Genomic DNA, 46725 nt, shown 5'->3' with positions numbered 1-46725 from the left:
TGAGCTGAGCCGGAGCGGAGGGTACGGGTCGCCCGAGGCACGAGGGCGGCACGTGCCCGCAGCGGTGGCGAAGCACAGCGCGACCCACCACACCCCGCGGCTGAGCTGAGCCGGAGCGGAGGGTACGGGTCGCCCGAGGCACGAGGGCGGCACGTGCCCGCAGCGGTGGCGAAGCACAGCGCGACCCACCACACCCAGCGGCTGAGCTGAGCCGGAGCGGAGGGTACGGGTCCGGATGTCCGGCTCTCCCGTCACCGAGCGCGTCAACCGCGCCGCGTCCCAGCCGTAACCGAATCTCCCCCAGGATGTGACCTACGTCCCGGGGGAGTTCGTTTTCGCAGGTCAGAGCGGTTTCGGGACTAAACGCCTGGCAGAAATACCTGTCCAATTCGTGACGTAATGCACTGACAGCAGGCACCGCCCCAGGACAAGCTGATGTAGGAAGTCGGGGGATCGACTCGGAATCGGGAGTACGTCAGTGAGCGCCATGCCTCTTGCCCTGCTGCTGACCACGGCCGCTGCCACGGCCGTGGGCGCTGCTGCCCTGCACGCCGTCCGCGGTCTCCGCAAGGAGGTCGTCGCCCTGCGCGGCGAGCTGGCCGCCGGTCACGGCGCCACGGTTCCCGCGGCCCGTGCCACGCCCGCCGCCGAGATACGGGCCGCGGTCGCCGATGCGCTGGCCGAGGAGCGGGAGCGCGAGCTCGCCGAGGCGCGTGCCTTCTGGGCCGCGCAGGAGGCCCGCGACGCCGCCGACGCCCCGTCCTTGCTGGGCGGCCTCGGCGGCCCGACCGAGGACGGCACCCTCTTCGTGCCGCGCCAGGCCGACTTCGCGGGCCTGGAGGCGATGGCCCTGGAGGCCATGGAGGTCGAGGCGGCCTCGCTCGACAACACCGAGGCGCTCGAAGCGTTCGACTCCTTCGACGAGTACCCGGAGGACTCGGCCGAACTGGCCGCGGCCCGTCGCCGTCACCCCTCGCACCCGGACTTCGTGCCGGTGCAGACCCCCGTCGTCACCGACCACGAGCGGACGGTGGCGCGCCTGGAGGAGCTCGCGGACACCCGCACGGCCCTCACCGACGTGCGTCCGGGCCCGCTCGGCACCCTCGACGTGTACGTCTTCGCGGACGGCACCACGCTGTGCATGACCCCGGGGCACCGCGAGACGGCGGAGCGCCTGGCGGAGGCCCTGCGCGCCGGTCGCGCCCCGGTGCTGCTCGGCGGCTCGGGCGTCTCGGGCGCCTTCGCCCTGACCTTCTCGTACGGCGACACCGACGAGGAGAACGTCTACATCCTCGCGGACCGGGTGATCGCCTCCCTGTAGGACCCTTCGGAGGGGCTCACAGCCCCGCGCGCTCCGCGGCCTCCCGCACCAGCGCCACGGCCTCGTCCAGCTCCCCTTCACCGGAGCCGGCCGGGGCCGTTCTGAGGATTTCGGCCAGATCGTTCCCGGCGACGGCGAGCTGGTCGGCCACCATGAAGACGCCCGCGTCAGGCATCGTCCTCGGCTCCCGGTCCGGGTCCTCGGCCCGCTGGGCGCGCACCGCCAGCTCTCGGGCGAGCGCCAACCCCTCGGCCGCCGCACCCCGCTGGAGGCGGCTCTGCGGGGCCGCCCGCAGCCGGTCGGCGAACCGCTCCACGGCGGCGATCAGTTCACTCGTATCACGCACCCCGCGACCCTACGCGCCCGCAGCGCCCCCTTGCCAACGGGTCGCCCCTCCGGCACGGTGACGGGAAGGAGCACGAGAAGCAACGGTACGAAGCGTCCGGAGGCGCCGATGTCCCACACTTTCTCCGAGCAGACCCACCGCAACCTGCTGGCCCGCATCCCGCGCCGCACCGGCCGTGAGATCGCCGACTGGATGCGCACCGTCGAGGAGGGTCCCTCCCTCGTCCGCCTCGAAGAGCGGATCAGTTGGCTCCGCGGGGCGCACGAGCTGACGTACGGCCATGCGAAGGCCATCATCCACGAGTACGACCTGCGGCGGGCGGCGCGCAGACTGCTCTGAGCCCGCGGGCCCGCGGCCACCGTGCGCACCCGCCGCACGGGCCCCTGGCCGCGGGCGGCGCGGCGCAACGGCCCGGAACGGCGGAAGGGCCCGCCCGGCTGGTGCCGGACGGGCCCTTCCCCCGTGTCAACGGACGGGTCAGTCGTCGCCCTGGAGGATCGACAGGAGGCGCAGCGCCTCCAGGTAGATCCAGACGAGGGTCATCGTCAGGCCGAAGGCGGCCAGCCAGGCCTCTTCGCGCGGCGCGCCGTAGGTCACGCCGTCCTCGACCTGCTTGAAGTCGAGGGCGAGGAAACAGGCGCCGAGGACGATGCCGATGACGCCGAACAGGATGCCGAGGCCGCCGCTGCGGAAGCCGAGGCCGTCACCGCCGGCGAACACGGCGAACAGCATGTTGACCACCATGAGCAGCATGAAGCCCATGGCCGCGGCCATCACGAAGCCGTAGAAGCGGCGGGTGACGCGGATCCAGCGCATCTTGTAGGCGATCAGGACGCCCGCGAAGACGGCCATCGTGCCGAGCACCGCCTGGATGACCACGCCGTCGGCGATGTAGGTCGAGACGACGGCGGAGATCACGCCGAGGAAGACGCCCTCGAACGCCGCGTAGCCCAGGATCAGCGCGGGGGACGGCTTGCGCTTGAAGGACTGCACGAGCGACAGCACGAGCGCGACCAGGGCGGCACCGACGCCGATGACGTACGACTTGGTGAGGTTGGCCGGGTCGACGGGCAGCAGCAGCCAGGACAGGACGGCGGTGAACACGACCGTGCCGAGCGTCATGGCCGTACGGCTCACGACGTCGTCGATGGTCATCGCGTTGCCGCGGGCCTGCTGCGGGGCGCCGAGCTGGGTGTCCTGCGGGGCGTACGGGTTGGTCGCGTACGGGTTGCTCGCGTACGGGTCGGCTCCGACGGCGGGGCCCCCGGCCTGCGGCTGCTGCGCGTTGAAGCCCGCGTAGCCGTTGTCGCGGCTGAACCCCCGTCGCGAGAAGACCGGGTTACTGCTCCTCATCTCACTCCTCCATGGCGGGCCGCACGTGCACGGCCTCGCGTCAAGAGTAATGGCTAGGCAAAAGAAACTCTCTAGTGCTCGGGGAGGATCTTTTCTCGTAAGTTTTCGATCTCCGTGCGCAGCGGGGCGCCCCGTCCGCACAGGCTCGTCCCTGACGGAACCGCACCCTCCATGGGAGAGACCGATGTCCATCGAGCCGAACGACACCTGGCAGCTGCGCAACGGGACCGCGTGGGTCTTCACCGCGGGCGCCCACCTCCTCAGGCCCGTGGTCCTGGTCGGTGACGCCGGCACCGGGCTCGCCGAGCTCGCCCGGCGCGCGGACGACGACGCCTACTCGCTCCTCTCGGAGTTGCGGGCGCGCGACTTCGACCTGGTCCTGGTCGGCCTCTTTGCGGACGGCACCATGACCGGACACGGCGCCACCGTCCAGAACGCGGTCACGGAGGCGAACGCGCGACGACGGGGGCACGCCCTGCTGACCGTCGGCGGGACCGGGTGGGGCGCCCTCGCCGCCCGCTACGCCCTCGCGGGGATGGAGTACATGAGGGTGGAGCACCGGACGGAGACCTTCTTCTCCCACAACGCGGCGGCCCCCGGTGTGGAGGACCAGGTCGAGTTGCGCCGGACGGGCGGACGACCGTACGTGCCCCGCTTCCTGCGCCTGGTCGACGGCGGAGTGGACGACGGCCTGCACGACGAGATCGCCGACGAGACCGTGATCGGCGAGGCGGGCCCGGTCGGCCCGCTCCTCTCCAAGGAGAACGGCTCCTGGTTGCTGGAGCACCTGCCGTACTAGCGAAACCATGGTGCCCGGAACCGGACTCGAACCGGTACGGCCCGAAGGCCAGCGAGGTTTAAGCTCGCCGTGTCTGCATTCCACCATCCGGGCGTCGCCGCGAAGCTCCGCGTTGGCACATGAGCCTATCGGGACGCTTTCCCCCGATCAGCGGAACATGGGGCCGATGTTGTCTTATTTTATTGAGGTCTGAGGGCGCGTCAGCGCAGGTGAGGGCCCTTCCGCCAAACCGTGACAGGGGTCGCAGGCGCAAAGCCGCACCTTCTGGAATGACGAAAAGTCGCCGCACTTCTGTCACCTTCGCGGCGGGCGCCCCGGGCGCCTTCCGCGAAGGCCTTCTCAGGGCCGCCGTCATACCTCAGAACGAGGGCACCGGCTTCCGGTCAGACTCGAGACGGCCCCGGGAACGGGCACAGGGGCGGACGTCCTGCGGCAGAACGACCGACACGATGGAGGGGTTCCCGAATCGTTCGTGCAATGACAGGAGTCCTTCCGTGACCACCACCTCCACCGTGTCCCGCGCCACCGCGGTGGCCGCCCGCGCCACGGATCTGACCAAGGTCTACGGCCACGGCGAGACCCAGGTGGTCGCCCTCGACCACGTCAGCGTGGACTTCCGTCAGGGCGAGTTCACCGCGATCATGGGCCCCTCCGGCTCCGGCAAGTCGACGCTCATGCACTGCGTCGCCGGCCTGGACTCCTTCTCCTCCGGCTCCGTGCGGATCGGCGAGACCGAGTTGTCCTCCCTCAAGGACAAGCACCTCACCCAGCTGCGCAGGGACAAGATCGGCTTCATCTTCCAGGCCTTCAACCTGCTGCCGACCCTGACGGCCCTGGAGAACATCACGCTGCCGATGGACATCGCGGGCCGCAAGGCCGACAAGCAGTGGGTCCAGCAGGTGATCGACATGTTGGGCCTGTCCGGCCGGCTCGGCCACCGTCCCTCCGAACTCTCCGGCGGCCAGCAGCAGCGCGTCGCCGTGGCCCGCGCCCTCGCTTCCCGCCCCGAGATCATCTTCGGCGACGAGCCCACCGGAAACCTGGACTCCCGCTCGGGCGCCGAGGTCCTGGGCTTCCTCCGCAACTCGGTGCGGGAGCTGGGACAGACCGTCGTCATGGTCACCCACGACGCGACGGCCGCCTCCTACGCGGACCGGGTGATCTTCCTCGCGGACGGCCGGATCGTCGACGAGATGCTGCACCCGACGGCGGACGGCGTGCTCGACCGCATGAAGGCCTTCGACGCCAAGGGCCGTACGAGCTGACGCACCGGCGCCAGCCGTACCCGCACCCGCCCCTCCCAGGACCTCCAGGACCCACCCATGTTCCGTACCGCCCTGCGCAACGTGCTCGCGCACAAGGCGAGACTGCTGATGACCGTGCTCGCCGTGATGCTCGGCGTGGCCTTCGTCTCCGGCACCCTCGTCTTCACCGACACCCTCTCCCAGGCCCTCCGCAAGGAGTCCGCGAAGAGCTACGACGACGTGGCCGTCGCCGTCGCCCTGCGCCCGAACCCCGAAGAGGCCCGTACCACTCCGGGCCTCTCCCAGCAGGTCGTCGACGAGGTCGCGAAGCTGCACGGGGTCGCCGCCGTCCGCCCGCGCGTCGACGGCTTCGCCGGCGTGCCCGACAAGGACGGCCGGCTGATCGGCGTCGGCTGGTCGAACGCCGGCGCCAACTTCACCCCCGGCAAGGACGGCAAGGACGGCGCCTACGCCTTCGCCGCGGGCGACGGGCCGACGCAGCCCGGCCAGATCGCGCTCGACCGGGCCACCGCCGAAGCGGGCGGTTACCGGGTGGGCGACACCGTCCGGGTGGCCACCAACGGCCCGGTGAAGGAGTACGTCCTCTCCGGCGTCTTCACCACCGAGGACGGCGCCGTCAACGCGGGCGGCAGCCTGGTCCTGTTCGACACCTCCGTCGCCCAGAAGCTCTATCTGAAGCCGGGCTACTTCTCCGACCTGAACGTCGTCGCCACCCCCGGCACGGACGCCGACGGGCTCCTCGACGAGATCCTGAAGGTCGTTCCGAAGGCGGCCACCGCCCAGACCGGCCAGGCCCTCGCCGACGAGCAGGCCCGTCAGATCGAAGAGGGCCTGGGGGCCTTCAACCAGGTGCTGTTGGCCTTCGCCGGCATCGCGCTCTTCGTCGGCGTCTTCCTGATCTCCAACACCTTCACCATGCTGGTCGCCCAGCGCACCAAGGAGCTCGCCCTGATGCGGGCGGTCGGCGCCTCGCGCCGGCAGATCACCCGTTCCGTCCTGGTGGAGGCCGGTCTCGTCGGCCTGGTCGCCTCCCTCAGCGGCTATCTGCTCGGCATCGGTCTGGCCGTCGGCCTGCGCTCCGTGATGAACGCCTTCGAACTGAAGGTCCCGGACGGTCCGCTGGTCCTCGAAGCCACCCCGGCCGTCGCCGCCTTCGGCATCGGCGTCCTGATCACCATGCTGGCGGCCTGGCTGCCCGGCCGGCGCGCCGCGAAGATCCCGCCGGTCGCGGCGATGAGCAGCGTCCACGCCACCGCGAGCGCCAAGTCGCTGGTCGTCCGCAACTCCATCGGTGCGGCGATCACCGCGATCGGCGCCGTCCTCATCGTGCTCGGCGCGGGCCAGGGCGGCGACACGGGCCGCATGGCGATCGCCGGCGGGACCTTCGCCGCCCTCATCGGCGTGATCGTGCTGATCCCGATGCTCTCCCGGCCCGTGATCGCCCTGCTCCGTCCGCTCTCCGAGGGGGCCTTCGGCGTGGCCGGCAAGCTCGCCGGGCTGAACGCGGTCCGCAACCCGCGCCGCACCGGCGCCACCGCGTCCGCACTCGCCATCGGGCTGACCCTGGTCACCGGGCTCACGGTGATCGGCACGAGCGCCGGCGCGGCCCTGGACAAGATCACGGTCGACCGGATCAAGGGCGACTACATGATCAGCATGGCGGGCGGCACGGGCCTCGGCGAGGAGGCGCTCACCGCCCTGGAGAAGGCCCCGGGCGTCACCGCGGTCTCGCCGCAGCAGGCCGGCTCCTTCCGGCTCGACGGAGAGTACGCCTCCGCTTCCGGCGTCACTCCGGGGGGCATCGAGAAGGTCCTCCGACTCGACGTCACGGACGGGTCGATGGCCTCGCTCGGCCGGGGCGGGATCGCCGTCGCCGCCGACACCGCCGAGTCCCGTGGCCTGAAGGTCGGCTCGACCGTTCCCGTCGAGTACGCGGACAAGCAGAAGGCGGAGCTGACCGTCGGCGCGATCTACGAGGGCAACCCCTTCGTCTCCCCCGTGCTCATCGACAAGGAGGTCCTCGGCGCGCACGAGCAGCAGCCGTACGTCCCGCAGATCTTCGTCGCGATGGACGGCGGTGCCTCGGAGGCCCACGCGAAGGCCCTGGCCAAGGCGATGGGTGACAACCCGGCCATCACCGTGATGGACAAGAAGGACATCCGCGATGCCTTCGGCGGCCCGATCAACGTGCTCCTGAACATCATGTACGGCCTGCTCGGCATGGCCCTGATCATCGCGGTCCTCGGCGTCGTCAACACCCTCGCGATGTCCGTCTTCGAGCGGCGGCAGGAGATCGGGATGCTCCGCGCCATTGGCCTCGACCAGCGTCGGGTGAAGCGGATGGTCCGTCTGGAAGCCGTCGTCATCTCGGTGTTCGGCGCGGTCGTCGGCATCGGCCTGGGCTCGTTCCTCGGCTGGGCGATCGGCGAGACCCTCAAGGACGGCATGCCGGGCTACGCCCTGGTGATGCCCTGGAGCCGGATCGCGCTCTTCGTGGCCCTGGCCGCCCTGGTCGGCGTCCTCGCCTCGCTGTGGCCGGCCCGGAGCGCGGCGAAGCTGAACATGCTCTCCGCCATCAAGGCCGAGTAGGGCGCGTCCGAGGGCGACGGAGGGTCGGGTTCCCGCGGGAGCCCGACCCTCCGCGTGCGGCTCAGGCCTTCTCGGTCCAGAGGCGCGGTCGCAGCGCCGTGCCGCTCGGGCCCGCTGCCGGGGTCTTCACCGCGAGGAACTGGTTCACGCCGATCCGGTTGCGTTCGAAGGAGACCGCCGAAGCCGCCATGTAGAGCCGCCAGATCCTGGCCCGCCCGGGCGAGGTCAACCGGACCGCCCGGTCCCAGTCGCGCTCCAGGTTCGCCACCCAGCGGCGCAGCGTCAGCGCGTAGTGCTCGCGGAGCGCCTCCACGTCCCTGACCTCGAAGCCGGCGTCCTCCAGGGTCGTCAGGGTGCGCCCCATGGGGGCGAGTTCACCGTCCGGAAAGACGTACGCATCGATGAAGGCGTCGATCTCGTAGGCGTCTTCGTCGGGCTCGGGGCGCCGGGAGATCTGGTGGTTGAGGAGGCGTCCGCCGGGCTTGAGCAGCCCGTACAGGGTGTCGGCGTACTCCCGGTACCGGACGGCGCCGACGTGCTCGGCCATGCCGATCGAGGAGACGGCGTCGTAGGGGCCGTCGGCGACGTCCCGGTAGTCCTGGACCCTGATCTCGACCAGGTCGGCGAGGCCCTCGTCGGCGACCCTCCCCCGGGCGTAGGCGGCCTGTTCCCGGGAGAGGGTGACGCCGACGACCCGGGCGCCGTAGGTGCGGGCGGCGTGGACGGCCATGGAGCCCCAGCCGCAGCCGACGTCGAGGAGCCGGTCGCCCTCCTTCAGGTTCAGCTTGCGGGCGATGAGGTCCAACTTGTCGTGCTGGGCTCCCTCCAGGGTGGCACCGGCGTCCGCATCGGGCCAGTACGCGCACGAATAGACCATCGAGGGACCGAGGACCAGTGCGTAGAAGTCGTTTCCCACGTCGTAGTGGTGACTGATCGCCTGCTCGTCGCGCCGTTTGCTGTGCCGCCTGCCGCTGCGGCCCTGCACCTCCTCGACCGGTGGCTTCGGCGGCGGCAGCGGGCCGGCGAGCCGCAGCAGGGCGCGGGCGGCGGCGCGGAGCGCGGGGTCCCGCAGGGAGTCGAGCAGGCTCCTGGTCTCCTGGCCGCGGTCCCACAGGAGGCCCGAGAGCCGGTCGAGGAGCTCGTAGAGGTCGCCCTCGACGTCGATCTCGCCGGCCACCCAGGCCCGGGCCAGGCCGAGTTCACCGGGTTTCCAGATCATTCTCCGCAGGGCCCTGCGGTCGCGGACGATCAGGACGGGGCCATCGGCATCGGCCGGTGCGGTGCGCGGCGCTTCCCCGGAAGGGCGGTGGCGAGCGACGGGCGGGCCGGCCTCACTGCCGTCCCAGGCTCGCAGACGGACCGGGAGCGGTCCTCCGAGGAGTTCCTCGGCGAGTGTCATCAGCCGCGACGCGGCGTCGGCCATGGTGCGCACCTCCGTGATCTCGTGCCCCAGGAATGCTCGTCACCCAGGGAACACCGTCCGGGGGCGCCGGCAGTCCCGCCGCAGCGCAACGAGTCGGCAAAACACGCGGAGGAACGCGCGAAGGGCCGTCCGCACCACGGATGGCGGACGGCCCTTTCGGACGTGCTGAGGGGGCGTTAGGAGGCCTTGGCCTTCTCCTGCACCGGGGCGGCCGGCGCCGGGGCGGGCTTGGCCGCCTCGTAGAACTCCTCGCGCGGCGTCTCCATGGCGCCGAGCGACACGACCTCGCGCTTGAGGAACATGCCGAGGGTCCAGTCGGCGAAGATGCGGATCTTGCGGTTCCAGGTCGGCATCGCCATGCCGTGGTAGCCACGGTGCATGTACCAGGCGAGACGGCCCTTGAGCTTGATCTTCATCTTGCCCATGACGATCATCGCGACGCCCTTGTGCAGGCCGAGGCCAGCCACCGCGCCCTTGTTGGCGTGGCTGTACTCCTTCTGCGGGAAGCCGCGCAGGCCGGCCACCACGTTGTCGCCGAGGACCTTGGCCTGGCGCAGGGCGTGCTGGGCGTTCGGCGGGCACCAGGCGTTCGGGTTGCCGGCCCTACGGCCGACCATGTCCGGGACCTGGGCGTTGTCGCCCGCGGCCCAGACGTGGTCCATGCCGTTGACCTGCAGCTTCTCGTTGCAGTCGACGTGGCCTCGGGGGCCGAGCGGCAGACCGAAGCGGGAGAGCGCCGGGTTCGGCTTCACGCCGGCGGTCCAGACGATCGTGTTGGAGTCGACCTCGAGGCCGTTCTTCAGCATGACGTGGCCGTCGACGCAGGAGTCCATCGAGGTCTCGAGGTAGATTTCGATCCCGCGGCCCTCCAGGTGCTCCTTGCCGTACTGGCCGAGCTTGGGGCCCACCTCGGGGAGGATCTTGTCGGCCGCGTCGACCAGGATGAAGCGCATGTCCTCGCGGGACACGTTCTGGTAGTACTTCGCGGCGTCGCGGGCCATGTCCTCGACCTCGCCGATGGTCTCGGCGCCGGCGAAGCCACCGCCGACGAAGACGAAGGTCAGGGCCTTGCGGCGGACCTCCTCGTCGGTGGTCGAGTCGGCCTTGTCGAGCTGCTCGAGGACGTGGTTGCGCAGGCCGATGGCCTCCTCGATGCCCTTCATGCCGATGCCCTGCTCGGCGAGGCCGGGGATCGGGAAGGTGCGGGAGACCGCGCCCATCGCGATGACCAGGTAGTCGAAGGGCAGCTCGTACGCCTCGCCGACGAGCGGCGAGATCGTGGCGACCTTGCGGTCCTGGTCGATGGTGGTGACCCGGCCGGTGAGCACCTCGGCTCCGCGGACGACGCGTCGCAGCGGGACGACGACGTGACGCGGCGAGATGCTGCCGGCGGCGGCTTCGGGGAGGAAGGGCTGGTAGGTCATGTACGACCGCGGGTCGACGACCGTGACGGTCGCTTCCGCGTAGCGCATCTTCTTGAGGATGCGCCGAGCTGCGTACAGGCCTACGTACCCGCCGCCTACTACGAGGATCCTGGGACGCTCCGTGGTGCTCATGGGATCGAGTATCCACCCCTCCTCAGGGGGGTGCTCGTGCGCCCCTTCACAAGGACCGGGGGCACCTCTGCTACACTCCGCCGCCCACGTGATCCACATCATGGTGCTGCAAAGGAACCGGGGTGCACTGGCGAACGTTGTTCACCCCCCGTGAACTGGCCCGGAGAGCCCCCGTTAACCCTGAACCACGGGGTCCGTTCACACGATGGAAACATCGAGCCAATCGGCCTCCACGCCTGCGAAAGGGCCCCGGGACACCGCTCGGAGGGCCCAAAGACCCTCCTGGGGCGCCGTCAGGGCCCTTTTCCTTGTGAAGAACTTCACGAACCTTTTCGGGCGGAGGGTCCCGACGGGTCCCCGAGGCCCTCGGAAACCCCCCTCCACAGGGCCTGATAGCCGCGCGCTATGCGACGGATAGCGCGATCCCATCGAGGATGTCGTGCTCGCTGACCACGACCTCCGCGGCTCCGACCCGCTCCACGACCTCCCGCAGGACGAGCGCCCCGGCGACGATCACGTCGACCCGGCCGGGATGGATGACGGGGATCGCGGCCCGCTCCTCGTGGGTGGAGGTGAGGAGCCGCTCGGTGACCTCGGCGACCTGCGCGGCGGAGATCCGGGCGTGGTGGATCTTCTCGGAGTCGTACTCCCGGAGCCCCAGGGCGATGGCGGCGACCGTGGTGACCGAGCCCGCCAGGCCGACCAGGGTCCGTGCGGTGTCGATGGGCACGGTCTCGGCCGCCAGGTCGAGGGCGGCGCGGACGTCGGCCCGGATCGCGGCGACCTCCTCGGCCGTCGGCGGGTCGTGCCGGACGTGCCGCTCGGTGAGCCGGACACAGCCGATGTCGACCGAGCGGGCGGCCTCGACGTGGGCGTTGCCGACCACGAACTCGGTGGAGCCGCCGCCGATGTCCACGACCAGGCGCCGGTCGTCGCCGTGCAGTTCGCCGGTGGCACCGGTGAAGGAGAACGCGGCCTCCTGGTCGCCGGTGATGACCTCGGGCTCCACGCCCAGGATCTCGACGACCCCGTTCACGAACTCCTCGCGGTTCTCGGCGTCGCGGGAGGCGGAGGTGGCGACGAAGCGGATCCGCTCGGCGCCCAGCTCCTTGATGACCCCGGCGTACGCACGGCAGGCGGCGAAGGTCCGGTCCAGTGCCTCGGGAGCGAGTCGGCCGGTCCTGTCGACGCCCTGGCCGAGCCGGACGATCGTCATCCGCCGGTCCAGCTCGATCAGGTCACCGGTGTCCGGATGGACGTCGGCGACGAGCAGGCGGATCGAGTTGGTGCCGCAGTCGATTCCGGCGACCCGGGTCATTCCGAGGACTTCCCTTCGTCGGTGCACGGGTTCACGCAGGGGCCCTTCGCCCACCACTCGGGCAGCATCGCGAGCGCCTCGTCGCCGAACGGGTTCACGCCCGGGCCGGCGACGAGCGCGTGGCCGACGAGGACGTGCAGGCACTTGACCCGGTCCGGCATGCCGCCGGCGCTCGGGAAGCCCTCCAGGACCTCGATGGCGTCACGGCGCGCGATGTAGTCCTCGTGCGCGGCCCGGTAGGCGGCGGCGAGCTCCGGGTCGGTGGCGAGCCGGGCCTGCATCTCCTTCATGACCCCGTTGGCCTCCAGGGTGCCGATGGCCGAGGCCGCCCGGGGACAGGTCAGGTAGTACGTGGTCGGGAAGGGCGTGCCGTCGGGGAGCCGGGGCGCGGTCTCGACGACGTCCGGGTTGCCGCACGGACAGCGGTGCGCGATGGCGCGCAGGCCGCGGGGCGGGCGGCCGAGCTGGAGCTCGAAGGCGGCGATGTCCGTCTCGGTGGGCTCGGTGCGTTCGGTCTGCGGAGGGGGCGTTTCCATGTCTGCCTTGCTCGTGTGTCGGGCGACCAAGAGGCCTGGTCAGGGGCGGTCGGCGTGGTCGACGCCGTCCCAGAGGTTGTCGTACCAGGGGCGGTCGTCCGCGCCCTGGTCGGTGCGGGGCCGCTGCTCCGCGTCGGGGTCGTTCACGGTGAAGCCGGTCTCGCCGGGGAGCACGTAGTGCAGGTGCTCGCGGGCGAGGCGGCGGACGTAGGCCGGGTCCTGGAGGCGGGCCTTCTCGTCCTTCAGTTCCTCGACCCGCCGGGCGGCCTCGGCGACGCGGCGCTCCTGCTCGGCGATCTCCCCCTGCTGGGACACGTAGCTCCGCATCGGATAGGCCAGCGCCACGACGAGGGAACAGACCACGAGGGCGAGGAAGGCCGCACGGCCGGTGAGCCGGGAGCGACGGTCTTGGCGGCGGGTCTGTGAGCGGTAGACACGGGCGGCGGTCTGCTCGCCGAGCAGTCTGATCCGGGTCGCGGTGGAGAACCGGTCCCGGTCCTTCGCGGCCATGTCGTGTCGCCTCCCCTGTTCACGCGTACGTCCCCGCACACGGTACGGGACCGAGTACGGGGACGTACGGAAGCTGGTCTACGCAGCGGCTCCGCCCTGGGGCGAAGCTCAGCCCTTGAAGCGCGGGAAGGCGCTGCGACCGGCGTAGACCGCGGCGTCGTCGAGGATCTCCTCGATGCGCAGCAGCTGGTTGTACTTGGCGACGCGCTCGGAGCGGGCCGGCGCGCCGGTCTTGATCTGGCCGCAGTTGGTGGCGACGGCGAGGTCGGCGATGGTGACGTCCTCGGTCTCGCCGGAGCGGTGGGACATCATGCACTTGAAGCCGCTGCGCTGGGCCAGCTCGACGGCGTCCAGGGTCTCGGTCAGCGAGCCGATCTGGTTGACCTTGACGAGCAGGGCGTTCGCGGAGCCCTCCTCGATGCCGCGGGCCAGGCGCTCCGGGTTGGTGACGAACAGGTCGTCGCCGACGAGCTGGACCTTGGAGCCGAGCTTGTCGGTGATGACCTTCCAGCCGGCCCAGTCGTCCTCGAACAGCGGGTCCTCGATGGAGACCAGCGGGTACGCGGCGACGAGCTCCTCGTAGTACTCGGTCATCTCGGCGGCCGAGCGGGACTTGCCCTCGAACTCGTACGTGCCGTCCTTGTAGAACTCGGAGGCGGCGCAGTCGAGGGCGAGCGCGATGTCCTTGCCGGGGACGTAGCCGGCCTGCTTGATGGCCTCGACGATGAGGTCGAGGGCGGCGCGGTTGGAGTCCAGGTTCGGGGCGAAGCCGCCCTCGTCGCCCAGGCCGGTGGAGAGGCCCTTGGTCTTCAGGACGGACTTGAGGGTGTGGTAGACCTCGGTGCCCCAGCGGAGGGCCTCGGAGAAGGACTCCGCGCCGATCGGGGCGATCATGAACTCCTGGATGTCCACGTTGGAGTCGGCGTGCGACCCACCGTTGAGGATGTTCATCATCGGAACGGGCAGCAGGTGCGCGTTCGGGCCGCCCAGGTAGCGGAAGAGCGGGAGGTCGCTGGCCTCGGAGGCGGCGTGCGCGACGGCGAGGGAGACGCCGAGGATGGCGTTGGCGCCGAGCGAGGACTTGTCCGGGGTGGCGTCCAGGTCGAACATGGCCTGGTCGATCAGCCGCTGCTCGGTGGCGTCGTAGCCGACGAGCTCCGGGCCGATCTGCTCGATGACGGCGAGGACGGCCTTCTCGACGCCCTTGCCCTGGTAGCGGTTGGGGTCACCGTCGCGAAGCTCAAGGGCCTCGAACGCACCGGTGGAGGCGCCGGACGGAACGGCAGCACGGCCGGTGCTGCCGTCGTCGAGGCCGACCTCGACCTCGACCGTGGGGTTGCCTCGGGAGTCCAGGATTTCCCGGGCTACGACGACGTCGATGGACGGCACGAGCATCTCCTTCTGGGATGTGACGCTGGATGTGACGCAAGGTCGGTGCAGGGTCGCTTGGCCTTGCGGCAAGAGCCTAACCGGCTCGGGGGCTCCGGCCCGCCGCGCGCCCGCCCCCTGGGACGAAAAAGGACCCAAGGGCACGTACATCGGGACGAAAGATCCCAGATCTACTGGACGGTAACCCTCGCGGTCGTCAGGTCCCCTTCCCCGCCAGGGCCCCGGAACGGGGGAACCCCGGTCCGGCGCGCACGGGGGAGGGGCGCGCCGGACCGGGGTGGTCACCGCGGGAGGGTCGTCGGCACCGCGCGAGCCGCCGGACTCACACGGGCCGCCGGGCTCACTTCAGGTGGAGCTGCTGGCCCGGGTAGATGAGGTCGGCGTTCTCGACGACGTCCTTGTTCAGCTCGAAGAGCTTGGCCCAGCCGCCCTTGACGCCGTGCGCCTGGGCGATCTTGCTGAGGGTGTCGCCGGAGACGACCTTGTACTCGCCGTCACCCTTCTTCACCTTCTTGCCGGTGGGGGTGGTGACGGTCTTCTTCGCGGCCTGCGGCGCGGCCTGCTGGGCGGCCTTCTTCGGGGCCTGGCGCTGCTGGCTGCGGGTGGTCGGCTGCTCCGTCTCGCGCTGCTTCGGAGCGGCCTGCTGGGGGGTGCTCTCGACGGTGCCGCCGGAGTAGGAAGCGCTGGAGAGGCCGACGCCACAGCTCGGCCAGGCACCCTTGCCCTGGCCCGCGAGGACCTTCTCGGCGATGGCGATCTGCTGGGACTTCGAGGCCAGGTTGGCGGTCGGGGCGTAGGCGGTGCCGCCGTACGCGGCCCAGGTGGAGGCCGAGAACTGCAGGCCGCCGTAGTAGCCGTTGCCCGTGTTGATGGCCCAGTTGCCACCGGACTCACAGGCGGCGACGACGTCCCACTCGGCGGCGGTGGCGGCCGAGGCGGTGCCCGCGGTCAGCAGCGGCGCGGCGACGGCGGCACCGGTGACACCGGCGAGCGCGACGACCTGGGCGGCCTTGGAGGGACGGCGGTGTTTGCCCTTGGCGGAAAACAGCATGGGAATTCTCCTCACCGACGCCTGCGAGGTGAGCTGTCGGGTTCGGGCCGAAGAGTTGCCCGGCCGCGCGTCTGGCACGCGACTTCACCCCAAGCCGGTCTCCGGCGGTCCGTCTCGACCGCCGGGCCCGGCGCTTACCTTGGGTCCCCCGCTCCTGCCTTCGGCGCTTGCGCGACGACTGTTCCCATCGGCCGACGGCAGGATTCGGCGTTTCGGTCGACGGGGCCCGCGGTGGCGAGCGGTGACGACCGTAGACACAGACCCACCGGAAGTTCAAAGAGGCCCATGGGGGACATATCGCCCCTCCTTGCCTTCCGGCGGGTGCTGTTTGCGCAGGTGAGAGCCGGCGGAAGCGAAGTTTCCGGACGTGACACGCCAGTTGGGACGAAGAGACCCATGTCTCACTTACGCAGAACCGGACATAAGGCGACCAATCACCCCTCCGCCGCGACCGGATCCGCCGTCAGGTCGAGACTCTGACCAGGCAGGATCAGATCCGGATCGGTCCCCACGGTCTGCCGGTTGGCGTCGTAGAGCGCGGTCCACCCACCGGGGAGTTCGTTCTCCTGGGCGATGTCGGACAGGCTGTCGCCGGGTCGCACGGTGTATTCGCCCGAAGTGCCCTTACTGTCCTTTTCGGCGGAAGCTTTCGCCCCGTCAGTCGCCGACTGGACGTCGCCCCCGCTCACGCCCGAAGCATGCCGACCCGCATCGGATGAATTGCCCGGCATGCCACTTTCCTCCGGTGCCGCCTCGCCCCGGTGCTTGCCGGTGCCCGGCGTGGCCGACGGCACCTCACCTTCCGGAATTCCCGGCGAAACAGACACATCGGGCGTAATGGATGCATCAGGGGCGGTCGGTGCCGTCGGATCGACGGGAGCGGTCGATCCATCCGGATTGACCGATGCGTCAGGAGTTGACGGAATCGTCGGATATGCCGGAGTGGTCGGGTGCGTCGGAGTGGCGGAGGTCGCCGGGGCGCTCGGGGTCACGGGCGCGGCGGGCTGCTGAGTCGCCCCTTGCCCACCCGCGGAGGACACCGGCTCACCGCCGGTGCGATTGGACTCCGGAGGCGGGCCCGTGGGCGCCGCCGGGGTGACGGCGGGCCCGGGGTTCACTCCGGTGGCCTTGCCGTCGTTCTTCAGGCCGGCGATCGGCGCACAGGTGGCCCAGTCGTTGCTGCCCCCGGCGAGCGCCTTCTCGGCCACCGCGATCTGCTGGGCGCGGCTGGCCAGGTCGGGGCTGGGCGCGTACGCCAGACCGCCGTTCCGCTCCCAACTGTCCTGGGTGAACTGGAGTCCGCCGTACATCCCGTTGCCGAAGTTGGCGCTCCACTGTCCGCCGGACTCGCATTCGGCGACCCGGTCCCACGTGGCGGCGTCGGCGGCGGAGGCAGACCCGGTGGCGAGCAGCGGCAGCGCCATCGCGGAACCGGTCACACCGGCGGCGACGACGATGGCGGGGGCCTGACGGGGGCGACGGTGTCGTCCGTTCCCGGAACGCATAGGAACGCCTTTCGCGTGGCGGCTGAGATTCCGGTGAACGTAGCGGCATTCGAACGTCCGTCACAAGTCGATGGACGCGCGATCACGCGAAGATCACATTTCTGATGCCACGTCAGTTACCAGAAGGGGTGCGGAAGGGGAGAACTCCACCGGAAGCGTGCGCAAACCACGCATGATGAGCCCTCCGCGCCACCGCAGTTCGGTCGGATCCACGGCAAGTCTCAGGTCCGGCAGGCGAGTCAGCAGCGTCGAGAGCGCGGCCTGTCCTTCCAGGCGGGCGAGCGGTGCGCCCAGGCAGTAGTGGATGCCGTGCCCGTACCCGAGGTGCTGGTTGTCGCGGCGGGCGAGGTCGAGCACGTCCGGTCCGTCGAACCGCTCCGGGTCCCGGTCGGCGGCGGCCAGCACCACCAGCACCGGGTCGCCCGCCGGGATCTCCTGCCCGCCGATGGTCAACGCCCGCGTCGCGTAGCGCCAGGTCGCCATCTCCACCGGCCCGTCGTACCGCAGCAGCTCCTCGACGCCCGTCTCCAGGAGTCCGGTCTCCCCCGCGGCCAGCGAGACCTGGAGCCGCTCGCGCTGATCGGGGTGGCACAGCAGCTGGTACACGCCGTTGCCGATGAGGTTGACGGTCGTCTCGAAGCCGGCGAAGAGGAGGATGAAGGCCATGGCGGCGGCCTCGTTCTCGGTGAGGTGCTCCCCGTGGTCGGAAGCCCTGATGAGACCCGAGATGAGGTCGTCCCCGGGTTCCTCCCTCTTGCGGTGGATCAGCTCGGCGAGATAGCCGCGCATCTTCTTCACCGACCGGGCGACCCCGCCGCGCGGTCCCCCGCCGTGCCGGATCATCATCCCGGCCCAGTCCCGGAAGTCGTCCTGGTCCTCCTGCGGCACCCCGAGGAGGTCGCAGATCGCGTAGATGGGGAGCGGGAAGGCGAACTCGTGGATGAGGTCGGCCGACCCCTTCTCCACGAACCGGTCCATGAGCCGGTCGGTGAGCTCCTGCACCCGCGGGGCGAACTCGGCGACCCGGCGCGGGGTGAAGGCCTTCGAGACGAGCCGCCGCAGCCGGGTGTGGTCCGGCGGGTCGATGTTGAGCAGATGCGTCATCAGCTCGGCCTTGCGCTCGCCCGGGATGCCCGTCTTGCCCTTTGCGTGCGGGGATTCGTCGTGGTGCGCGGGATTCTTGGAGAGCCGCTGGTCGGCCAGGGCCTGCCGGGCGTCCGCGTACCGGGTGACGAGCCATGCCTCGACCCCGCTGGGCAGCGTCGTCCGGTGGACCGGCGCGTGCTTCCGCAGCCAGGCGTAGGCGGGGTACGGATCGCTCGCGAACTCCCAGGTGAAGAGGGTGGGAGCGGGCTCGGGGGTGGGGGCGGTGCTCACGCCACGACCGTACAGGGCGCCCCCGGGAGGCACGCTCGTGGAGAAGGTGTGATCAAGTGGTGGAGGCCGTGCCCTAGATTCGTGCCGGTGGACCCTCAGCTGCTCAGAAGCACGTTCGCGATCGTCGAGAGACGCGCCGACCATGCGGTCACGTTCTTCTACTCGCACCTCTTCTGGCACAACCCCGGCGTGCGCGCGCTCTTCCCCGCGGACATGGCCCCCCAGCGGGACCGGCTCTTCGCCGCACTCACCCGTGTCGTGACCCGACTGGAGGACCCCGGGCTCGCCGACTACCTGGGGCAGTTGGGCCGCGACCACCGCAAGTTCCTCGCCTCCCCCGCGCTGTACGCGGCCGTCGGGCAGAGCCTGCTCGCCGCCTTCGCCCACGCCGCCGGTGCCGGCTGGACGACCGAGGCGGAGAAGGCCTGGGGAGAGGCCTACGGGCACATCGCCGATCTGATGCTGGCCGGGGCATCGGAGTCGGCCCGGGCCGGTGAACCCAGCTGGTGGGACGCGGACGTCGTCCGGCACCAGAGGCACGGCGACGACCTGGCCGTCCTGACGCTGCGGCCACGGCAGCCGTTGCCGTTCCGCGCCGGCCAGTACGTCAGCGTCAGTTCGCTGCGGGTCCCGCGCGTCTGGCGCACCTACTCCCTCGCGGACGCGCCCCGACCGGACGGCACCGTCGAGCTGCACGTGAGCCGGGTCGCGGGCGGCGCGATGAGCACGGTGCTCGTCACGCAGACGGATCCGGGCGAGGTGCTGCGGCTCAGCGCTCCCGGCGGCGGACTCACCGCGCGGACCGCGCCGGGCGGGCTGCGCACCTACGTCTGCGGGGGCACGGGATGGGCCCCCGTCCGCGCGCTGCTGGCGGAGGCCGCCGGGACCGAGCCGGACCTGGAGGGCCGGTTGTTCATGGTGGCGCGCTCCAAGGAGTACCTGTACGGGCGTGCGGAGGCCGAGCTGCTGAAGGAGCGCCTGCCCGGCCTCAGCGTCACCTACATCACGGCCGCGCCGAACCGGCGCCGGGACCAGGCGACCGAACGGCTGCTCCAGGCGCTGCGGGCGTGCGTCCGCTGGTCCGCCCACGACGTGTACCTCGCGGGACCACCGGCCTTCGTCACGGAGGTCGCCGAGGTGCTGGAGGAGTTGGGCACCGACCCGGCACGCATCCACCACGACACCCTGCCGCCCGCGGGCCGCTTCGCCACCCGGCCGAGCAGCGCCGCCGAGCGCCTCCTGGGCCCGCCGGCCCCCGCCTGGCACGACCCCGCGGCGAGGGCCCCGCGCGAGCGGTGACGGCGGGGCCGGGCACCCGGCACTCCGGTCACACGCCCTCCACTCGCGCCCCGGTCATACGCCCCCGGTCACGCGCGCTCAGCGCACGCCCCGGTCACACGCCCTCCGCCGCACGGATCGCGTCCCGATAGGCGCGGGCCGCCGCGCGCAGGGCCGCCTCGGGATCCACCCCGGACGCCTCGGCACGGGCCGCCAGGGCGAGCAGTTCGTAGCCGATGCCCTCGCCCGTCGGGAGCTTCACGTCGAGGCCCGCCGACCGGACCCGGCCCGCGAGCTTGGTGGCGAGTGCGAGTCCGGGCTGCCCGAGGGGCACCCCGTCGGTGACGGACTCCCGCTGCTTCTCGATCGCCTTGGTGCGCAGCCAGTGCGCGTGGACGTCCTCGGGGGTCTCGGCGGTTTCGTCGCCGAAGACGTGCGGGTGCCGGTGGACCAGCTTCTCGACGAGCGTCCCCGCGACGTCGTCCACGGAGAACGGTTCCTCCGTGTCCTCCTCCGCGATCCGGGCGTGGAAGACGACCTGGAGGAGGACGTCCCCGAGCTCCTCGCGCAGTTCCTGCCGGTCGCCGTCCTCGATCGCCTCGACGAGCTCGTACGCCTCCTCGATGGCGTACTTGGCGAGTCCCCGGTGCGTCTGCCCCGAGGTCCAGGGGCACTCGCGACGGATGCGGTCCATGATCTGCACGAGGTCGAGGAGGCGGGCGCCGGGCAGGTCGTAGGAGCCGGGCAACAGCTCCAGGTCGGGCATGGAGACCCGTCCGGAGCCGGCGAGCCGGGCGAGGCCGTCGGTCAGCGCCCGGTCCCCCTCGCCGGAGGGCAGCAGCACGACCGTGCGGCCGCCCCCGGAACCCCCCTCCCGGGAGGGGTCCCCGGCGCAGGCCGCGACGAGCTCCTCGGCGGTCGGCCGGAGGTGCTCGACGACGATCCCGGCCTCCCGCAGATAGGGGAGCTGGGGGTGGTGCTCGTCGGGGCAGAGCACCCGGTCGGCTCCGTGCAGCGCCTGCCAGGCGGGCCAGGACAACAGTCCGGGGGCCACGCGGTGGCTGGCGGTGAGCAGGACGATGCGGCCGGGGCTCTCAGAAGTCACCCCTCGAACCTACCCCGCCACCGGGGCTCAGGTTCCGGCCGGGACGGCGGCGGGGTCCTGGCTGATCTGACGGAGCCAGGGGGCGGTGGTGGCGGAGAGCCGGATCTGTGCGTCGTCCCAGGTGCCGTAGCGCGGGTTGACGTCGATGGCGAGCTCCTCGGAGGCGGCGGAGAAGACGTCCGTCAGCTTCTTCTGGCCCTCGGCGCTCTCGGTGACGCCGAGCTTCTCGGCGATCTTGTTCATGAGGACGTTGCGGCGGACGAAGTCGTCGATCTGATCGGGTGCCACGCCCTGCTCCTGGAGGAGGACGGCCGCGAGCCGGTCCTCGCCGCCGCTCTGCCGGACGAAGGCGGTCCGGGTCTCCTGGAGCTCGGCCCGGGTGGCGGTGACGCCGTTGTCCGCGGCGACCTTGTCGACGACCCGGTCGAAGATCATGACGTTGAGCTTGCGGCGGCTGAGGTCGCCGGTGGCGGCCACCAGTTGGACGGACTGCGGAGAGGCCGCCTGGGCGGCCCGTACGTCCCTCACCTGTGCCTGGAGGCTGGAGACGTCGATCCGTTCGCCGCCGACGACGGCCGCCGCTCCTGGGTGGGCATCGCTGCCGCAGGCGGTGAGCAGCGGGGCCGCGGCGAGGAGCGCGGCGGAGACGGTGAGCGCAGTGCGGCGGTGCAAAGGAGCCTCCCGGGCTGGTCGTGCGTCAGTTGAACGACCTTGCGGTGATCGATGGTAGGGAGTCGCCGGGGCCGGAGCCACCACTTCGGAGCGACTGTTTCCCCCAACGACTCACCCGTCACCCTGGTGTCGGCTCGTTCCGGGCCCGCGTCAACCCCGGAACCGGTCCTTCCATCGGGTGTCGGACCGTCAGGACCCGGCGATCGCCCCGGTGCCGGCCGCACCGTCCGCCCGTCTCGCCGCGCCCTTCCCCGCCCCCTCCTCACCTCTTGCTGGACTTATCGATTTTCGATAGATTTCCATCGTGAATCGATGGAAGGACGGGACATGGGAAAGCTGACCGTGGGTGCACTGCGCGCCGTGCTCGCGGTGGTGCTCGTCGGCACCGTGTGCGGACAGGCGGGAATGGTGTGGATGCTGGCCACCGACCCGGCGGACGGATCGCTGCCGCTGACCCCGCTGCGCGTGATCACGATCCTGGGCATGGGAGCGGCCCAGGTGGCCCTGGTCTGCGTCTGGCGACTGGTGACGATGGTCCGGCGGGGGACCGTGTTCTCCCACGCCGCCTTCCGGTACGTGGACGGCGTGATCGGCGCGATCGTGACGGCCGCCCTCCTGTGGTTCGCGGTCACGGCCGTCAATGCGCCGGGTCAGCGGGAGGACCCGGGCGTCACCCTCATCATGGGCGGGATCGGCCTGGCCGTCCTGGGGGTCGCCCTCATCGTGCTCGTGCTGCGCATGCTGCTCGCCCAGGCCGTCGCGCGCGACGCCGAAGCGACGAAGATGGAGGCCGAGTTGGACGAGGTGATCTGATGCCGATCACCGTCGACATCGACGTGATGCTGGCCAGGCGGAAGATGTCCGTGGGCGAGCTCGCGGACCGCGTGGGCATCACGCCCGCCAATCTGGCGGTGCTCAAGAACGGCCGCGCCAAGGCGGTGCGCTTCACGACGCTCGCCGCACTGTGCGAGGTGCTCGACTGCCAGCCGGGCGACCTGCTGCGCTGGGAGGCCGAGGACGCCGCGGAAGGGTGACGGGCGCCCGCCGGGGAGGCCGCCCGCCCACGACGGACGGCCTCCCGCCCTTTCGGACACCCTCCCGCCCCTTCGGACACCCTCCCGGTCCCGCACCGGACCGCCGCCCGCGCCTCCGTTGATCGGCATCCCCGTCGAGGGTATCTTGCATTGCATGGTTCCTGGCGAAGCAAGATCAGAGGTGACCGGAAAGGTCGCCAGTCAGCTGCGCAAGGGCGTCCTGGAGTACTGCGTCCTCGCCCTGCTCCGCGACGGCCCGCGCTACGGCGTGGAGATCCTCGACGAACTGGCCGCCGTCAGCGTCATGACCACCAGCCAGGGAACGATCTACCCCCTGTTGTCCCGACTGCGCCGCGACGGCCTCGTCGACACCGAGCTCCGCGAGTCGGCCACCGGCCCCGCCCGCCGCTACTACACCCTCACCGCGCCCGGCAGGACCGCGCTCGCCGCGTTCGCCGAGAGCTGGCCGCGCTTCCGCGACGGCGTCGACCACTTCCTGACCGCACCCCACGGAGGCTCCTCATGACCGGAACCGAGCACCCCCTCGTGACCGACTACCTCGCCACGATCGAGCGGGAAGCGTCCTTCCTGCCCGCCGGCCGCCGCGAGGAGCTCCTCGCCGACCTGCGCGAACACCTCGCGGTCGCCATCGGGGACGAGCCGGGGCCGGAAGCGGTCCGAGCCGCCCTCGAACGACTCGGCAGCCCCTCCACCATCGTCGCCGCGGCCCGCGCGGAGGAGCCCGAGACCCCGGCCACCCCGAGCGCCACGACCATCACGACCGCCACGACCGCCACGACCGCCACGAGGCTGGAGCCGCAGCCCCGGAACGTCATCACCGCCGTCCTGATCGGCGCCACCGGACTCGTCGGCCTCGCCGACCCGCTCCCCGCCGTGGCCGTCCTCATCGCGGGACTCGTCCTGCTGTGGAGCTCGGACGCCTGGGACCGGGGCACCAAGACCCTCGCGACCGCCCTCACCCTCGCGACACCGCTCGTGATCGCCCTCGGCGGGTTGCTCCTCGCCTACCGCCTGGACCCGACCGCGCTGTTCGCCCTCGTCCTCACGGGCATCGCCCTGCCGGCCGTGGCGGCGTTCCGCCTGCTCCGCACCCAGAACCGGCCGCTGGTCGCCTGACCGGAGCCGGCCGGGGCACGCTCCCTCGCCCTCGCCCTCGGGCGACCGGACGACCAGCGCTCCCCGTCCCGCCCGGCAGCCCCGAAGGCCCTCCCCCGCCGGTCACGCGCTCCTGAGGACCACCAGGCGCTGGGTCGCCCGGGTCATCGCCACATAGCGGTCGACCGCGCCCTCGATGCCCTCACCGAAGGATTCCGGATCGACGAGGACGACCAGGTCGAACTCCAGGCCCTTGGCCAGCGAGGGGGTGAGCGAGCGGACGCGGGGGCGTTCGCGGAGGGCGGGGGCGCCGATGACGCAGGCGACGCCTTCGGCGTTCTCGGCGAGCCAGGCGTCCAGTACCGCATCGAGCCCGGCGACCTCGCCGTGGACGACGGGGATGCCGTTGGCCCGGATGGAGGTCGGCACGTTGGCGTCGGGGAGCGCGGCACGGATGACCGGCTCGGCCTCCGCCATGACCTCTTCCGGGGTGCGGTAGTTGATGCTCAGCGAGGTCAGGTCGATCCGGTCGAAGCCGACCCGTGCCAGGCGCTCGCGCCACGACTCGGTGAAGCCGTGCCGGGCCTGGGCCCGGTCGCCGACGATGGTGAAGCTCTTCGACGGACAGCGCAGCAGCAGCATCCGCCACTCCGCGTCGGTGAGTTCCTGCGCCTCGTCCACCACGATGTGCGCGAACGGGCCGTCCAGGGGCTCCCGCTCGACGGTCGGCAGGGCCCCCTCGTCGACCAGCCTGTTCCGGAGGTCCTCGCCGCGCAGCATGGTGACCGCGCCCTCGCCGTCGGCGTCGGCCGCGACGATGCTGTCGATGACCCCGGCCATCCGCTCGCGCTCGGCGGCGGCGGACGCCTTGCGGCGCAGCCGGATCCGGGCCGTTTCCGGGTCGCCGAGCCGCTGTCGGGCCGCGTCCAGGAGCGGGAGGTCCGAGACCGTCCACGCCCCGGGGTCCGCGCGCCGCAGGCGCTTCGCCTCGTCGGGGGTCAGCCAGGGCGCGCACAGCCGCAGGTACGCGGGGACCGTCCAGAGGTCGCCGACGAGGTCGGCCGCCTCCAGCATCGGCCAGGCGCGGTGCAGCGCACCGACCAGCTCCCGGTCCCGGCGCAGCGCCTTCCGGAACTGCTCTTCCGGAACCTCCTCGCCGTCGTACTGGTCGAAGAGGATCGAGACCAGGTGCTCCCAGACCTGGTCGCGGGCCTCGTTGTGCGGGGTCCCCGGTTCCGCCGCGTCGAAGGCTTCCGCCCAGTCCGCGGCGCTCAGCCGGAGGTCCGTCCCGTGGGTGGAGACGGTCATCGCTTCGGCGGGCGGTTCCTCGTAGAAGCGGACGGCCTTCTCGATCGCCCCCACCATGTCCGCGGAGGACTTGAGCCGGGCCGCCTCGGGGTCGGTCTCGGTCGCCGCCCGCGCGCCCTCGGCGACCAGGTCCCGCACGGTGCAGGTGCGGACGCCCTCCTCGCCGAGGCTGGGCAGCACGTCGGCGACGTACGCCAGATAGGGCTGGTGCGGGCCGACGAAGAGGACTCCGCCGCGGCGGTGCCCGAGGCGCGGGTCGGAGTAGAGGAGGTGGGCGGTGCGGTGCAGGGCGACGACCGTCTTCCCCGTGCCGGGGCCGCCGTCGACGACGAGGGCGCCGCGCGAGCCCGCGCGGATGATGGCGTCCTGGTCGGACTGGATGGTGGCGAGCACGTCACGCATCCGGGGCGAGCGGCTGCCGCCCAGTCCGGCGATGAAGGCGGACTGGTCGTCGAGCGCGGCGTGGCCTTCGAGGCCCTCGGCGGTGAAGACCTCGTCCCAGTAGTCGGTGATCCGGCCGCCGGTCCAGCGGTAGCGCCGGCGGCTCGCCAGACCCATCGGACGGGCGTGCGTCGCGGCGAAGAACGGCTCCGCCGCCGGGGAGCGCCAGTCGATGAGGAGTCGGCGACCGGTGCCGTCGGTGAGTCCGAGCCGCCCGATGTAGACGGGTTCGGCCCCGTCCTCGCCGACGACCCGGCCCAGGCAGAGGTCGAGCCCGAAGCGGCGCAGCGTGCGCAGCCGGCCGCTGAGGCGGTGGATCTCCGCGTCCCGGTCCATCGCCTCCCGGCCGATGCCCCCGGGTGCCTTCCGTTCGGCGTCCAGTCGCGCCGACAGTTCGGCGATCGACTCGTCGAGGCAGGCGGCGATGGCGGCGAAGTGCCGTTCATCGGCGGCGATGAGCGCCGGGTCGGCCTTGGGCGCAAGGGTGCCGGCGAGATCGAACACCTCGGCGATCAGAGATGACACGTCGTGATTACCCCGTTTTCACAGCTTCTGGATGTCGTCGAGGAGCGATTCTGCGCCACGACGGGGGCCTTGCCGCAAGGCCCCCCGTGCGCTGTACGTTGGAACAGAGGAAAGGGCCGGAACCCCAGGGGTTCCGGCCCTTTCGTCGCTGTCGCGGGAGGCGTGCGACTACTTCGCGGGGACCTCGTCCATGCAGAGGACGAACTTGTCGGCGTCCCACTGCTGCGCGAGGGCGACCTGGCCGACCTCGCCGCACTTCTCGAGGTCGAAGGTGTTGTCGATGACCTTGATGACCTTGTAGAGGTCGGCCTTGCCGGAGGAGCAGTCCGCGGCGTCGACCTTCGGGTTGTTCTCGGGACCGGTCACCACGACGCACTCGCCGGCCTTGGCGTGCACCGGGGTGTCGCCCTTGAGGTAGGGGAAGCCGAGCTTGACGGCAACGACGACGACGATCGCCACGACGACGCCGCCGACCTTCTTGAGGAGGGCGCCACCCTTCTTGGCGGGAGCAGCGGGCTGCTGCTCGGGGGTGGCGGGAGCGGGGGGCGTCGTCATGTGGGTTCCTCGAAGAGATGGAAACGATCAAACGCGAACGTTACATCTAACAAAAACGACAAAAAGGATCATGGGGAATCGTTTCCCCATCAGTTGTCGAGTCGTGATCCTGTCGCCTCGTCAGAGGCTGCGGTACGGGACCCTCCCGGGGCCGGGACCGGCCGCGAAAGGACCGGGACCGACCGCGGGCGGGAGCACCGGCGCTCCCCGGAAGGCGGCCCCGCCCCGGACCCTCAGGGCCGCTGCCCCAGCTGCCGCTGGTGGTCCAGTGCCCGTCGCAGGTCCACCGGGAGGTGGTGGTACGGGCCGTAGGCGCGCTCCGCGTCGAACAGCAGCCGCTGGAGCTCGTCCTGCCCCGCCGCGTACTCGCCCGCGGCCAGGAGCAGCAGCCCGATCCGCTGCCGGACGTCGAAGGCCCGGGCCGGCTCCCGCTCGTAGTGCGGGAGGACCGCACGGAACTCCGCGAGCGCCGCGGCCGTCTCCCCCAACTGCTCCAGGCACAGGGCCGCGTCATGGCGGAACTGCAGGAGCTGCGGGTCCCCCGGACCCGCCTCCGCGGCGCGGTCCTCCGCGAGCCGGCGCAACTCAGGCAGTGCGCGCCGGTACTGGCCGTCGTCCATCAGCGTGGACGCGTACTGCTTGCGCAGGATGCGGACGACCGGCGAGCGCTCGCCGTGCTCGGCCGCGGCAGCGGGCAGGAGGCCGCCGAGCATGTCCACGGCCTGGGTGAGCGACCCCTCCGCGAGCAGCCGCTTCACCTCGTCGACGGCCGCGGCGACGTCAGTGCGCGCCGGCGGTTCCCCGCGCGCGAACACCCGCGGGTCGGTCCGGGGATCGTTCGGCGGGGGCGGCACCGGCGCGGGGGTCGACGGCGGGGCGGGCACCGGAAGGGGCGGTGCCGGCACCGGCGGAACCGCGGCGGCCCGGGCCGCCGCCCGTTCCGGCCAGGGTGCGTGCGGTCGCAGGAACGGGCGCGTCGGGTCCATCGGGCCGGCCGGGGCGCCGCGCGCGGGAAGCAGCGGCAGCAGGTGCTCGTACACCTCGTGCGCGCCGGACGCCCGCTCCTGCGGGTCCTTGGCGAGCAGTCGCAGCACCAGCGCTTCGAGTGCTTCCGGGACCTCGGGCCGCAGCTGTCGGAGCGGCACGGGCGGCTCGTACAGGTGCCGGTGGAGCACGCCGAGCGCGGTCGAGCCCTGGAAGGGAACGTTCCCGCTGAGGAGTTCGTGGAGGAGGACGCCGAGCGCGTACAGGTCGGCGGCGGGGCCCACGGCACCGCCCATGGCCTGCTCCGGGGCCATGTACGCCGGGCTGCCGATGGGCGAGCCGGTCTGGGTGAGCCGGGTGGTGTCCGTGTCCAGGACGGAGGCCACGCCCAGGTCGAGGACGGTCACCGTGCCGTCCGGACGCACCATCACGTTCCGCGGTTTGAGGTCGCGGTGGACGATCGGGACCGCGTGCACGGCGGCCAGCACCGCGCAGAGCTGCGCGGCGATGCAGACCGCCCACTCCCAGGGGTACGGGTCGTGCTCGGCCAGGTGGTCGGCGAGGTCGGCGCCCTGCACGTACTGCATGACGAGGTAGAGGTCGTCGCCGTCGCTGCCCGCGTCGTGCACGGTCACCAGACCGGGGTGGTCGACCTGCGCGGTCACCCGGCACTCCCGCACGAAGCGGCGCCGCAGCTCCTCGGCCGCGGTGGCCGGGCCGGTCATGGTGGCCGGCCGCAGCAGTTTCACCGCGACCCGGCGGTCGAGGCGGCCGTCGTACGCCGTCCAGACCTGCCCCATCCCGCCCTGCCCGATGACGGTGGCGAGTTCGTAGCGCCCCCCGATGACCCGCCCGTTCACCTGCCGCCGTCACCTTCCCGTGGATTCCCGGAGGCGTCCTTCCTCAGCAGGTCGCTGAGCTCGTCGAGCTCGGCGCGGACCTGGTCGATCCGGTGTCCGGGCACGGCGGGTTGCGGGGGTGCCGGCATCGCGGGCGGCTGGGGCGCGGGCGGTGCGTAGGCGTACGGATGGGCGCCTCCGCCGGCGCTCGGCACCGTGGCGGCCGTGCCGTACCCGTACCCCGTCGAAGGGTACGGGGGCGTGGCCGCGCCGCCTCCGGAAAGCTGCCGGAGCTCCACCACCAGGTAGTGGGTGAGGGAGCCGGCCACCAGGAGCACCATGACGCCGACGCCGATGAAGGACTCGACGGTGCCGGGGTCCTCGTCCCCGGTGGCCGCCGCATACGCGAACAGGCCCACCGACAGCAGGAAGACCGTGCCGAAGAGCACCCAGTCGCGCGCCCGGCGGGTGACGCTCGCGAGGTGCAGCAGCGGCACCCAGGCCAGGAAGCCGCAGCTGAGCAGGGCGAAGGCGGAGAAGAGGACGAGGAGCGCGATACGGCCGCCGGAGACGGGGCTCTTCGGCGGCTGCGGGGCCTGCGGGGCCTGCGGGGGGCCGTACATCCTGCTGCTCCTGCTCGAACGGATCGGGTGCGGAGACGAGCGTATACACCTCTGCCGACAAGGGCTCCGGGATGGTCAGAACCGTTGTCGAACAGATCAGGAGCAGGGCGGGCAGATCAGGAGCAGGGCGGGGACGGGGTCAGCAGCGGGAACTCACGGAGCCACCGTGCCGTCCGCCAGGCCGTCGTACAGCCCCTGCACCAGTTGGTCCCCGAGGCGCGCAGCCAGCCGGAGCGACTCCTCGAACGCGGCGAGCTCCCGGAACCGCTCCCCGAACCGACGCTGATCGACCAGCGGCAGGCGCGGCAACTGGAGGCGGCGCACATCGAGCCGGGTGGCGGTGGAGGCGTAGCTGCTGGCCTGCCGGGTGTTGGCCGTGGCCCGGAGGAAGCCGGCCAGGAACCAGGGGTCGAGGGCCGCGGGATCGGGACGGAGCAGTTGGAGGTTGCGGCCCAGTGCGGCGCCCTCGGCGGAGGCGTCGACGACCCGGACGGCCGCACCGCCGCCGAGGACCGGAACGACGACGTCCCCGAGCGCGAGCAGGACCGGCTCCTCGGGGGGGCCGTCGGGCAGCATCCCGGAAGGCTGCTGGGCGGCGAGCACGTCGTGGTCGGTCAGGACCGCGACCGGGGCGGCGGCGGGGGCGGTGCCGACGCCGCCCGCACGCAGGACCAGGGCACCGGCGCGTGCGAGTTCACCGACGGTGGTCGTGGGCCGGCCGCTCCCGGAACCCCCGGAGGCCGGGTCGGCGAGGGGAGGCGGGGTCAGTTCGCGGGTCCGGCGCAGGGTTTCGGTCAGCCGCTCGCGCACCCCGCTCAACTGGGCCGCGCCCTCGGCAGCGGCCGGCGGCAGAAGGTGGCGGGCGGGGGCGAGGTCGACGTCGTCGTCGAGGAGTTCGATGACCGGTACGGACCGGCTCGCGCCCGGGGTCCCGGTGACGGTCCCGTCCTGTTCGAAGGGCGTCCAGGAGTCCAGCACTGCGGAGTGGACGGCCGGCCAGTCCAGCCGGTCGCGGCCTTCCCGGCCCGGGCCCGTCTGCTCGGACGCGGCATCCACGAGGAGCAGTTCGGCGGCGGGGCGCTCGCCCTGAACGGGCCTGCGGAGCACCCAGAGGTGGAGCGGAATGCCGTACGGGGGAGCGGCACCGGCCGGGAGGGCGACGACCGCGCGCAGGGCTCCCCTGCGGAGCAGGTCGGCGCGGATGCGACGGCCCGAGCGGCGGGAGGCGACCGCGGGCGGCATGAGGAGGACGGCAGTGCCGCCGGGGCGGAGGCGGGCCAGGGCGTGCTGGACCCAGGCGAGCTCGGATTCGGTGCGGGCCGGGAAGCCGTACTCCCAGCGCGGGTCATAAGCCAACTCGTCGTGTCCCCAGTTCCGTTCGTTGAAGGGTGGGTGACAGAGGACGACATCTGCCGCGAGCGTCGGGAAGGCGTCGGCGCGCAGGCTGTCGCCCGACCTGACGCGGATGTCGGCGTCGGTGGCGAGGGCCAGGCGCAGGGCGGTGAGCGCGGCGAGGTCGGGATCGGCGTCCTGACCGCAGACGGCGCCGGGCCGCTCGACCGCGCTCAGCAGTCCGCCGGTCCCGGAGGCGGGGTCGAGGACCGTGAGCGGAACGCCGTCCTGGTTCCTCGGGGCGGTCGCGAGCGCCGCCATGAGGGCGGCGGGGCCGGGCGGGGTGAGCGTGTACTGGCGCGGGTTGGCGTCGAGGTGACGGCCGAGCAGGAACTCGAAGGCCGCACGGACCCCGGTTTCCGCCGCGAGCTCGGCGACCCCGCGCAGGAGCGGGACGGAGACGGCGAGTGCCGGTGCGGTGGGCGTGTGGACGGCCCGCTCGGGGCCGAGGCGCTCGGTGAGCTTCTCTTCCAGGGCGATGGGCAGCCCTTCCGCGAACCGCTGATCGGGGAGCTCGGCCAGCGCGGGCCAGGCCGCGGACCTGTCCCGCACGAGGAGGAGGGCACAGCCCGCGTGGACGAGGGCGGTGACGGCGCCGGCCGGATGGCCCGAGACCTGCTGCCAGACGCGCTCCCTGAGCGGGACCTCGGCCAGCTTGCCCTGGGCGCGGAGCCAGCGTTCGACCTCGGCGAGGGCAAAGGACGGGCTGCTCTCCGTGCCGCCGACGGGCTTGGGGAAGTCGGGATGGCGACGGCGCCAGTTGCTGACGGCGGCCCGGCCGACCCCGGCGAGCCGGGCGATCCCGGCGGCGGTCACCTCGGCGGCGCTGGTTCCGGTGGCGTCCGCTTCGGCCGCGTGCCGTTCCGTGACTTCGCCCGTTTCCTCGGTCGCGCCGCCTTCGCCCTCCCCCGTTCGCCCCACACCCGCCTCCGCTGCGTTCTCCGACACGTGACCCAACTCCCCTGGCTCGCCATCCGGCTGTGACGTCAATCCTAGCGATGAACACGCGTCGCACCACTTCACAGCACGAGTCGATTCATTTCCAGTGAACAATGTTGACTCGGTTCACAGGCTCTGCTGTGATTGCCTCATCGAACGAGGCATCCCCATCGTCCGGGAGGACACACCCATGTCGTACGACCCTCAGGTGCAGCCGACCGCCGCCCCGCGGCTCATGCGCAACGGCCTCGGCACCGCGGCCCTGATCCTCGGCATCATCGGCACGGTCTCCGGGCTCATCCCCCTCTTCTTCTGGCTGGCCGGAATCCTCGGCCTGACCGCCCTGGTCCTGGGGCTCGTCGGCAACGGCCGGGTGAAGCGCGGCGAGGCCAACAACAAGGGCGTGACGCTGACCGGCGCGATCCTGGGACTCGCCGCCCTGATCCTCTCGGTCGTCGGCGCGGTCATCACGTTCACGGCGGTCAGCGACGCGGTCGACGAGATCGACAAGGCGATCAACGATTCCGCCCCGCAGGACCCGACGGCGAAGGAGCCGGCGGCGGACCCCGCGGCGACCGACCAGCCCGCCAAGGACCTCGCCGACGGCGACACCTCGGTCTACGACGACGACCTCAAGGTCACGGTCTCGGACCCGAAGGCGTACTCCCCCAGCGAGTTCGCGGTCGGCCACACCGAGGGCAACAAGGCGTACCAGGTGACCGTGGTCATCGAGAACGGCAGCAAGAAGGACTTCGACACCGTCCTCGTCACGCTGACCGGACGGGCCGGCGAGGACGGCGTCGAGGCGGAGGAGATCTTCGACGAGAAGGTCGGCGCGGGCTTCGAGGGCACCCTCAAGCCCGGCAAGAAGGCCACCGCCACCTTCGCCTTCGACGCACCCGAGGACGCCAAGAACCTCACCGTCGAGGTCGGCCCCGGCCTCGACTACGACGCCTCCCAGTGGGAGCTGAAGATCGGCTGACCCCGGTCGGCCCGGCAGTCCCACGCACCCGCACCACGAGGATCGGGGCCCTTCGGGGCCCCTCCCCCCGTCCTCCTCCACCCCCGCCCCCGCCCCCGCCCCCGCCCCCGAAGCATCGCCCCGGAGACACCACCATGCACGCCGCCCCGCACACCCCCCGTTCCCGCCGGACCGCCGCCGCGGCCGTCCTGTGCGCGACCTTCGCGCTCGGCACCGCCGCCTGCGGCCCGGCCCCTGCCGACGCGAAGCCGACCGGTCCCTTCGGGGAGCTGTCCGGTTCGCAGATCGTCGACAAGGCCTTCGCCGCGACGAAGAGCGCGAAGTCCCTCACCGTGAACGTCGACCTGAAGTCCGCCGAGGAGCCGACCAAGGGCTACCTCTCCCTCGACACCCAGGGCCGGTGCACCGGCACGCTCACGCTGGACACGACCAACACGGCCGAGCTGGTCAAGGCCGCCGGCGACGAGAACGTCTACCTGCGCTTCGACGAGGCCTTCCTGCGCGAGCAGGTCAAGGACGAGACCCCCGAGGTGCAGGAGGCCACCCTCAAGGAGCTCCGGGGCCGTTGGATGAAGTCGCCCGCCTCCGACCCCGACAACAAGGACATGCTGGCGCTCTGTGACCTGAAGGACCTGCTCTCCGCGTTCGAGCCGGGTGCGAGCGGAATCACGAAGGGCGCGGAGACCACCGTCGGCGGCCAGAAGGCACTGGCCCTCACGGAAGCGGGCGACGGCGGCGAGACCAGCACCGTCTACGTGGCCACCGAGGGCACGCCCTACGTCCTGAAGATCGAGACGAAGGGTGGCGACGAGCCGGGGACGATCGCCTTCTCCCAGTACGGCAAGCCGGTCGAGGCGAAGGTCCCGGCGGCGAAGGACGTCGTCGCCATGGACTGACCCCGCCAATCGTGTCCACGACACGTGCGCGAGGGGGGCCGCCACAGGGGAGCGGCCCCCCTCGCGCATGCCCTTCCGGGCCGTGGTTCACAGCCGGTGACGGACCCACACGTTGGGCTCCACGTAGACCGCGTAGCCGCGCGCGAGCTCGCAGTGGACCGGCACCAGGGCGCCCCGGACCTCGACGGGGCCGTCGGTGTCGAAGGGCAGACCGGTCCACTCGCGCCACTGCTCCACGGAGCCGGAGACCGTCATCGAGGCCGGGGCCACCGACTCGATCACGCCTCCCGCGCGCACGTGGACGCGGAGCCACGCGTCGTGCGGCAGGCCGTCGGGCTCGCGGGTGCGGAAGGCGTACTCGTGCATGGGGGCCGAGGCCTCCAGGTGCTTGCCGTTGGGGCGGACCGGGGCGACCAGCTCGGAGAAGCCGCGCGCGGCGGCGTTCTCCCGCATCGCCGCGAGCATCCGGTGCGAAAGGCCCTTGCCGAGGTGGTCGAGGTGGACGGTGACCTCGATCGCGCTCACGGTGTCGGCCTCCCGGCCGTGCCGCAGGTCGGAGAAGGCCCAGTTGAGGACCTCGTCCCAGCCGCGGGCGGGCAGCTCTCCGCGGCCTTCCGCGTCGAGCCGGAAAGGCACGCTGAACGCACGGGCGACGACCGCGCCCGCGGCGTCGGTGGCGACGAGCACGTACTCCGGAAGCTCCCGGACGATCCGGCCCATGGTGGCCCAGCCGACCGGGTCGTAGAGCATGAACTCGGGCCACAGGTCCTTCATGGACCACATCGCCCCTTCGAGTTCGGGACGTTCGGCGAGGGTGGTGACGTTCAGGTCCATGCGGTCACGGTAAAGATCACCCGCCTGGTCGCCCAAACGTTTTTTCGCGCCTTCCGGACGCTACGGGAGCTTCTGCTGCGGACAACCGGCGAGGACCCGCTTCATCGCGTCCCGCTCCGCCGCCGTCACCCAGACCCCGTACTTCTTCTTGACCGCGACCTGACGGGCCACATAGGCGCAGCGGTACGCCTGGTTGGGCGGGAGCCAGCTCGCGGCGTCGCCGTCGGACTTGCGGCGGTTGGTGGCGGAGTCGACGGCCAGGAGGTTGAGCGGATCGTTGGCGAAGCGGCGGCGCGTCTCGGCGTCCCACTTCTGCGCCCCCGGACGTAGGTGACGGTGGTGCCGGTATAGGGGTCGTCGGTGAGGGTGCCGGAGGCGACCTTGCAGTGGCCGTCCGTGAAGCGGACGCCGGCCAGGTCTCGCTTCAACACGTCTTCGCGGGTTATCTGCAGCTCCTTCGTAGATGCGATGCACATGAGGCACAGCCGTGACCCACTCCTGTCCCTCACCGTTATCGGTCATGCCGTGAGGCACATGAGCGACTTCGGAGACAGGAAGTAGATCCATGACGTTATGCACAGAGAAGGCCGTATCACCCAGCACGGGCGAGATCACCTGGCTCCTGGTCGACGAGGAGACGTACGCGCCCCACCCCGAAGCCCGTGAGTTCTCCCTGTACCTGCGCGGAGCCGGGCGGTCACCGCAGACACAGCGCGCGTACATCCCCAGAATCGGCCGCTTCCTCAATTGGTGCGCAGAGCGGGGTACCGACTGGAGGACCGTCCGGCTCGGGGACATGAGTCTGTTCAAGTTCCACGTCGAGCGGACACCGACCCAGTACGGGCGGCCTCCGTCCGGCAAGACGGTCAACGCCACGCTCACTGCGGTGTGTGAGTTCCTCCGCTTCTGCGCCGTTCAGGGACATGTGGCTCACGAAGTCGCCGAACGTCTCAGCGAACCGCGCTTCCTCGCCCACGCCCCGGGCGGCTTCGATCCCGGAGAGGGCGGCCAGCACCTGATGGTCAAAGCCCGCGTCCTGAAGGCGCCGGAGATCGAGCGGGCACCGCAGACGCTCACCGGCGTCCAGACGGAACAGGTCATCGATGCCGCTCGCACCGCGCGTGACCGGCTGCTGTTGACCGTCCTGGTGGAAGCAGGACTCCGCATCGGCGAAGCCCTCGGACTGCGGCGTGAGGACATGCATCTGCTCCCCGACTCCACACACCTGGGCTGCCAAACCGGTGGCGCGCACCTGCACGTCAGGCCCCGTCAGGACAACGTGAACGGGGCACGGGCCAAGGCCGGGCGCCCCCGCATGGTTCCGCTCACGCCGGAAATAGTGCACCGATACCGCGATCATCTCGCCGAGCGTGAACAGGTAGTCGGATCCACCGACTGTGACTACGTCTTCCTCAATCTCGTCGGCGTCCACGCGGGGCGCCCGCTCTCCTACTCCAACACCAAGCAGGTGATCGAACGTATCGGGAAGCGCTGCGGATTCACCGCCCGACCACACATGATGCGGCACACAGCCGCCACTCGCTGGATCCGCAACGGGGTCGCTCCGGACGTCGTACAAACCCTCCTGGGGCACGCCTCCTCGGCGAGCACGGCCGTGTACCTGCATGCCCAGGACGAGGATCTCCGCGCAGCCGTCGCGGCCGTCGAAAGTCTCACGCCGGAGCTGCTGCGATGACCATTGCGCTGTTCCGCTCCCCTGCCGTTCCCTCCGTCCCCGGTGTCCCGGAGTGGTCGTCGTGGCTCGCGGCACGCCTGCCGTCGGACTGGCGCACGGGTGAGTGGGACCCCGTTCAGGCGCTCTTCACCGCCGATCCCGGCAACCCTACGACCAGCGTGTTCGTCTGCTCCGTAGGCGCCTGTTGCACCCATGTAGCGAGTAACGGATCCCGCTGCGACGCCTGCCGTAAAGCCCGTTATCTTCTGGGCAATCCCGCGGACTTCGACGCCACACACATCCCGGACCCGTCCCGCCGCCGGCCCAACACCTCCGCGAACGAGGCCATGCCGGGCGTCTCCCAGTTCTCGCTCGCGGGTGTGAGCCCCGCGGTCCGCCAGGAACTCTTGTACGGGCTCCAGCAGCGCGACGACGCCGGAATCAGCTTGGTCCCCCAGCGGATACGCCGCATTGTGGCCGCCCTCCCCGCCGGACTCGGCTCGCTCCTCGACCTGGACGCCTCCTTCTCCTCCGGGCTTCCGGCTGCGGCCTCCGGCGTCCTGAACGGTGTTCTCCTGCACGTCCGACGCGCACGCGTCGAGTTCGAGGGCACCGATCCGACCTCGGGCGACGTATGGGAGTGCGCTCTCATCGGGCTGACGGCAGGGCGCGGCCGCAGGTATGCCGCTGTCCACGGCGACATCGACTTCCGTCCGGTACGGCAGCGTTGGCTGCGGGAACTGGTCAAGGAGTACGGCCGCACGGCACGCCCCAATGTCATGGACCTACGGCAGACCGTCTACGCGGCGACCATCGCGTCCTCCGCGCTGGCAGGCCGCCCCCACGGGGATGAGCCGGGGCTCCTCGCCATGGCTGACATGAACGCCGTAGTGGACATGTTCCGAATCACCAAACGTCCCGAGGACGGTCACGACTACTCCACCAGCCACCGCAGAGCCCTGCTCCGCCACTGGCGCACGTTCCTGGAATACGCCCGTCAGGCCGGGATGATGGACCACGTGCCCGGTGGGTTCGCGCTCAACCCCCGCTTCCACAGCATCGCCACCGTGGAAGTGACCGAGGACGAACTCGGCCGTGCGATCCCCGAGCACGTCATCGCCCAGCTCGACGTGCACCTCGGTCTGCTGGGCACCTCGACGGGGTACGCGAGCGGCGGCTGGACAGCCGCCGACTTCGCGCGGATGTACCAGGTCGTCTACGCGGTCCTCCGGGACACCGGCCGCCGTCCGGGCGAGGTCACCAGCCTGCACCGCGACTGCCTGGAGCGGGTCGACGGCAAACCGACGCTGATCTACGACAACCACAAGCGGCGACGCCACGGCCGTCGGCTGCCCATCTCGGAGAGCACCGCCCAACTGATCGAAACCTGGCAGAAAGAGCTCGATGCGCTACCAGCCGTACCGGCCTGCGCCCAGTGGCTGTTTCCCTCGCCGGGACAGCGCAACCGTCCGCGCCGTGGGCATCTGAACACTTCGCACTTCTGCAACCGGATCTTTCGGAACTGGGTCGACGAACTGATCCCAGACCTTGTGGGCGACCAGCTCGATGAGGACGGCGCCCCTCTCGCCTACGACCGCACCCAGGTCGTCCCGTACGGCTTCCGCCACGCGTACGCCCAGCGTCATGCGGACGCGGGCACCCGCCCCGACGTGCTGCGGGAACTCATGGACCACCGTTCGCTGGACGTGACCATGGGCTACTACAAGGTCTCCCTCAGCCGAAAGCAGGAGGCCGTGCGAACGGTCGCAGCACTCGCCGTCGACCGGCACGGAGCAGCCCGCGGATTCGGCGATCCCCTCGCCTACGAGGTGGAAAGCGTCGGGGTTCCCTACGGCGGCTGCACCGAGCCGAGCAACGTGAAGGCCGGCGGCGGCCACTGCCGCATCCGCTTCCAGTGCGCCGGATACGACTTCTACCGCCCCGATCCCTCCTACCTCCCCGCCCTGGAACAGCAGATCGCGGACCTGCGCGCCGACAAGGAAGCCGCCCTGGCGATGGAGGCCGCCGACTGGGTCGTGCGCAATCTCGATGACCAGATCCGCGCCTACTCGAAGTCGGCCGACGAGATGCAGCGGAAGCTCGACGCGCTGCCCGCCGAGGAGCGGGCCGCCGTCGAATCCGCCTCACGCGAGCTGCGCAAGGCACGTTCGGCAGCGGCCTTCATTCCTCTACAGACGCTGACGACACGGAGTTCAGAATGAAAATCCCTGCTGCTTCCGGCGGCAACGACCGGAACGCCCGGGTCGAGCGGCTGCGCGTCAGCCGCGCCAAGGACAGCGAAGACAAGACCAGGCGTGCACTCGACGCCGTGGACGGTCTTCTCCGCTCGGGACGACGGATCACCGTCGCTCAAGTAGCCCGGCAGGCCTCGGTATCCACGTGGTTCGTCTACAACCAGCCTCAGGTGCAACAGGCCGTTCAGGACGGCATCACCGCCCAGCGAACGCGGGGTCACCAGAAATCCCGCACTCCGGAAGTGTCCCAGGTGTCTCCGGCCGGGTTGCGGACGGACCTTGCACTGGCCCGCGAAGAGATCAAAGACCTCAAGAAGGAGCGCGATCGGCTCCGTAACCGGGTCAGGCTGTCACTCGGCGCCGAATTGGAGGGCGTGAACCAGCACGGACTGATCGAGCGAGTACAGCAGATCGAGCACCGGAATACCGCGCTGGAGCAAGCGTTGTCAGAGGCCAGAGATCAGATCGCCGCCCTGGAGAGCCAACTGCGTGAGGCGGAGGACGACCTCACCGCCGCGAGAGCCAGTCTCCGCCGTGCCATGCGGTCCGTTCCGACTCCGTAGCCCGCGCTCTCCTGCCGCAGTCCGCGGCTGTCCGGCTTGAGTGTCGTCTACCGGACAGCCGTGAGAGGCGGAGTCAGAATGGGGGATCGTTGAAGAGCGAGCCGGTCCAGATAGGTGCGACCGGCTCGGATTCACGCTGCTGGAGGAGTACGACAGCGTCTTTGACGCGACCCAGGTCGATGAGGTGGCCAGCCAGGTCATGGCTGTTCGCGAAGGCGTGCTGTTCGAGAACGGCAACAGCCTCCTCGGCGCGTCCAGCGCTGGCGAGCAGCTCAGCGATGTGCGGCGCCGCGTACGAGGTGGCGCCCTCGGGGTGGGAGCGGGCCCGTGCGATCGCTTCATCGACGCCGTCACGGGCGGCGATCAGCGGCAGCCGTATCCAGTACAGGTCCCAGTCCTCCTCGCCCCCGCGCGCGGCAGCAAGGGCGTCGAGGTGCGCCAGGCCGTCCTCGGGGCGGCCCTGGTCGAGGCACAGGTTGGACCACGTATGCAGGATCCAGTCATCCCCGTTGTGGGCCTCGGCCAGGACCCGCATCACATCGACCGCTTCGCCCCCTCGGCCATGCCGTGCCAGGAGCTGCGCCTGTTGCACCGCGCCGTGGCGCTGGTGGATCGGTGAGTCGCCTGACTGCTGGTAGACGGCGATCGCGCCTTCCACATCACCGCGCTCCTCCAGCACCTCGGCCAGGCGCCGCGCAGCATGACCGAGGTACTCGGTCGCCGCGTACGCACGCAGTTCCTCGATCCGATCGTGTCTCGCCAACAGGTCGGCCAGCTGGTCGTGGTTGTTGACGGAGGTGGTGTGCTGCCGAGTACCCAGCAGGGCGATCGCTTCGTCGACGCGTCCCTGGCGTTCACGGATCGTGGCTAGCAGCCCGATTGCCGTGTCGGGGTTGAGACCGCGGCAGCACCACGGGCTATCGCACCGGTGCTGGGCCGGGATCCGGACAGCGAGCAGCGCGGCGATGTCTTCGTCCCGGCCTGCTCCTTCGGCGATGTCGACCAGAGCGGTGGCAAGAAGCCGGTCGTCGATTCCCGCACTCAGCCGAGTGACCGCCTCGTCCATACGCCCGTGCCGGGCCAGCAGGCGCGCGAAGAACTCCAGCGGGATCCCTCCCGTGCTGGCGTACGGCCGGGCCAGCGCGATCGCCTCCTCTGCCCGCCCCCAGCTCTCCAGCAGTTCCGCCTCGGTCCGGGCGGCCGGCCACCAGCCCGTGGCAACGTACGGAGCAAGCACCTCCAACGCCTCGGCTTGCCGACCCTGGTCACCGAGCAGCCGCGCCCACTCCCGCGCGCAGAACCATTCCCCACGACTGGCCTGAACCTCCACCTCCTCACTGTGGCCGAGCTCAAGAAGCTGGGAGACCAGGAGCGGAGGAATGCAACCGGACATTGTCCGGGCCTGGCGGTCGAGATCGGCAGCATCCATGACTGCGCACCTTAACCACCGCGTCCGGCACAGGCCCTGCAGCCCCCGGCAGGGAAGGCCATCGGGATGCTGTCAGTCCTGACACTGCTTCAACATCATCGCCTTGTCCGCCGTAGTCACCGCGAGGTCGTACTTGAGGGCCACCTGCGCGAACCGCACCGCGTACGAGCAGCGGATCGACTTGTTCGGCGGCAGCCAGGACGCCGGGCCCGAGTCCCGTTTGGCGGAGTTCGTGGAGCCCGAGACCGGCAGAAGGTTCAGCACGTCGTTGGCCAACCGCTCCCGCTTGTCCTTGCTCCAACGCGAGGCACCCATCTGCCAGGCGTACGACAACGGCACCACGTGGTCGATCTGTACCTCGGTGGCCTTGGCCTTCTTCCAGGCGATGTCCTTGCCGGTGTACGGGTCGTACAGGTCCATCGAGACGACCACGCAGTCGGAACCGGCGCGGAACCGAACGTTGCGTCCGTGGAGTTTCAGCAGGTCGTTCCGCGTGTCACAACCGTTCCTCGCCAGCGGCACGCCGTCCGCCGTGTCCATCCACGCGTAGCCGAACTCGTCCCGTGCGTAGCCCGTCTTCGACCCACGCCCCTTGACTGTGAGTTCGCCGATGAGCTTGCGCGCGTTGGCCTTTTCCGCCTCCGACATGAGCGCACCGAGTCCCGGCTTCGTTCCGTCCGGATTCGTCAGCGGGCTCGCAGCCTGCCCGGTAGTGGTGTCTGGTCCGGGCTCCGCAGAGCTGCCGCCCGACTCCAGGGCATCGCAGCCCGCGACGAGCGCGGCGGCAACGGCGACCGCGAGGGCCGCCCTCTTCCCGCGCGTACACAGCGACCTGTGACTCATGTGCCTCTCGTTAAGCACAGCCGACCACACCCCACTTACGCTGCGAGAACAGCTCCATCACGGCGCGAGCCATAGAGATAACGCGGGTGCTGCAGCCGTTGCCGTCGACGTCCGCCCAGGGGCTTCCGAACTCGTCCCGCTCGTACCCGGTCTTCGGGGCGCGCCCGCGGACGGTGAGGGCGTCCACGGCGGCGAGGGCCGTGCCGGGCGAGGCGGTCTGCTCGCCGGTACCCCGGGAGTCCGTACCGGGCGAGCAGGCGGCGAGGAGGAGCGCAGCGAGGGCGAGCGCGACGGCGGCGGGGGCGGGGGCGGGGGCGAGCGTTGGTGCGGCGGAGGTCTTCCGATGCGTCAGCACGCTGGAATCCTAGGACGGAACGTTCCCGCAGGGCCGCATCCCCGCTCCCGCGTCCCCTGCCCGGTCGTCCTGCTCCCCGGTCGTCCTGCTCCCCGCCCGTCCCGCTCCCCGCTCCGCCTCCCCTCCGTCCCGCCCGTCGACGGGTCACGCCTTGCCGATGCCCAGGGTGTTCTCGGCGGGCAGCAAGCCGGAACCGATGACCGCCAGCCAGGGCCCTCCGAGCAACTCGGCGAGGCGTGCGGTGTCCTCCGGTCCGAGGGCGGCCCAGGGGGCGGCGGCCAGCTCGTCCGTGCGGCGTTCGACCTCGGCGCGCAGGGCGCGGCCGGCCTCGGTGGCCACGCCCTGCGGGTCGAGGAGGCCACGGGCGGCCAGCCGGGTGCGGGCGGCTGCCCATTCGCTCGCGGTCCAGCCGCGGCTCTCGAAGACCGGCTCGGGCGCCGCGCCGATCGCCGCGAAGGAGACGAGCGCCTCGACCGGGTCGAGCCCGGCGGAGAGCAGGGCGGCGAGGTGTCCGTCGCCGCGGTGCTCGCGGAGGATCGTCGCGGCCTGCCAGAGGACCAGGTGCGGAGCCTCCGGCCAGGGCAGCTCGGCATTGGCCGCGGCGATCGGCCGTCCTTCGGTGCGGGCGGCCCCGGCCGCCCGTCGGGCGAGGGCCGCGGCCTCGGCGAGTGCGGGGCCGGTGACCGCCTCCTCCCCCAGGACGGAGCGGTAGGCCCGGTCGACGGCGCGGAGCCGGGCGGCGAGGACCTCGGCGGGGGAGGCCGCGGCCCAAGTGGCGGGAACGTAGCGGGCGACCATGGCGGGGCTGAAGCTGTAGAAGGCGGAGGCGACCCGGAGCGGGCCCGCGGGGCCCAGGGGTGCGGCGCGCCAGGCGAAGTAGGAGGGCCAGCGCTCTTCGGTGGCGTGGCCGAGGGCGGCGGCTTCGTCGTGGGCCTCGGGGGCGTAGTAGAGCAGGGCGTGCAGGGGCTCCAGCAGGTGCCACATCTGGCGCACGCGCCCGGGTTCCACGGACTCGTGGTGGTCCATGACGTCCTCCCTCACTTCTCCCGCCTTAACTTGTCACTGACAAGATTGCGCCCGTGGGGCTGAACTTGTCAATGACTAGATGGGGATTAGGCTGCTGCCATGACGAGCCGGAGCTCCTACCACCACGGCGACCTGCGACAGGCCGTCCTCGCCGCCGCCCTCGACGTGATCGCCGCCGAGGGGCCCGGGGCGCTGAGCCTGCGCGACCTCGCCCGCCGCGCGGGCGTCTCGCACGCCGCTCCCGCCCACCACTTCAAGGACCGCACGGGCCTGCTCACCGCGATCGCCACCCAGGGGTACGGGCTCCTCGCCGAAACCCTCGCCGGCGCGCCCGGACTGGACGAACGCGGGGTGCGCTACGTCCGCTTCGCCGCCGCCCACCCGGCGCACTTCCAGGTCATGTTCCAGCCCGAGCTGCTGCGCGCCGACGACCCGGACCTCCTCGCCGCCAAGGAGCGCGCCGCCGCCGAACTCCGCGCGGGCGTCGCCGGCCTGCAGGACGTGCCCGATGCCCGTACCGCCGGCATCGCCGCCTGGTCGCTCGCCCACGGCTTCGCGACGCTCCTGCTCACCCACAACGTGGACGCGGCACTGGGCGACCGGAACCCCGAGGAGTACTTCCGTGCGCTTGCCGGACTGCTCTTCGAGGGCGCGACGCCCCGGCTCCCCACGGCGGACGGGGCCTGACCCGCACCAGCCCGGGGCGGCCGGGGCGACCCTCACCGCCCCCCCGGCGGCCGGACCCCGGCTCAGGCCGCCGTGGGGCGGCGCGGGGGACCTGCCGGGGCCTCGCACCCCGGGGCGTCAGGACGCCCCGGGCGCACGCCCTCCCGGGCGGCCGGGGGACGCCGGGCCGGCGCCGACCCCCGCAGGCCGCCCCAGGACCTCATCCGCCGAGGATCGTCGTCAGGAACTCGCCGGTCCAAGAGAGGAGTTCGCGTCCCACCACCGGCTTCCCGCCGATCTTCCCGGTCGTCGGACGCGGCACCAGGATCTGGTGGACGGCCGGCTTGATGACGGTGCGCGGGTGGAGGCGCTTCAGCCTCAGCTCCTGGGACTCGCGCAACTCCACCGGCGCGAAGCGGATGTTGGAGCCCTGGAGGACGATCTCGCCGACTCCGCAGGCGCGGGCCAGCAGGCGCAGGCCCGCGACCAGGAGCAGGTTCTCGACCGGCTCGGGGAGCTTGCCGTAGCGGTCGGTGAGCTCCTCGCGGACGGCCCTGATGTCCTCCTCGGAATTCGCGGAGGCGATCGACCGGTACGCCTGGAGCCTCAGCCGCTCCCCCGGCGCGTAGTCGTGCGGCACGTGCGCGTCGACCGGCAGCTCGATCTTGACCTCCAGCGGCGGCTCCTCCTCGACGCCGCCCTCCAGCGAGGCCCGGTAGTCGGCGACGGCCTCGCCGACCATCCGCACGTACAGGTCGAAGCCGACGCCCGCGATGTGACCGGACTGCTCGCCGCCGAGCAGGTTGCCCGCGCCGCGGATCTCCAGGTCCTTCATGGCGACGTACATGCCGGCGCCCATCTCGGTGTGCTGGGCGATCGTCGCGAGCCGCTCGTGCGCCGTCTCCGTGAGGGGCTTCTCCGGCGGGTAGAGGAAGTACGCGTAGCCGCGTTCGCGGCCGCGGCCGACCCGCCCGCGCAGCTGGTGCAACTGGCTGAGGCCGAAGTTGTCGCCGCGCTCGACGATCAGGGTGTTGGCGTTGGAGATGTCGATGCCGGACTCGACGATCGTCGTGGACACGAGGACGTCGAACTTCTTCTCCCAGAAGTCCACCACGACCTGTTCGAGCGCCTGCTCCGACATCTGGCCGTGGGCGGTCGCGATCCGCGCCTCGGGCACGATCTCGCGGAGGCGGGCCGCCGCCCGGTCGATCGAGTCCACCCGGTTGTGGATGTAGAAGACCTGTCCCTCGCGGAGCAGTTCGCGGCGGATGGCCGCGCCGATCTGCTTCTCCTCGTACGGGCCGACGAAGGTGAGGACCGGGTGGCGCTCCTCCGGCGGGGTGGTGATGGTCGACATCTCGCGGATGCCGGTGACCGCCATTTCGAGCGTGCGCGGGATGGGGGTGGCCGACATCGTCAGGACGTCGACGTTCGCCCGGAGCTTCTTCAGCTGCTCCTTGTGCTCGACGCCGAAGCGCTGCTCCTCGTCGACGATGACCAGGCCGAGGTCCTTGAACCTGGTCTCCGAGGAGAAGAGGCGGTGGGTGCCGATGACCACGTCGACCGAGCCCTCCCGCAACCCCTCCATCGTCGCCTTCGACTCGCTCTCCGTCTGGAAGCGGCTGAGCGCCCGCACCTTCACCGGGAACTGCGAGTACCGCTCGCTGAAGGTGCCGAAGTGCTGCTGGACGAGCAGGGTGGTCGGGACCAGGACCGCGACCTGCTTGCCGTCCTGGACGGCCTTGAAGGCCGCCCGCACCGCGATCTCCGTCTTGCCGTAGCCGACGTCGCCGCAGATCAGGCGGTCCATGGGGACGGTCTTCTCCATGTCCTCCTTCACCTCGGCGATGGTGGACAGCTGGTCGGGGGTCTCCGCGTACGGGAAGGCGTCCTCCAGCTCCCGCTGCCACGGGGTGTCCGGGCCGAAGGCGTGGCCGGGTGCGGCCATCCGCGCCGAGTAGAGCTTGATCAGGTCGGCGGCGATCTCCTTGACGGCCTTCTTCGCCCGCTGCTTGGTCTTCGTCCAGTCCGCGCCGCCGAGCCGGTGCAGGGTCGGCGCCTCGCCGCCCACGTACTTGGTGACCTGCTCCAGCTGGTCGGTCGGGATGTACAGCCGGTCGCCGGGCTGTCCCCGCTTGGCCGGGGCGTACTCGACCAGCAGGTACTCGCGGGTCGCGCCCTGCACGGTCCGCTGCACCATCTCGATGTAGCGTCCGACGCCGTGCTGCTCGTGCACGATGTAGTCGCCGACCTCCAGGGTCAGCGGGTCGATCGTCTTGCGGCGCTTGGCCGGCATCCGCTGGCCGTCCTTGCCGGCCGCCTTCTGGCCGGAGAGGTCGGTCTCGGTGAGCACGGCCAGCTTGAGGGCCGGGTCGACGAAGCCGTGGTCGATGGAGCCGGTCGAGACGTGCACGACGGACGGGGCGATCTCCGCCGGGCCGCCCGGCTTCGCGTCGAGCGAGGTGAGGCGGGCGGCGATGCCCTCGCCGCCGAGGACCTCCACCGTGCGGGACGCCGGGCCGTGGGCCTCCGTCACGTACACCGTGCGCCAGCCGTCGGCCAGCCAGCCCTTGGTGTCGGCGAGCGCGCGGGCGGTGTCGCCCCGGTACGCCTCGGGGGCGTGCATCCCGAGGACCAGCACGTCCCCGTCGACCGTGCCGGAGTCCGCCGCGAACGGCGACACCGACCACCAGGCCATGCCCCGCTCCCGCGCCCGGTCCCGCACGTCCGCGATGCCCCACAGCGATGCGGCGCCGACGTCGATCGGGGCCTCGCCGCCGCCGGCCGTCGCCGCCCAGGAGGCCTGGAGGAACTCCTGCGAGGTCGCCACCAGGTCGGCGGCCCGGGTCCGCACCCGCTCCGGGTCGCAGACGACGGCCAGGGCTCCCTCCGGCAGCACGTCGAGCAGCAGCTCCATGTCGTCGACGAGCACCGGGGCGAGCGATTCCATGCCCTCGACCGCGATGCCCTCGGCGATCTTGTTGAGCAGCTCGCCGAGCTCGGGGTGTTCCTCGGCGAGCGCCGCCGCCCGCTCGCGCACCGCATCGGTGAGGAGCAGCTCGCGACAGGGCGGCGCCCACAGACCGTGCTCGGCGACTTCGAGGGAACGCTGGTCGGCGACCTTGAAGTAACGGATCTCCTCGACGTCGTCGCCCCAGAACTCGACCCGGAGCGGGTGCTCCTCGGTGGGCGGGAAGACGTCCAGGATGCCGCCGCGCACGGCGAACTCGCCGCGCTTCTCGACCAGCTCCACCCGGGCGTACGCGGCGGCTGCCAGGCCCTCGACGACCTCGTTCAGGTCCGCCGTCTGGCCGCTGCGGAGCGCCACCGGCTCCAGGTCCCCCAGGCCCTTGACCTGGGGCTGGAGCACGGACCGGACGGGGGCGACGACCACGCTGACCGGGCCGGCCGCCGGGTCGTCCCCGCTCGGGTGCGCGAGGCGGCGCAGCACGGCGAGGCGGCGACCGACGGTGTCGGAGCGGGGCGACAGGCGCTCGTGCGGCAGGGTCTCCCACGCGGGGTACTCGACGACCGCGTCCGGGTCGAGCAGGGAGCGCAGGGCGGCGGCGAGGTCCTCGGCCTCCCGTCCGGTCGCGGTCACCGCGAGCACGGGCCGTCCCGATTCCCGGGCCAGTGCGGCCACGGCGAACGGCCGTGCCGCCGCCGGCCCGACCAGGTCCACGTGCGGACGGTTCCCGTCGGCGGCGGCCTTCACCGCCTCGGCGAGGGCGGCGTCCTTGACGACGACGTCGAGCAGACCGTGCAGGCTCATGGACTTCCATCCCGGGTTCGGAACTACGGGGGGCGGGCAACGCGAACGACCCGACACGTCTCACGGGCCGGGTGGTCTCCGGCCGCGCGGCCGGGTGCGTCCCCAGCCTACGACGTGCCACCGTCACCCGCCCGAAGGACCGGGAGCGTGCGGCAGGCCGGGTCAGCCCGGGAGGAGGCGGAGGCGTTTCGGCCTGCGGCACGGGCGCCCCGCCGGGGTCGCCGCACCCCGGGAACCGCCCGCACCGCAGCGGTCCGGCCCCGGTGCACCGCAGCGGTGC

General features: G+C 71.4%; 40 protein-coding genes, 1 tRNA gene, 1 pseudogene and 1 riboswitch. Of the genes and pseudogenes, 16 read left to right on the top strand and 26 right to left on the bottom strand.

Annotated elements, in window-relative coordinates; translation table 11 throughout:
* Positions 1 to 478 precede the first annotated feature (478 nt).
* Entirely contained in the window at positions 479 to 1321 is an 843-nt protein-coding gene (locus tag ACFW22_RS20605; RefSeq protein WP_386406563.1) for a hypothetical protein, read from the top strand.
* 16 nt (positions 1322 to 1337) lie between these two features.
* On the opposite strand, the gene ACFW22_RS20600 is transcribed toward ACFW22_RS20605, so the two are convergent.
* On the bottom strand, positions 1338 to 1667 hold the full coding sequence (locus tag ACFW22_RS20600) for a hypothetical protein (protein WP_386406560.1): 330 nt from the start codon (positions 1665 to 1667) through the stop codon (positions 1338 to 1340).
* A gap of 108 nt (positions 1668 to 1775) precedes the next feature.
* Between ACFW22_RS20600 and ACFW22_RS20595 the strand changes: the two genes are divergently transcribed.
* Positions 1776 to 2006 (top strand): DUF4287 domain-containing protein, encoded by a 231-nt coding sequence (locus ACFW22_RS20595; protein ID WP_386406557.1) that lies wholly within the window; start codon positions 1776 to 1778, stop codon positions 2004 to 2006.
* A 138-nt stretch (positions 2007 to 2144) separates the two neighbouring features.
* Here the strand turns inward: ACFW22_RS20595 and ACFW22_RS20590 are convergent, their stop codons facing one another.
* Positions 2145 to 3020, bottom strand: a complete 876-nt coding sequence (locus ACFW22_RS20590; protein WP_386406554.1) for a Bax inhibitor-1/YccA family protein — start codon at positions 3018 to 3020, stop codon at positions 2145 to 2147.
* Between the two features lie 184 nt (positions 3021 to 3204).
* On the opposite strand from ACFW22_RS20590, the gene ACFW22_RS20585 reads away from it, so the two are divergent.
* Positions 3205 to 3819, top strand: a complete 615-nt coding sequence (locus ACFW22_RS20585; RefSeq protein ID WP_386406551.1) for a hypothetical protein — start codon at positions 3205 to 3207, stop codon at positions 3817 to 3819.
* Between the two features lie 8 nt (positions 3820 to 3827).
* On the opposite strand, the gene ACFW22_RS20580 is transcribed toward ACFW22_RS20585, so the two are convergent.
* A tRNA-Leu gene (locus tag ACFW22_RS20580) sits at positions 3828 to 3912 on the bottom strand.
* 356 nt (positions 3913 to 4268) lie between these two features.
* On the opposite strand from ACFW22_RS20580, the gene ACFW22_RS20575 reads away from it, so the two are divergent.
* Entirely contained in the window at positions 4269 to 5084 is an 816-nt protein-coding gene (locus tag ACFW22_RS20575) for an ABC transporter ATP-binding protein (protein WP_386406548.1), read from the top strand.
* A 57-nt stretch (positions 5085 to 5141) separates the two neighbouring features.
* Entirely contained in the window at positions 5142 to 7673 is a 2532-nt protein-coding gene (locus tag ACFW22_RS20570; RefSeq protein WP_386406545.1) for an ABC transporter permease, read from the top strand.
* A 61-nt stretch (positions 7674 to 7734) separates the two neighbouring features.
* Here ACFW22_RS20570 and ACFW22_RS20565 read toward each other — a convergent pair whose 3' ends face one another.
* The 9 genes from ACFW22_RS20565 to ACFW22_RS20525 form a co-directional block, all read right to left on the bottom strand.
* Positions 7735 to 9096, bottom strand: a complete 1362-nt coding sequence (locus tag ACFW22_RS20565; protein WP_386406542.1) for a class I SAM-dependent methyltransferase — start codon at positions 9094 to 9096, stop codon at positions 7735 to 7737.
* A 176-nt stretch (positions 9097 to 9272) separates the two neighbouring features.
* Positions 9273 to 10652: an NAD(P)/FAD-dependent oxidoreductase gene (locus ACFW22_RS20560; protein WP_386406539.1), complete on the bottom strand. Its 1380-nt coding sequence runs from the start codon at positions 10650 to 10652 to the stop codon at positions 9273 to 9275.
* Between the two features lie 403 nt (positions 10653 to 11055).
* On the bottom strand, positions 11056 to 11970 hold the full coding sequence (locus tag ACFW22_RS20555; protein ID WP_386406536.1) for an exopolyphosphatase: 915 nt from the start codon (positions 11968 to 11970) through the stop codon (positions 11056 to 11058).
* On the bottom strand, positions 11967 to 12506 hold the full coding sequence (locus ACFW22_RS20550; protein ID WP_386406533.1) for a DUF501 domain-containing protein: 540 nt from the start codon (positions 12504 to 12506) through the stop codon (positions 11967 to 11969). The genes ACFW22_RS20555 and ACFW22_RS20550 overlap by 4 nt, the downstream gene beginning before the upstream one ends.
* A gap of 39 nt (positions 12507 to 12545) precedes the next feature.
* On the bottom strand, positions 12546 to 13016 hold the full coding sequence (locus ACFW22_RS20545; protein WP_386406530.1) for a septum formation initiator family protein: 471 nt from the start codon (positions 13014 to 13016) through the stop codon (positions 12546 to 12548).
* A gap of 108 nt (positions 13017 to 13124) precedes the next feature.
* Complete coding sequence (gene eno / locus ACFW22_RS20540; protein WP_386406527.1) at positions 13125 to 14411, bottom strand: phosphopyruvate hydratase; 1287 nt, start codon at positions 14409 to 14411, stop codon at positions 13125 to 13127.
* Between the two features lie 334 nt (positions 14412 to 14745).
* Positions 14746 to 15456: a transglycosylase family protein gene (locus ACFW22_RS20535; protein ID WP_386406525.1), complete on the bottom strand. Its 711-nt coding sequence runs from the start codon at positions 15454 to 15456 to the stop codon at positions 14746 to 14748.
* Between the two features lie 3 nt (positions 15457 to 15459).
* Positions 15460 to 15632, bottom strand: a riboswitch (cyclic di-AMP (ydaO/yuaA leader).
* A 258-nt stretch (positions 15633 to 15890) separates the two neighbouring features.
* Positions 15891 to 16880 (bottom strand): transglycosylase family protein, encoded by a 990-nt coding sequence (locus ACFW22_RS20530; RefSeq protein ID WP_386406522.1) that lies wholly within the window; start codon positions 16878 to 16880, stop codon positions 15891 to 15893.
* Positions 16881 to 17054: 174 nt separating this feature from the next.
* A complete protein-coding gene (locus ACFW22_RS20525) occupies positions 17055 to 18338 on the bottom strand; it encodes a cytochrome P450 (RefSeq protein WP_386406519.1) in 1284 nt (427 codons plus the stop codon).
* An 87-nt stretch (positions 18339 to 18425) separates the two neighbouring features.
* Between ACFW22_RS20525 and ACFW22_RS20520 the strand changes: the two genes are divergently transcribed.
* Positions 18426 to 19637, top strand: a complete 1212-nt coding sequence (locus ACFW22_RS20520; RefSeq protein WP_386406516.1) for a globin domain-containing protein — start codon at positions 18426 to 18428, stop codon at positions 19635 to 19637.
* A gap of 94 nt (positions 19638 to 19731) precedes the next feature.
* Here ACFW22_RS20520 and ACFW22_RS20515 read toward each other — a convergent pair whose 3' ends face one another.
* Together ACFW22_RS20515 and ACFW22_RS20510 are read right to left on the bottom strand one after the other, a co-directional pair.
* Complete coding sequence (locus ACFW22_RS20515) at positions 19732 to 20721, bottom strand: nucleoside triphosphate pyrophosphohydrolase (protein WP_386406513.1); 990 nt, start codon at positions 20719 to 20721, stop codon at positions 19732 to 19734.
* A 27-nt stretch (positions 20722 to 20748) separates the two neighbouring features.
* The gene (locus ACFW22_RS20510; protein WP_386406510.1) at positions 20749 to 21393 is read right to left on the bottom strand and encodes a SurA N-terminal domain-containing protein; all 645 of its coding nucleotides are present in this window, start codon (positions 21391 to 21393) and stop codon (positions 20749 to 20751) included.
* Positions 21394 to 21720: 327 nt separating this feature from the next.
* On the opposite strand from ACFW22_RS20510, the gene ACFW22_RS20505 reads away from it, so the two are divergent.
* From ACFW22_RS20505 to ACFW22_RS20490, 4 genes are all read left to right on the top strand, one after another.
* Positions 21721 to 22206, top strand: coding sequence for a DUF2975 domain-containing protein (locus ACFW22_RS20505; protein WP_386406507.1), 486 nt, complete (start codon positions 21721 to 21723; stop codon positions 22204 to 22206).
* Positions 22206 to 22427, top strand: coding sequence for a helix-turn-helix domain-containing protein (locus tag ACFW22_RS20500; RefSeq protein ID WP_386406504.1), 222 nt, complete (start codon positions 22206 to 22208; stop codon positions 22425 to 22427). Before ACFW22_RS20505 ends, ACFW22_RS20500 begins: the two co-directional genes overlap by 1 nt.
* A gap of 154 nt (positions 22428 to 22581) precedes the next feature.
* Positions 22582 to 22953, top strand: a complete 372-nt coding sequence (locus ACFW22_RS20495) for a PadR family transcriptional regulator (protein WP_386406501.1) — start codon at positions 22582 to 22584, stop codon at positions 22951 to 22953.
* Complete coding sequence (locus ACFW22_RS20490; RefSeq protein ID WP_386406498.1) at positions 22950 to 23564, top strand: HAAS signaling domain-containing protein; 615 nt, start codon at positions 22950 to 22952, stop codon at positions 23562 to 23564. Before ACFW22_RS20495 ends, ACFW22_RS20490 begins: the two co-directional genes overlap by 4 nt.
* A 102-nt stretch (positions 23565 to 23666) precedes the next feature.
* On the opposite strand, the gene helR is transcribed toward ACFW22_RS20490, so the two are convergent.
* The 5 genes from helR to ACFW22_RS20465 form a co-directional block, all read right to left on the bottom strand.
* A complete protein-coding gene (gene helR, locus ACFW22_RS20485; protein ID WP_386406495.1) occupies positions 23667 to 25817 on the bottom strand; it encodes an RNA polymerase recycling motor ATPase HelR in 2151 nt (716 codons plus the stop codon).
* A 168-nt stretch (positions 25818 to 25985) separates the two neighbouring features.
* On the bottom strand, positions 25986 to 26372 hold the full coding sequence (locus tag ACFW22_RS20480) for a hypothetical protein (RefSeq protein WP_386406492.1): 387 nt from the start codon (positions 26370 to 26372) through the stop codon (positions 25986 to 25988).
* Positions 26373 to 26605: 233 nt separating this feature from the next.
* Positions 26606 to 28216, bottom strand: a complete 1611-nt coding sequence (locus ACFW22_RS20475; protein ID WP_386406489.1) for a protein kinase — start codon at positions 28214 to 28216, stop codon at positions 26606 to 26608.
* Positions 28213 to 28818, bottom strand: a complete 606-nt coding sequence (locus ACFW22_RS20470) for a hypothetical protein (protein WP_386406486.1) — start codon at positions 28816 to 28818, stop codon at positions 28213 to 28215. Before ACFW22_RS20470 ends, ACFW22_RS20475 begins: the two co-directional genes overlap by 4 nt.
* A 153-nt stretch (positions 28819 to 28971) precedes the next feature.
* Complete coding sequence (locus ACFW22_RS20465) at positions 28972 to 31026, bottom strand: N-6 DNA methylase (RefSeq protein ID WP_386406673.1); 2055 nt, start codon at positions 31024 to 31026, stop codon at positions 28972 to 28974.
* Positions 31027 to 31339: 313 nt separating this feature from the next.
* On the opposite strand from ACFW22_RS20465, the gene ACFW22_RS20460 reads away from it, so the two are divergent.
* A complete protein-coding gene (locus tag ACFW22_RS20460) occupies positions 31340 to 32131 on the top strand; it encodes a DUF4190 domain-containing protein (RefSeq protein ID WP_386406483.1) in 792 nt (263 codons plus the stop codon).
* A gap of 134 nt (positions 32132 to 32265) precedes the next feature.
* The gene (locus ACFW22_RS20455; protein WP_386406480.1) at positions 32266 to 33027 is read left to right on the top strand and encodes a hypothetical protein; all 762 of its coding nucleotides are present in this window, start codon (positions 32266 to 32268) and stop codon (positions 33025 to 33027) included.
* 87 nt (positions 33028 to 33114) lie between these two features.
* On the opposite strand, the gene ACFW22_RS20450 is transcribed toward ACFW22_RS20455, so the two are convergent.
* Positions 33115 to 33861, bottom strand: coding sequence for an N-acetyltransferase (locus tag ACFW22_RS20450; RefSeq protein ID WP_386406477.1), 747 nt, complete (start codon positions 33859 to 33861; stop codon positions 33115 to 33117).
* 60 nt (positions 33862 to 33921) lie between these two features.
* Positions 33922 to 34304 (bottom strand): annotated as a pseudogene (locus ACFW22_RS20445) (HNH endonuclease family protein); the annotation flags it as partial.
* A 122-nt stretch (positions 34305 to 34426) separates the two neighbouring features.
* Between ACFW22_RS20445 and ACFW22_RS20440 the strand changes: the two are divergent.
* Genes ACFW22_RS20440 through ACFW22_RS20430 form a run of 3 tightly spaced genes read left to right on the top strand, consistent with a single transcriptional unit; the run spans position 34427 to position 38354 of the window.
* Positions 34427 to 35557 carry a tyrosine-type recombinase/integrase gene (locus ACFW22_RS20440; RefSeq protein WP_386406474.1) on the top strand — a complete coding sequence of 377 codons (1131 nt, stop codon included), beginning with the start codon at positions 34427 to 34429 and terminating at the stop codon, positions 35555 to 35557.
* Entirely contained in the window at positions 35554 to 37758 is a 2205-nt protein-coding gene (locus tag ACFW22_RS20435) for a tyrosine-type recombinase/integrase (protein ID WP_386406471.1), read from the top strand. The genes ACFW22_RS20440 and ACFW22_RS20435 overlap by 4 nt, the downstream gene beginning before the upstream one ends.
* Complete coding sequence (locus ACFW22_RS20430; RefSeq protein ID WP_386406468.1) at positions 37755 to 38354, top strand: DUF6262 family protein; 600 nt, start codon at positions 37755 to 37757, stop codon at positions 38352 to 38354. Before ACFW22_RS20435 ends, ACFW22_RS20430 begins: the two co-directional genes overlap by 4 nt.
* A gap of 73 nt (positions 38355 to 38427) precedes the next feature.
* Here ACFW22_RS20430 and ACFW22_RS20425 read toward each other — a convergent pair whose 3' ends face one another.
* The 4 genes from ACFW22_RS20425 to ACFW22_RS20410 all read right to left on the bottom strand — a co-directional run bounded on the left by ACFW22_RS20425 (position 38428) and on the right by ACFW22_RS20410 (position 42007).
* Entirely contained in the window at positions 38428 to 39783 is a 1356-nt protein-coding gene (locus tag ACFW22_RS20425; protein ID WP_386406465.1) for a hypothetical protein, read from the bottom strand.
* Positions 39784 to 39855: 72 nt separating this feature from the next.
* On the bottom strand, positions 39856 to 40626 hold the full coding sequence (locus ACFW22_RS20420) for an HNH endonuclease family protein (RefSeq protein WP_386406462.1): 771 nt from the start codon (positions 40624 to 40626) through the stop codon (positions 39856 to 39858).
* A gap of 10 nt (positions 40627 to 40636) precedes the next feature.
* Complete coding sequence (locus ACFW22_RS20415; protein WP_386406459.1) at positions 40637 to 40981, bottom strand: hypothetical protein; 345 nt, start codon at positions 40979 to 40981, stop codon at positions 40637 to 40639.
* Positions 40982 to 41125: 144 nt separating this feature from the next.
* Positions 41126 to 42007 carry a hypothetical protein gene (locus ACFW22_RS20410; RefSeq protein ID WP_386406456.1) on the bottom strand — a complete coding sequence of 294 codons (882 nt, stop codon included), beginning with the start codon at positions 42005 to 42007 and terminating at the stop codon, positions 41126 to 41128.
* A gap of 99 nt (positions 42008 to 42106) precedes the next feature.
* Here ACFW22_RS20410 and ACFW22_RS20405 point away from each other — a divergent pair, with 99 nt between their 5' ends.
* Positions 42107 to 42694 carry a TetR/AcrR family transcriptional regulator gene (locus ACFW22_RS20405; protein ID WP_386406453.1) on the top strand — a complete coding sequence of 196 codons (588 nt, stop codon included), beginning with the start codon at positions 42107 to 42109 and terminating at the stop codon, positions 42692 to 42694.
* Between the two features lie 199 nt (positions 42695 to 42893).
* On the opposite strand, the gene mfd is transcribed toward ACFW22_RS20405, so the two are convergent.
* Entirely contained in the window at positions 42894 to 46445 is a 3552-nt protein-coding gene (gene mfd / locus ACFW22_RS20400) for a transcription-repair coupling factor (RefSeq protein ID WP_386406450.1), read from the bottom strand.
* Positions 46446 to 46725: the final 280 nt, after the last annotated feature.

Origin of the sequence: Streptomyces sp. NPDC058872 (assembly GCF_042743065.1) — a bacterium.
In the GTDB taxonomy this organism is placed as follows: Bacteria; Actinomycetota; Actinomycetes; order Streptomycetales; family Streptomycetaceae; genus Streptomyces.
This window is presented reverse-complemented; position numbering and strand designations above follow the sequence as displayed.

Coding starts and splice junctions, on each gene's coding strand:
- ACFW22_RS20430 (WP_386406468.1), top strand. CDS start 37,755: ATGAAAATCCCTGCTGCTTCCGGCGGCAACGACCGGAACGCCCGGGTC.
- ACFW22_RS20490 (WP_386406498.1), top strand. CDS start 22,950: ATGACCGGAACCGAGCACCCCCTCGTGACCGACTACCTCGCCACGATC.
- ACFW22_RS20560 (WP_386406539.1), bottom strand. CDS start 10,652: ATGAGCACCACGGAGCGTCCCAGGATCCTCGTAGTAGGCGGCGGGTAC.
- ACFW22_RS20535 (WP_386406525.1), bottom strand. CDS start 15,456: ATGCTGTTTTCCGCCAAGGGCAAACACCGCCGTCCCTCCAAGGCCGCC.
- ACFW22_RS20420 (WP_386406462.1), bottom strand. CDS start 40,626: ATGAGTCACAGGTCGCTGTGTACGCGCGGGAAGAGGGCGGCCCTCGCG.
- ACFW22_RS20585 (WP_386406551.1), top strand. CDS start 3,205: ATGTCCATCGAGCCGAACGACACCTGGCAGCTGCGCAACGGGACCGCG.
- ACFW22_RS20410 (WP_386406456.1), bottom strand. CDS start 42,007: ATGGACCACCACGAGTCCGTGGAACCCGGGCGCGTGCGCCAGATGTGG.
- ACFW22_RS20480 (WP_386406492.1), bottom strand. CDS start 26,372: ATGACGACGCCCCCCGCTCCCGCCACCCCCGAGCAGCAGCCCGCTGCT.
- ACFW22_RS20505 (WP_386406507.1), top strand. CDS start 21,721: ATGGGAAAGCTGACCGTGGGTGCACTGCGCGCCGTGCTCGCGGTGGTG.
- ACFW22_RS20425 (WP_386406465.1), bottom strand. CDS start 39,783: ATGGATGCTGCCGATCTCGACCGCCAGGCCCGGACAATGTCCGGTTGC.
- ACFW22_RS20460 (WP_386406483.1), top strand. CDS start 31,340: ATGTCGTACGACCCTCAGGTGCAGCCGACCGCCGCCCCGCGGCTCATG.
- ACFW22_RS20450 (WP_386406477.1), bottom strand. CDS start 33,861: ATGGACCTGAACGTCACCACCCTCGCCGAACGTCCCGAACTCGAAGGG.
- ACFW22_RS20405 (WP_386406453.1), top strand. CDS start 42,107: ATGACGAGCCGGAGCTCCTACCACCACGGCGACCTGCGACAGGCCGTC.
- ACFW22_RS20440 (WP_386406474.1), top strand. CDS start 34,427: ATGACGTTATGCACAGAGAAGGCCGTATCACCCAGCACGGGCGAGATC.
- ACFW22_RS20500 (WP_386406504.1), top strand. CDS start 22,206: ATGCCGATCACCGTCGACATCGACGTGATGCTGGCCAGGCGGAAGATG.
- ACFW22_RS20565 (WP_386406542.1), bottom strand. CDS start 9,096: ATGGCCGACGCCGCGTCGCGGCTGATGACACTCGCCGAGGAACTCCTC.
- ACFW22_RS20570 (WP_386406545.1), top strand. CDS start 5,142: ATGTTCCGTACCGCCCTGCGCAACGTGCTCGCGCACAAGGCGAGACTG.
- ACFW22_RS20590 (WP_386406554.1), bottom strand. CDS start 3,020: ATGAGGAGCAGTAACCCGGTCTTCTCGCGACGGGGGTTCAGCCGCGAC.
- mfd (WP_386406450.1), bottom strand. CDS start 46,445: ATGAGCCTGCACGGTCTGCTCGACGTCGTCGTCAAGGACGCCGCCCTC.
- ACFW22_RS20555 (WP_386406536.1), bottom strand. CDS start 11,970: ATGACCCGGGTCGCCGGAATCGACTGCGGCACCAACTCGATCCGCCTG.
- ACFW22_RS20545 (WP_386406530.1), bottom strand. CDS start 13,016: ATGGCCGCGAAGGACCGGGACCGGTTCTCCACCGCGACCCGGATCAGA.
- ACFW22_RS20595 (WP_386406557.1), top strand. CDS start 1,776: ATGTCCCACACTTTCTCCGAGCAGACCCACCGCAACCTGCTGGCCCGC.
- ACFW22_RS20470 (WP_386406486.1), bottom strand. CDS start 28,818: ATGTACGGCCCCCCGCAGGCCCCGCAGGCCCCGCAGCCGCCGAAGAGC.
- eno (WP_386406527.1), bottom strand. CDS start 14,411: ATGCTCGTGCCGTCCATCGACGTCGTCGTAGCCCGGGAAATCCTGGAC.
- ACFW22_RS20550 (WP_386406533.1), bottom strand. CDS start 12,506: ATGGAAACGCCCCCTCCGCAGACCGAACGCACCGAGCCCACCGAGACG.
- ACFW22_RS20575 (WP_386406548.1), top strand. CDS start 4,269: ATGGAGGGGTTCCCGAATCGTTCGTGCAATGACAGGAGTCCTTCCGTG.
- ACFW22_RS20530 (WP_386406522.1), bottom strand. CDS start 16,880: ATGGCGCTGCCGCTGCTCGCCACCGGGTCTGCCTCCGCCGCCGACGCC.
- ACFW22_RS20435 (WP_386406471.1), top strand. CDS start 35,554: ATGACCATTGCGCTGTTCCGCTCCCCTGCCGTTCCCTCCGTCCCCGGT.
- ACFW22_RS20495 (WP_386406501.1), top strand. CDS start 22,582: ATGGTTCCTGGCGAAGCAAGATCAGAGGTGACCGGAAAGGTCGCCAGT.
- ACFW22_RS20455 (WP_386406480.1), top strand. CDS start 32,266: ATGCACGCCGCCCCGCACACCCCCCGTTCCCGCCGGACCGCCGCCGCG.